The sequence below is a fragment of the Enterobacter sp. RIT637 genome (genome assembly GCF_019718755.1).
GTDB lineage: Bacteria > Pseudomonadota > Gammaproteobacteria > Enterobacterales > Enterobacteriaceae > Enterobacter.
The window spans coordinates 1-57,671 of the sequence record NZ_JAIHAZ010000021.1 but is presented as its reverse complement, the minus strand read 5'-3'; the positions used below and the strand labels follow the sequence as shown (position 1 = coordinate 57,671).

Annotated in this window: 49 protein-coding genes (1 of these 49 running past the window's edge); 22 read left to right on the top strand and 27 right to left on the bottom strand. The window is 55.7% G+C overall.

Annotated features, from left to right (window positions below):
* Together arnB and K5E19_RS21270 are read right to left on the bottom strand one after the other, a co-directional pair.
* On the bottom strand, nt 1-404 hold the beginning of the coding sequence (arnB, locus tag K5E19_RS21275; RefSeq protein WP_221552953.1) for a UDP-4-amino-4-deoxy-L-arabinose aminotransferase. Its footprint begins 736 nt before the window's first position; the window shows 404 of its 1,140 coding nt (coding positions 1-404); its start codon is at nt 402-404; the stop codon falls past the left edge of the window.
* 324 nt (nt 405-728) lie between these two features.
* Complete coding sequence (locus K5E19_RS21270) at nt 729-1,235, bottom strand: phenolic acid decarboxylase (RefSeq protein WP_108417671.1); 507 nt, start codon at nt 1,233-1,235, stop codon at nt 729-731.
* Nucleotides 1,236-1,334: 99 nt separating this feature from the next.
* On the opposite strand from K5E19_RS21270, the gene K5E19_RS21265 reads away from it, so the two are divergent.
* Both K5E19_RS21265 and K5E19_RS21260 read left to right on the top strand, forming a co-directional pair.
* Nucleotides 1,335-2,216: a LysR family transcriptional regulator gene (locus K5E19_RS21265; protein ID WP_221552952.1), complete on the top strand. Its 882-nt coding sequence runs from the start codon at nt 1,335-1,337 to the stop codon at nt 2,214-2,216.
* Nucleotides 2,217-2,248: 32 nt separating this feature from the next.
* Nucleotides 2,249-3,043: an SDR family NAD(P)-dependent oxidoreductase gene (locus tag K5E19_RS21260; protein WP_108417669.1), complete on the top strand. Its 795-nt coding sequence runs from the start codon at nt 2,249-2,251 to the stop codon at nt 3,041-3,043.
* A gap of 4 nt (nt 3,044-3,047) precedes the next feature.
* Here the strand turns inward: K5E19_RS21260 and K5E19_RS21255 are convergent, their stop codons facing one another.
* Nucleotides 3,048-3,575 carry an NlpC/P60 family protein gene (locus K5E19_RS21255; RefSeq protein ID WP_221552951.1) on the bottom strand — a complete coding sequence of 176 codons (528 nt, stop codon included), beginning with the start codon at nt 3,573-3,575 and terminating at the stop codon, nt 3,048-3,050.
* A 237-nt stretch (nt 3,576-3,812) separates the two neighbouring features.
* Here K5E19_RS21255 and K5E19_RS21250 point away from each other — a divergent pair, with 237 nt between their 5' ends.
* Nucleotides 3,813-4,475, top strand: coding sequence for an HAD family hydrolase (locus K5E19_RS21250; protein ID WP_221552950.1), 663 nt, complete (start codon nt 3,813-3,815; stop codon nt 4,473-4,475).
* A gap of 60 nt (nt 4,476-4,535) precedes the next feature.
* On the opposite strand, the gene K5E19_RS21245 is transcribed toward K5E19_RS21250, so the two are convergent.
* A complete protein-coding gene (locus K5E19_RS21245) occupies nt 4,536-5,561 on the bottom strand; it encodes a TerC/Alx family metal homeostasis membrane protein (protein ID WP_221552949.1) in 1,026 nt (341 codons plus the stop codon).
* A 164-nt stretch (nt 5,562-5,725) separates the two neighbouring features.
* Complete coding sequence (locus K5E19_RS21240) at nt 5,726-6,124, bottom strand: potassium channel family protein (RefSeq protein ID WP_221552947.1); 399 nt, start codon at nt 6,122-6,124, stop codon at nt 5,726-5,728.
* Between the two features lie 292 nt (nt 6,125-6,416).
* Between K5E19_RS21240 and K5E19_RS21235 the strand changes: the two genes are divergently transcribed.
* The gene (locus tag K5E19_RS21235) at nt 6,417-7,751 is read left to right on the top strand and encodes an MFS transporter (protein WP_221552946.1); all 1,335 of its coding nucleotides are present in this window, start codon (nt 6,417-6,419) and stop codon (nt 7,749-7,751) included.
* A gap of 35 nt (nt 7,752-7,786) precedes the next feature.
* Here K5E19_RS21235 and K5E19_RS21230 read toward each other — a convergent pair whose 3' ends face one another.
* A complete protein-coding gene (locus tag K5E19_RS21230) occupies nt 7,787-8,524 on the bottom strand; it encodes an IclR family transcriptional regulator (protein ID WP_221552967.1) in 738 nt (245 codons plus the stop codon).
* A gap of 169 nt (nt 8,525-8,693) precedes the next feature.
* Between K5E19_RS21230 and K5E19_RS21225 the strand changes: the two genes are divergently transcribed.
* A complete protein-coding gene (locus K5E19_RS21225) occupies nt 8,694-9,386 on the top strand; it encodes an RraA family protein (RefSeq protein ID WP_221552945.1) in 693 nt (230 codons plus the stop codon).
* Nucleotides 9,386-10,339, top strand: a complete 954-nt coding sequence (locus tag K5E19_RS21220; protein ID WP_221552944.1) for a hydroxyacid dehydrogenase — start codon at nt 9,386-9,388, stop codon at nt 10,337-10,339. The genes K5E19_RS21225 and K5E19_RS21220 overlap by 1 nt, the downstream gene beginning before the upstream one ends.
* A gap of 35 nt (nt 10,340-10,374) precedes the next feature.
* Here K5E19_RS21220 and K5E19_RS21215 read toward each other — a convergent pair whose 3' ends face one another.
* Nucleotides 10,375-11,571, bottom strand: a complete 1,197-nt coding sequence (locus K5E19_RS21215; RefSeq protein ID WP_221552943.1) for an NAD(P)/FAD-dependent oxidoreductase — start codon at nt 11,569-11,571, stop codon at nt 10,375-10,377.
* Nucleotides 11,572-11,799: 228 nt separating this feature from the next.
* On the opposite strand from K5E19_RS21215, the gene pitA reads away from it, so the two are divergent.
* The 3 genes from pitA to K5E19_RS21200 all read left to right on the top strand — a co-directional run bounded on the left by pitA (nt 11,800) and on the right by K5E19_RS21200 (nt 14,248).
* Nucleotides 11,800-13,299 carry an inorganic phosphate transporter PitA gene (gene pitA, locus K5E19_RS21210; RefSeq protein ID WP_010436629.1) on the top strand — a complete coding sequence of 500 codons (1,500 nt, stop codon included), beginning with the start codon at nt 11,800-11,802 and terminating at the stop codon, nt 13,297-13,299.
* Nucleotides 13,300-13,473: 174 nt separating this feature from the next.
* Nucleotides 13,474-13,863, top strand: coding sequence for a polymorphic toxin type 44 domain-containing protein (locus K5E19_RS21205; protein WP_221552942.1), 390 nt, complete (start codon nt 13,474-13,476; stop codon nt 13,861-13,863).
* The gene (locus K5E19_RS21200) at nt 13,841-14,248 is read left to right on the top strand and encodes a hypothetical protein (protein ID WP_221552941.1); all 408 of its coding nucleotides are present in this window, start codon (nt 13,841-13,843) and stop codon (nt 14,246-14,248) included. The genes K5E19_RS21205 and K5E19_RS21200 overlap by 23 nt, the downstream gene beginning before the upstream one ends.
* Before the next feature lie 43 nt (nt 14,249-14,291).
* Here the strand turns inward: K5E19_RS21200 and uspB are convergent, their stop codons facing one another.
* Nucleotides 14,292-14,627: a universal stress protein UspB gene (gene uspB / locus K5E19_RS21195; RefSeq protein ID WP_003861224.1), complete on the bottom strand. Its 336-nt coding sequence runs from the start codon at nt 14,625-14,627 to the stop codon at nt 14,292-14,294.
* 283 nt (nt 14,628-14,910) lie between these two features.
* On the opposite strand from uspB, the gene uspA reads away from it, so the two are divergent.
* Nucleotides 14,911-15,348 (top strand): universal stress protein UspA, encoded by a 438-nt coding sequence (gene uspA, locus K5E19_RS21190; RefSeq protein WP_003861223.1) that lies wholly within the window; start codon nt 14,911-14,913, stop codon nt 15,346-15,348.
* A 133-nt stretch (nt 15,349-15,481) separates the two neighbouring features.
* Here the strand turns inward: uspA and rsmJ are convergent, their stop codons facing one another.
* Nucleotides 15,482-16,234, bottom strand: a complete 753-nt coding sequence (rsmJ, locus tag K5E19_RS21185; RefSeq protein ID WP_221552940.1) for a 16S rRNA (guanine(1516)-N(2))-methyltransferase RsmJ — start codon at nt 16,232-16,234, stop codon at nt 15,482-15,484.
* A gap of 7 nt (nt 16,235-16,241) precedes the next feature.
* The gene (gene prlC / locus K5E19_RS21180; RefSeq protein ID WP_221552939.1) at nt 16,242-18,284 is read right to left on the bottom strand and encodes an oligopeptidase A; all 2,043 of its coding nucleotides are present in this window, start codon (nt 18,282-18,284) and stop codon (nt 16,242-16,244) included.
* 178 nt (nt 18,285-18,462) lie between these two features.
* Between prlC and K5E19_RS21175 the strand changes: the two genes are divergently transcribed.
* The 3 genes from K5E19_RS21175 to K5E19_RS21165 all read left to right on the top strand — a co-directional run bounded on the left by K5E19_RS21175 (nt 18,463) and on the right by K5E19_RS21165 (nt 22,560).
* Nucleotides 18,463-19,305, top strand: coding sequence for a 23S rRNA (adenine(2030)-N(6))-methyltransferase RlmJ (locus tag K5E19_RS21175; RefSeq protein ID WP_214606118.1), 843 nt, complete (start codon nt 18,463-18,465; stop codon nt 19,303-19,305).
* A 71-nt stretch (nt 19,306-19,376) separates the two neighbouring features.
* The gene (gene gorA / locus K5E19_RS21170) at nt 19,377-20,729 is read left to right on the top strand and encodes a glutathione-disulfide reductase (RefSeq protein ID WP_221552937.1); all 1,353 of its coding nucleotides are present in this window, start codon (nt 19,377-19,379) and stop codon (nt 20,727-20,729) included.
* A 181-nt stretch (nt 20,730-20,910) separates the two neighbouring features.
* Nucleotides 20,911-22,560 (top strand): alpha,alpha-trehalase, encoded by a 1,650-nt coding sequence (locus K5E19_RS21165; RefSeq protein ID WP_221552935.1) that lies wholly within the window; start codon nt 20,911-20,913, stop codon nt 22,558-22,560.
* 348 nt (nt 22,561-22,908) lie between these two features.
* Here K5E19_RS21165 and K5E19_RS21160 read toward each other — a convergent pair whose 3' ends face one another.
* Entirely contained in the window at nt 22,909-24,498 is a 1,590-nt protein-coding gene (locus K5E19_RS21160; protein WP_221552933.1) for an STY4199 family HEPN domain-containing protein, read from the bottom strand.
* Nucleotides 24,499-24,646: 148 nt separating this feature from the next.
* Here K5E19_RS21160 and K5E19_RS21155 point away from each other — a divergent pair, with 148 nt between their 5' ends.
* Nucleotides 24,647-25,186 (top strand): GNAT family N-acetyltransferase, encoded by a 540-nt coding sequence (locus K5E19_RS21155; RefSeq protein ID WP_221552932.1) that lies wholly within the window; start codon nt 24,647-24,649, stop codon nt 25,184-25,186.
* Between the two features lie 71 nt (nt 25,187-25,257).
* Nucleotides 25,258-25,596, top strand: coding sequence for a lysozyme (locus K5E19_RS21150; protein ID WP_221552931.1), 339 nt, complete (start codon nt 25,258-25,260; stop codon nt 25,594-25,596).
* Here K5E19_RS21150 and K5E19_RS21145 read toward each other — a convergent pair.
* Both K5E19_RS21145 and K5E19_RS21140 read right to left on the bottom strand, forming a co-directional pair.
* Nucleotides 25,575-26,177, bottom strand: coding sequence for a helix-turn-helix transcriptional regulator (locus tag K5E19_RS21145; RefSeq protein WP_221552930.1), 603 nt, complete (start codon nt 26,175-26,177; stop codon nt 25,575-25,577). The genes K5E19_RS21150 and K5E19_RS21145 overlap by 22 nt on opposite strands.
* Before the next feature lie 173 nt (nt 26,178-26,350).
* The gene (locus K5E19_RS21140; protein WP_221552929.1) at nt 26,351-27,109 is read right to left on the bottom strand and encodes an SDR family NAD(P)-dependent oxidoreductase; all 759 of its coding nucleotides are present in this window, start codon (nt 27,107-27,109) and stop codon (nt 26,351-26,353) included.
* Between the two features lie 119 nt (nt 27,110-27,228).
* On the opposite strand from K5E19_RS21140, the gene K5E19_RS21135 reads away from it, so the two are divergent.
* The 3 genes from K5E19_RS21135 to K5E19_RS21125 all read left to right on the top strand — a co-directional run bounded on the left by K5E19_RS21135 (nt 27,229) and on the right by K5E19_RS21125 (nt 30,790).
* Nucleotides 27,229-28,128, top strand: a complete 900-nt coding sequence (locus tag K5E19_RS21135; RefSeq protein ID WP_221552928.1) for a LysR family transcriptional regulator — start codon at nt 27,229-27,231, stop codon at nt 28,126-28,128.
* 52 nt (nt 28,129-28,180) lie between these two features.
* On the top strand, nt 28,181-29,206 hold the full coding sequence (gene yhjD, locus K5E19_RS21130) for an inner membrane protein YhjD (RefSeq protein WP_221552927.1): 1,026 nt from the start codon (nt 28,181-28,183) through the stop codon (nt 29,204-29,206).
* Between the two features lie 261 nt (nt 29,207-29,467).
* On the top strand, nt 29,468-30,790 hold the full coding sequence (locus K5E19_RS21125) for an MFS transporter (protein WP_221552926.1): 1,323 nt from the start codon (nt 29,468-29,470) through the stop codon (nt 30,788-30,790).
* A gap of 60 nt (nt 30,791-30,850) precedes the next feature.
* Here the strand turns inward: K5E19_RS21125 and K5E19_RS21120 are convergent, their stop codons facing one another.
* Nucleotides 30,851-32,893, bottom strand: a complete 2,043-nt coding sequence (locus tag K5E19_RS21120) for an AsmA family protein (protein WP_221552925.1) — start codon at nt 32,891-32,893, stop codon at nt 30,851-30,853.
* 65 nt (nt 32,894-32,958) lie between these two features.
* Nucleotides 32,959-33,732, bottom strand: coding sequence for a cyclic-guanylate-specific phosphodiesterase (gene pdeH / locus K5E19_RS21115; protein ID WP_221552924.1), 774 nt, complete (start codon nt 33,730-33,732; stop codon nt 32,959-32,961).
* Nucleotides 33,733-33,962: 230 nt separating this feature from the next.
* Here pdeH and K5E19_RS21110 point away from each other — a divergent pair, with 230 nt between their 5' ends.
* A complete protein-coding gene (locus tag K5E19_RS21110) occupies nt 33,963-34,892 on the top strand; it encodes a sugar kinase (protein ID WP_221552923.1) in 930 nt (309 codons plus the stop codon).
* A 68-nt stretch (nt 34,893-34,960) separates the two neighbouring features.
* Here the strand turns inward: K5E19_RS21110 and K5E19_RS21105 are convergent, their stop codons facing one another.
* From K5E19_RS21105 to bcsR, 9 genes are all read right to left on the bottom strand, one after another.
* Complete coding sequence (locus tag K5E19_RS21105) at nt 34,961-36,454, bottom strand: pitrilysin family protein (RefSeq protein ID WP_221552922.1); 1,494 nt, start codon at nt 36,452-36,454, stop codon at nt 34,961-34,963.
* Between the two features lie 224 nt (nt 36,455-36,678).
* Nucleotides 36,679-37,965, bottom strand: coding sequence for a dicarboxylate/amino acid:cation symporter (locus K5E19_RS21100; RefSeq protein WP_221552921.1), 1,287 nt, complete (start codon nt 37,963-37,965; stop codon nt 36,679-36,681).
* Nucleotides 37,966-38,124: 159 nt separating this feature from the next.
* On the bottom strand, nt 38,125-40,131 hold the full coding sequence (gene hmsP, locus K5E19_RS21095) for a biofilm formation regulator HmsP (protein WP_221552920.1): 2,007 nt from the start codon (nt 40,129-40,131) through the stop codon (nt 38,125-38,127).
* Nucleotides 40,132-40,250: 119 nt separating this feature from the next.
* The gene (bcsC, locus tag K5E19_RS21090) at nt 40,251-43,733 is read right to left on the bottom strand and encodes a cellulose synthase complex outer membrane protein BcsC (RefSeq protein ID WP_221552919.1); all 3,483 of its coding nucleotides are present in this window, start codon (nt 43,731-43,733) and stop codon (nt 40,251-40,253) included.
* Complete coding sequence (gene bcsZ, locus K5E19_RS21085; RefSeq protein WP_221552917.1) at nt 43,715-44,821, bottom strand: cellulose synthase complex periplasmic endoglucanase BcsZ; 1,107 nt, start codon at nt 44,819-44,821, stop codon at nt 43,715-43,717. The genes bcsC and bcsZ overlap by 19 nt, the downstream gene beginning before the upstream one ends.
* Nucleotides 44,822-44,827: 6 nt before the next feature.
* Complete coding sequence (bcsB, locus tag K5E19_RS21080) at nt 44,828-47,251, bottom strand: cellulose biosynthesis cyclic di-GMP-binding regulatory protein BcsB (protein ID WP_221552915.1); 2,424 nt, start codon at nt 47,249-47,251, stop codon at nt 44,828-44,830.
* Nucleotides 47,252-47,261: 10 nt separating this feature from the next.
* Nucleotides 47,262-49,877, bottom strand: coding sequence for a UDP-forming cellulose synthase catalytic subunit (bcsA, locus tag K5E19_RS21075; protein WP_010426042.1), 2,616 nt, complete (start codon nt 49,875-49,877; stop codon nt 47,262-47,264).
* The gene (gene bcsQ, locus K5E19_RS21070; protein ID WP_108417650.1) at nt 49,874-50,626 is read right to left on the bottom strand and encodes a cellulose biosynthesis protein BcsQ; all 753 of its coding nucleotides are present in this window, start codon (nt 50,624-50,626) and stop codon (nt 49,874-49,876) included. Before bcsQ ends, bcsA begins: the two co-directional genes overlap by 4 nt.
* An 11-nt stretch (nt 50,627-50,637) precedes the next feature.
* On the bottom strand, nt 50,638-50,826 hold the full coding sequence (gene bcsR / locus K5E19_RS21065; RefSeq protein WP_010426045.1) for a cellulose biosynthesis protein BcsR: 189 nt from the start codon (nt 50,824-50,826) through the stop codon (nt 50,638-50,640).
* Nucleotides 50,827-50,999: 173 nt separating this feature from the next.
* Between bcsR and bcsE the strand changes: the two genes are divergently transcribed.
* The 3 genes from bcsE to bcsG are packed head-to-tail and all read left to right on the top strand — an operon-like array spanning nt 51,000 to nt 54,425.
* Nucleotides 51,000-52,562 carry a cellulose biosynthesis c-di-GMP-binding protein BcsE gene (gene bcsE / locus K5E19_RS21060; protein ID WP_221552913.1) on the top strand — a complete coding sequence of 521 codons (1,563 nt, stop codon included), beginning with the start codon at nt 51,000-51,002 and terminating at the stop codon, nt 52,560-52,562.
* Entirely contained in the window at nt 52,559-52,753 is a 195-nt protein-coding gene (gene bcsF / locus K5E19_RS21055) for a cellulose biosynthesis protein BcsF (RefSeq protein ID WP_100167293.1), read from the top strand. Before bcsE ends, bcsF begins: the two co-directional genes overlap by 4 nt.
* On the top strand, nt 52,746-54,425 hold the full coding sequence (bcsG, locus tag K5E19_RS21050) for a cellulose biosynthesis protein BcsG (RefSeq protein ID WP_221552911.1): 1,680 nt from the start codon (nt 52,746-52,748) through the stop codon (nt 54,423-54,425). The genes bcsF and bcsG overlap by 8 nt, the downstream gene beginning before the upstream one ends.
* A 34-nt stretch (nt 54,426-54,459) precedes the next feature.
* Here bcsG and K5E19_RS21045 read toward each other — a convergent pair whose 3' ends face one another.
* From K5E19_RS21045 to murB, 3 genes are read right to left on the bottom strand one after another with little or no spacing between them, the layout of a single operon-like run.
* Entirely contained in the window at nt 54,460-55,452 is a 993-nt protein-coding gene (locus K5E19_RS21045) for a glycosyl hydrolase family 8 (RefSeq protein ID WP_221552965.1), read from the bottom strand.
* A 16-nt stretch (nt 55,453-55,468) separates the two neighbouring features.
* Entirely contained in the window at nt 55,469-56,431 is a 963-nt protein-coding gene (birA, locus tag K5E19_RS21040; RefSeq protein ID WP_221552910.1) for a bifunctional biotin--[acetyl-CoA-carboxylase] ligase/biotin operon repressor BirA, read from the bottom strand.
* Complete coding sequence (murB, locus tag K5E19_RS21035) at nt 56,428-57,456, bottom strand: UDP-N-acetylmuramate dehydrogenase (RefSeq protein ID WP_221552909.1); 1,029 nt, start codon at nt 57,454-57,456, stop codon at nt 56,428-56,430. Before murB ends, birA begins: the two co-directional genes overlap by 4 nt.
* Between the last annotated feature and the right edge of the window lie 215 nt (nt 57,457-57,671).

Genomic DNA, 57,671 nt, shown 5'->3' with positions numbered 1-57,671 from the left:
CACGGCGCGCCCGCATAATGCACCGGCACAATTGCTTTCGTGCGGGGCGTAATGGCGGCCTCAACCAACTCAGGCGTCACCATCAGCGTCTCGTTGTCGACGTCGATCATCACCGGCGTGGCGCCCAGCAGCACAATCATATTCAGCGTCGACACCCAGGTCAGGGAGGGGGTAATCACCTCATCACCGGGGCCGATATCCATCGCCATCAGGGTGACGTGCATCCCCGCCGTGGCGGAGGAGACGGCAATCGCATGACGGTTTCCCGTAAGCGTACAAAACGCGTCTTCCAGCGCCTGATTTTTCGGCCCGGTGGTGATCCAGCCGGAGGTTAATACCTCCTGTACTGCGGCGATTTCCTCAGCGCCCATTGAAGGACGGGAAAACGGCAAAAAATCACGCATTATTAATTTCCTTGAGATGTATGAGGCAACCTTTTGATATTAACCAAATGCCGACGCGTTTATTTCAACGAACCATAAACTCATCTCAAGGTAACGTTCATTTCTTAGGGAAAAATTAAGACAGTGAAAAATAAGAATTACCAGACAACCAAAAACAATTAATAAACAAGGAGTTATTAAATTATGAATTATTTATTTTGTGATTACGTTCACCGTTAACGCGCTTTTTATCTAAACCAAACATCAACAAACAAAAAAATTCCCAACCATTTCGAATAAATATGAAATGAGCTGGGAACTTTTCTTTTTAGTTAATTGTCGCGCTTATTTTAAATTATCAGGAAAGTTTTTTGGAAGTTCACTGGCAGCGCACGCAATAACGCTTTCATCGTTAGCACCGCAGTCGCGAACAAAAGTAATAGTGGCAAATTCATCAATCACTTCGGTTGGATATGCCGGGCCCGCATCGCGATAGCTATTCATCAGCGGAATGTGATCGTTCTGGAAGCAGACGGTTTTTTCCGGATTGTTCATCACCCAGCGCGGGAAGAAGATGGTGCCGTGGAACAGGCTGTCGCCCAGGTTCACAATCAGGCTCACGTCGGTGCCGGTTGGCTCGGTCCAGGAGATTTTATAGATGCTCTCCCCAACGCGAACGATATACGCCTGCTGATCTTTCACCCAGCGGTTGCCGACCAGGCCGCTGTGAATACGGTAGTCGAGGGTGTTTTCGTTTTTGACGTAAATTTCATAGTTCCAGCCATTATCGTAGGTATAAACCAGATGTTTGCCGACGAAGCCGCTTAAATCATGTTTGTCGAAGGTGTTCATAAGATGTCTCCTTTGCTTTGATGAGACGATCTTATTCCTTCAAAAAACGAATGAATAACGCTATGTTTGAATCAAATCCATCCAAATTTTAGATTAATTATGCACAAGACGACGCTCGAACAATGGGCTTTGCTGGAGAGAGTGGTGGAGGCCGGCAGCTTTGCTAAAGCGGCGGAAGAGACCCACCGCAGCCAGTCTTCGGTCAGCTATAACCTGTCGCTGCTGCAGGAGCGGCTGGGCGTGGCGCTGCTGAAGGCGGAGGGAAGACGGGCCGTGCTTACTCCCGCAGGGGAATTATTACTGAATCAGGTTAAACCGCTGCTGAAGGCGTTCTCTTACGTCGAGACGCGCGCCGCGACGCTGCAAAGCGGCATGCGGACCCGGCTCGACCTGATGGTTGACAGTATTTTCCCGCGTCGCCGCCTGTTCGCCATTTTGCGGCAGTTCCAGCAGCGCTATCCGCAAACGCAGGTGCGGCTGACCGAAGTGCTGGAAAACAGCCGCGACGATGCGCTGAATGATGAAGCCGACGTGATGATCCTCACCCGCCGCCAGGACATCACCGGACTGGGCGAATGGCTGATGAATATCGACTTTGTCGCCGTTGCCCATCGCGAGCACCCTCTGTTTGCACTCGATGCCCCGCTGAACGATGAAATGCTGCGCCCGTGGCCGCTGATCCAAATTGCGGACAGCCAGCCTGCCGCACGCCCCGCTGGCGGATCCTGGACATTTTCCACCATTGATGCCGCCATCGAAGCGGTAATGAACCAGGTTGGCTACGGCTGGCTGCCGGAAGAGCGTATTCAACCGCAGCTGGAACACGGCGTTCTGAAAGTACTGCCCCTCAGCCACGGCGTGCGCCGCGCGACGCCGCTGCACCTCATCGTTAAGCGTACGCTCAGCCCGCTGGATGAACAGGTGGACACCCTGCTGCACCTTTTTAAACAGGAGCCGTCATCCTCACCTGCTACGCTTTAAGGTCTGAACGTTAAAACCACAAGGAGCGGAGCATGAAAATCGATTTTACGGGGAAAGTGGCGCTCGTGACCGCGTCAACCGGCGGGATTGGGTTCGCTATCGCCCGAGGGCTGGCTGAAAGCGGTGCGGAAGTGATTGTGAATGGCCGCAGCACGGACTCGGTGAACAAGGGTATTCAGCAGCTCCAGCAGGTCGTGCCCGGCGTGCAGGTGCGGGCGGCCATTGCCGATCTCAGCACGCCGGAAGGGGTGGACGCGCTGCTGAACGTGGCAACGAACGTCGACATTCTGGTCAACAACGCGGGGATTTACGGCCCGCAGGATTTCTACTCCACCGACGATGACACCTGGGAGCGTTACTGGCAGACCAACGTGATGTCCGGCGTGCGCCTCTCCCGCGCCCTGCTGCCCGGCATGGTGCAGAAAGGCTGGGGACGCGTGGTGTTTATTTCGTCCGAATCGGCCTGCAATATTCCGGCGGATATGATCCACTATGGCGTGACCAAAACGGCGCAGCTCTCGCTGGCGCGCGGGCTGGCAAAATTTGTGGCGGGAAGCGGTGTCACGGTTAACAGCGTTCTGCCAGGACCGACGATGTCCGACGGTTTTGCCGAGATGATGAAAGACGAGATCGAGAAAACCGGGAAATCGCTGGAGCAGCTGGCGAAAGAGTTTGTGATGGCGAATCGCCCCAGCTCGGTGATTCAGCGCGCCGCGACGGTGGAAGAAGTGGCGAATATGGTGGTGTATGTCTGTTCAACGCAGGCCTCCGCCACCTCCGGCGCGGCACTGCGCGTCGATGGTGGCGTGGTGGATGACATCATCTGAGCCGTCAGGCTGCAGCGCCCGCCACCCGGCGGGCGGTGATGAAATGTTCCTGCCAGTAGTTATCCGTCAGGGTTGAAACCGTTACGCCCTCGCTGCTTGAGGCGTGAATAAACAAGCTATCACCAATATAGACACCCACATGCTTACGGTTCGGGCCCGTCTGGAAAAACACCAAATCCCCGGCCTTCAATCGGTATTGATCCACCTGCACACCTCGATGGATCTGCTCGCTCGTGGTGCGCGGCAGCTCCAGGTGGGCGGCATCACTGAAAAGGTGCTGCATCAGCGCAGAGCAATCGACCCCGCGATGCGTGGTTCCTCCCCACTGGTAGTGGGTCCCTTTCCATTTCTGGTATTGATCAAGAATGCGGGAACGCAGCGGACCCGTTTGCTGATGCATCAACCCGGCCTTTGCCGGGGATGCCGACAGCTCGCTGTTCATTGACAACATGGAAGCAGGCAGTTGAAAACTAAATGCTGAAAACGAGGCAAAGCTTAACGCGAGTATTGAAATAAGCGATCTAAGAGTCATATCTAAAAGAAGCAGTGAGTGAATTTTTCCTTACGGGTGGGGCCAATGTTTCCCCAGAAATCGTGCAATGTGGCGATAATATAGACTGTTCGTTTTTCATCCAATTCTTATTGGGTCTGATTTTGGACTCTTCGGCTACATCGCAAGAATGAGAAAAAAACGCGCGTGGTATAAGGACTGTGGAGTTAAAGCAGGTAAACTAATGAGCAGAATGTGTATTTCAGCTAAGACGTATTTATGACCAATATGATTGCCGACGACGCCGTGGCCAAATCCCATGTGCTCTCTGTCTTTGACTTTGATGGAACATTGACGCATCACGACAGCTTTATCCCTTTCCTGCGCTTTGCCTTTGGTAAGCGTTACTTTGCGGGACGGCTGGTGCGTATGGCGTTACCGACGCTCCACTGCGTGCGCCGCAAGCTAACGCGTGATGAGCTGAAAGAGGTGTTGATCAAAACGTTCCTGACAGGTGTGGACGAGCACTGGTTACGTCAGCAGGCGGAGGCCTTTTGTGAAAAATACTGGAACAAGCTGATGCGCCCTGAAGGGGTTTTAGCCGTTGCGGCTGAGGTGAATTCCGGTGCGGAAGTGACTATCTGCTCCGCCTCCCCGGCACTGGTGCTTCAGCCGTGGGCGGATAAGCTCGGCATTAAGCTGATTGGTACGCAGCTGGAAGTGAAAAACGGGAAGCTGACCGGGCGTATCACCGGCAATAACTGCCGCTGTGCGCAGAAAGTGGCGAGGCTGGAAAAGGTCTACGGCGATCTCAACGCCTACCACCTGCGCGCATGGGGTGACACCCGTGGCGACCACGAACTGCTGGCGGCAGCGCAGGATCCACACTGGCGTCACTTCCATCATCCGCGCAAGCGTCGGAATTCACCGATTAAGGGTTAAGTGCGGTCTGGTGCCCTCACCCCAGCCCTCTCCCACAGGGAGAGGGAGACAAACGATATATCAGGCAGTACGTTTCCCTGGGAACATCACGCTCGCAATAATCCCCAGCGCCAGCACGCCCAGTACCACAAACAGACTGGCCGTCGCGCCAATGCTGTAACCGTGATGCCAGAAGTGATCGGTTGCATTCAGACCCAGCTTGAACGCCACAAAGAACAGCAGCAGCACCACGGCTTTCTCGAGGTGCACCAGATACTGCTTCAGCGCTTCCAGAACGAAGTAAAGGGTACGCAGGCCGAGGATGGCAAACATCATGGCGCTGTAGATAATCAGCGGCTCGCGGCTCACCGCGATAATGGCCGGTACGGAGTCAAAGGCGAACATCACGTCAGAGAGTTCCACCACCGCCACGCAGAGCAGCAGCGGCGTCGCGTAGCGTTTCGCTTTCTTCACGCGGCCAACCGTTACGTCCTGGTTTTCTGGCTTCTCCAGCTCAGCATCCACCTCTTTTTGCGTCAGGATAAACGCGTGGCTGCTGATTTTCGGCCAGACCGGATAAAAGCGTTTTACCAGACGATAAGCCAGATGACCTGAGTAATCTTCAACTTCATCGCTCTCTTCATTGCGCTTGAGCATCATCACCGCCGTCCAGCCGACGACCAGTGCAAAAACCACCTCAACATACGGCCCCAGGCTCAGCAGGCTGGTGCCGATCGCCACGAAAATACCGCGGAAGACAATCGCCCCCAGCACGCCCCAGTAGAGCACACGGTGACGGTATTTATCCGGCACGCCGAACCAGGCGAAGATGGCCATCATCACGAACAGGTTATCAATGGAGAGGACTTCCTCCAGCGCGTAGCCGGTCAGGAACAGGCTCGCCATTTCGGCACCGTGGTGGATATACAGGAACCCGGCAAACGCCATCGCCATCGAGAACCAGAAAACGGACCACATGGCCGCGCTTTTCAGCGAGACGGGCTTATCGTGACGGTGCATGAAGAGGTCGATAAACATCGCCCCAACGGCCATTACGACAAAGACAACAACGGTTTCCGTCGGGAAACCGAGATGAGCAGCAGACATACACAACCCTTTTATAGAGGCAAAACACAGCACCATGCAGACTGGCGTAAACCAGCCGAGAAAAAGGGTGGACTGTTTAACAGTTTCTCCACCCCAAAACCGCAGCTCTGTGGCTGCGCAAGGTGTGTACTTTACCTCACTACGCGGGGTGGCGCATCTGCCGTTTAGGCACTCATGCCGCGTAAACGCTGGAGTACCGCCACCAGCACCGCGACAGACCAGCCGACCATCAACGCCCCTACCAGCCCTTCCAGCCCACCGATCAGCCGCCAGTGCTGGGGTAAGGTCACGTCGCCGTATCCCACCGTCGCGTAGCTGACCAGTGAAAAGTAGAAGCTGGTATTCCAGTCCTTAAACGCGTCGATGACAACATAGAACGCCGCAAACAGCCCGGCTTCAAGGAGATGGGCGAAGATCATGGAGATAACAATAACAACATTACGCAAAACGATTCGCACCGCGGAATCGACGTCAAATTTAATGAATTTTAGAACGCCAAACATCCACAGCGAATGGATCACCACGGTAAGGGAAAGCAAAGTAATAATGCTGAGTAGCTGCATGAGGTGTGCTCTGACCAATAGGGAAAATGGCCCCGCTAACGTGACGGGGCATCTGGTCGAAGCTTAGTTGAATGGCGTTAAAAAGTTGGTGCAATAATTGCGCTGCGTGATTATTCCCCTGCCCCCGACACCGCTGCACCTTGAAAGCGCGTTATCTGTGAGTCACCTCTTATTTACATCATTTATACCTTTCATTAACTGGATAAAAAGAACGCGCCGCCGCTATAGTGGTTTTGTTAAATAAAACTGAGTTGTACCTGATAAAACCAAGAACAAACCCTGCGAGGACACAATGACAGAACAAACACGTTATGGCGCAACCGCCACTGAGGAGATAGAAAAAGAGACGATGCGGAAAGTGATCTGGCGTATCCTGCCGTTTCTCATCGTCAGCTATCTGATCTCCATTATCGATCGCGGTAATATCGGCATGGCTTCTCTGCAGATGAATGAGGATCTTGGCCTCAGCAAAGCGGCATTTGGCTTCGCCAGCAGCCTTTACTTTGTGGCCTATTTTTTGTTCGAAGTTCCGAGCAACCTGGCGATGCATAAAGTCGGCGCACGTCTGTGGATCCCGCGCATTATGATTAGCTGGGGCATTGTGTCCATGTGTATGTCGCTGGTGCAGAACACCACGTCGCTCTACATCGTCCGTTTTCTTCTCGGCGCCGCAGAGGCGGGCTTCTTCCCGGGCGTCGTGCTTTATCTGACCTGGTGGATCCCTTCACGCTACCGCGCACGCATTATTGCCTCCTTTATGGTCGCCATCCCTCTCGCCAACTTCATCGGCTCCCCGCTTTCCGGGCTGATACTGTCCATGGACGGCTGGCTGGGTCTGCGTGGCTGGCACCTGCTGTTTATCATTGAAGGTTTGCCCGCCGTACTGCTGGGCATTGCCGCCTGGTTTATTCTCCGCGATCGCCCTCATCAGGCGAACTGGCTCAGCAGTGAACAAAAGCAATGGCTGGAAACCACGCTGGAAAACGAGCGCAATCAGCAAAAGAATATTGGACATCAAACGACGTGGCAGCTGTTGAAACATCGCCAAATCTGGCTGCTGGCGCTGATTTACGCTGGCGCATCGTCTGCCGGCACCACCATCAGCGTCTGGTCTCCTCAACTGCTGAAATCCTTCCATCTCAATAATCTTGAGACTGGCCTGTTCAACGCCATCCCGTACGGTCTGGCATCCGTACTCATGATTGTATGGGGACGAAGTTCTGACCGAACCAACGAACGCCGCTGGCATACCGCGCTGACGCTTTTCATGATTGCCGCAGGTGTATTTGCCGCATTTGTCAGCGCCTCCCTTGCTGCCACCATTGTTATTCTCAGCATCATGCTCATCGGCGCTTATTCAATGAAAGGGCCTTTCTGGGCGCTGGCGTCCGGCTGGATGAGCAGTACCTCGGCGGCTGCGGGACTCGCCGCGATTGGCGCCATCGCTAACCTGATTGGCGGAGCAGTGATGGTCAATGCGTACGGGATTATCAATGAGCGCACGGGCAGCTACACGCTGGCTATGCTTCCGCTGGCCGCGCTGTGCGTGGCGGGGGGGATCGCGGTGCTGATTATGGGCCGACAGGCCCGCAACACTCAGCTACACGAGAAGCAGGTAACAAATTAACGATAGCAAAAGCGGGACGCGTGTCCCGCTTTTCGTTAACGGTTTTCTTCTGCGGTATCGCTCGTTTCACCGTAAAACTGCTGGCAGAAGGGCTTACTCGCCCCCATTTTCTGTGACAGGCGGCTGGCAGCGTCATGCATCAACTGGCTGATACCCTGCTCCCTGCGGTCTTCTGTCAATCGTGATATGGGCCCGGTCAAAGCCAGCACCGCAATCAATTTGTCGTGAACACCGAAGACCGGCATTGCAAACGCAGCAGTATGGGGATCGCGCGCGCCTGCGGTGTAGAGCGGAACGGCAGGCTCACCGCCCGGCAGATGTTCATTGAGCCCCCAATGGCGCAGAACCTGACTGATGGCAGAATCGTCCAGCGGGAACTGTGTGCCGGGAAGATTGCTGTGACGAAGCCCATGTGAGGCTTCGGCACGAAACAGGCACAGACGTTGCCCGCCCTCTAACACATACCAGCTGGCACTCTCCTGAGACGCCTGGGATAAAGCCTGTAGCTCAGGTTGAACTACCCTGGAAAGATGGAAAGACTGTTCATACAGCTTGCCGAGGTAAAGCAGACGAGGGCCAAGCGCATAATTGCCGTCATCATGCCTGACGACATAGTTCATCCGTTCAAGAGAATTCATCAAGCGGTAAACCGTGGTTTTATGATAACCCGACAGCTGCGCCAGCGCGGTCAGCGTCAGGCTTTCATCGCCAGGACGGAAGCAATCCAGTAAAGCCAGCGCTTTTTCAACCGCTACAACGCCTTCATTCCCCATCATTATCTCCTTGTTAGCCCGGCAGTGAGTGTACCTCAAATTTTGTGAGTCACTTCGTGTTTACATCACAAACCCCTTCTCGGGTCTGGCTAAAAGGAAAGCAACACCGCTATAGTTGTTTCGTGATGTACACCTGCATTGTACACAGTAAAACAATATGGAGGCATTCATGTCCGTTTCTGAACAACCAATGATCAATCGCCACTTCGAACGCGTTTCTGCTGAAGAGGTGCGCCAGGCCGCAGAGTATCAGGCAGCTATCCTTGCGGATGTTGCCGGACGCCGCGGCACGCTCCATGGCCGCATCAAGCCGCTGGCACCGCATATGGCCGTTGCGGGTCCGGCCGTCACCGTTGAGGTGCGGCCAGGAGATAATCTGGCCATTCACGCCGCGATGGCGGTTGCCCAACCCGGTGATGTTCTGGTCGTCGATGGAAAAGGCGATTTGAGCTGTGCGCTACTGGGTGAAATCATGGCAACCCAGGCCCAGGCGAGCGGCATTGCTGGGATCATCATCGACGGAGCAGTACGTGACGCTGACACGCTGAGCAAAGGTAACTATCCCGTTTTCTCTGCCGGCCTGAATCCCTGCGGCCCGACAAAGTCTATTCCTGGCCGGGTGAACCATCCAATTTCCGTTGCCGGCGCGACGGTACAGGCCGGAGATTTAGTGGTGGCCGATATCGACGGCGTGGTGGTGATCCCGCACGGTGAGGTTCAGCAGATTATCGCCCTGGCAAAAGGAAAGCTGGAGATGGAGACCAGGCGTCTTGCCGCCATTCGCGAGGGCGATTTACGTCCACACTGGCTTAACGACGCGCTGCGCAAGGCGGGCATGCTGGCGGACGGGGAGACGCTGTAATGGCAAACAAAAAGGTAGTCATCGTTACCGGAAGCGACCTGGCGGAGCAGGCCATGGAAATGTTGCAGGGTTTTGAGGTGGTGTTTGCGGGTCGCCAGCCTACGGAGGAGGGGTTGATTACGCTGTGCGAGCAGTATAACCCGGTGGCAATACTGGTACGTTACGGCAAGATAACCGCGAAAATCATGGATGCTGCGCCTGCCCTGAAGGTTATTTCCAAACACGGAAGCGGGATCGATGTGATAGACCTGGCGGCGGCGGCCGAGCGGAACATTGCCGTCCGATCCGCGCCGGGGGCAAACGCAGCGGCGGTGGCGGAACACACCTGGGCGTTGATTCTCGCCTGCGCCAAATCCGTGGTGTCCCTGGACGCGCGACTGCGCGAAGGTCACTGGGACAAAGCCACGCATAAATCCATCGAACTGGAGGGGCAAACGCTGGGGCTGATCGGGCTGGGGGCGATTGGCTCGCGGGTGGCGAATATTGGTCACGTCTTTGGTATGCGGGTTCTGGCTTACGATCCCTATGCTAAATCAATGCCTTCCGTCTGCGAGCGCACTGATACCCTGACTGACCTTCTTTCCTGCTCCGATGTGATTTCTTTGCATTGTCCGCTCACCGACGAGAATCGGGGCATGATCAATACGGAGACGCTCGCACACGTTAAGCGAAACGCTATCCTGGTGAATACGGCACGCGGCGGCTTGATTGACGATCGGTCATTGCTCGCAGCGTTAAAGGATAGAACACTGCACAGCGCGGGGCTGGACAGCTTTACCAGCGAACCGCTGACCGCGCCGCACATCTGGCAGGGCGTCGATAACATCATTATCTCCCCGCATATTGGCGGCGTCAGCGCAGCGTCATATATAAAAATGGGAACCGTTGCGGCCGGAAATATTGTAGACGTGTTGAGTGCGGCTGATGAAAGAACGCTTACCGTCAGCCGCTAGCCCAGAAGTGGAAGACCCGAGGCGCCTTTCTTCCGTCACGGTTTCTCTGCCAGCGCCTGCGCACACGCCCAGGCGCTGGCCCACGCCCACTGGAAGTTATACCCGCCAAGCCAGCCGGTGACGTCCATCACTTCACCAATAAAATAGAGCCCCGGCACGTTGCGTGCTTCCATGGTGCGTGAAGAAAGCTCGTGCGTATCGACACCACCCAGCGTCACTTCCGCCGTGCGGTATCCCTCGGTGCCGTTTGGCTGAACGCGCCAGTTGGTCAGCGTCTCGACAAGCGCGTCCTGCTCGCGGCTGTTTAGCTGCTTAAGCGACACGTCGGGGATCTGCCCCAGCACCTGCAAACATTCCACCAGACGCTTCGGCAGCTGCATCGCCAGGGTATTTTTCAGGCTTTGATTCGGGTGCGCGGTGCGCTGCTCGTTGAGGAACGCGTCCAGATCGCAGTCCGGTACCAGATTTACCGTGACAAATTCGCCCGGCTGCCAGTAGCTGGAGATTTGCAGCACCGCCGGTCCGGAGAGGCCGCGATGGGTAAAGAGCAGGTTTTCGCGGAATACCGTGCCGTCTTCGGCGGTAATGACGGAGGGAACGGACACGCCGGAAAGCGTCTGAAGCTGTTCAAGAAGCGGTTTATGCAGCGTGAACGGCACCAGACCGGCGCGCGTTGGCAGCACCTTCAGGCCAAACTGTTCGGCAATTTTATAGCCGAACGGGGACGCGCCCAGTCCCGGCATCGACAGGCCGCCGCTGGCGATCACCAGGCTGTCGGCGCTAACGGTTTCACCGTTCAGCTGTAGCGTGTAGCCCTGCTCGTCGCGGGCGACCTCCAGCACTTCGGTGCGCAGGCGCATCGTCACGCCACCCTTCTCGCACTCGGCCACCAGCATATCGACAATCTGCTGCGCGGAGTCGTCGCAGAACAGCTGACCCAGCGTCTTTTCATGCCACGCAATGCCGTGCTTACCCACCAGGTCGATAAAATCCCACTGGGTATAACGCGCCAGCGCAGATTTGCAAAAATGACGGTTTTGGCTCAAATAGGCCGCGGGTTCGACGTAGAGATTGGTAAAGTTGCAGCGCCCGCCGCCGGACATCAGGATCTTGCGGCCTGGCTTTTTACCGTTGTCCAGCAGCAGCACGCGACGACCCGCCTGCCCGGCCATTGCCGCACAAAACATACCCGCCGCACCGGCGCCAATTACCACGGCATCAAACCTTTCCACGTCAAAATCCTCTTCGTTAACTGCCGCGGATTGTAAAGTTTCCTCTGTGGTCACACCAGCGTAAAAAGATATTACAAAGCCATTTCATTGAAATTTAACGATTATCCTTTCAGGCACTTTTCTCAAATCAGGTGGTATGTCAAAAAAAGTCTATATTTCACTTTGCCCGCCGTGCATTTGTCCTGGATAATGCGCCGCGTTCATGTCCTCAAAATGGCGTAACGTCCTATGCTACATTTGTTTGCCGGCCTGGATTTACATACCGGGCTTTTATTATTGCTTGCTCTGGTTTTTGTACTGTTTTACGAAGCGATCAACGGCTTCCACGACACTGCAAACGCAGTAGCAACGGTTATCTACACTCGCGCAATGCGATCGCAGCTTGCGGTTGTTATGGCGGCGGTATTTAACTTTTTTGGTGTCCTCCTGGGCGGACTGAGCGTTGCGTATGCGATCGTGCATATGCTGCCAACGGATCTGCTTCTCAACGTTAGTTCTGGCCATGGCCTTGCTATGGTGTTCTCAATGCTGCTTGCTGCAATTATCTGGAACCTCGGTACCTGGTATTTCGGCCTGCCTGCATCCAGTTCTCACACCCTCATCGGCGCGATTATCGGTATCGGGTTAACCAATGCCCTGATGACCGGGACGTCCGTTGTTGATGCGCTGAACATCCCGAAAGTATTGGGGATTTTCGGCTCTTTGATCATCTCTCCTATCGTGGGTCTGGTGGTTGCGGGTGGATTAATTTTCATTCTGCGTCGCTACTGGAGCAACACGAAAAAACGTGCGCGTATCCACCTGACGCCAGCAGAGCGTGAGAAGAAAGACGGCAAGAAAAAGCCGCCATTCTGGACGCGTATTGCCCTGATCATTTCCGCTATCGGCGTGGCGTTCTCTCACGGCGCGAACGATGGTCAGAAAGGGATTGGTCTGGTGATGCTGGTACTGATTGGCGTCGCACCGGCTGGCTTCGTGGTCAACATGAACGCCTCCGGTTACGAAATCACCCGTACCCGTGATGCGATTAACAACGTCGAAGTGTACTTCCAGCAGCATCCTGCGCTGTTGAAGAAAGCGACCGGCGTTGACCAGTTGATTCCGTCTCCTGAAGCGGGTGCCACCACCGCGCCGGGCGAGTTCCACTGCCATCCGGCAAACGCGATTAACGCGCTGGAACGTGCCAAAGGCATGCTGGGCGACATCGAAAGCTACGACAAACTGGCCGTTGAACAGCGTGGTCAGCTGCGTCGCATCATGCTCTGCATCTCTGACGTGACGGATAAAGTCGCGAAGCTGCCAGACGTGAACGCTGACGACAAACGTCTGCTGAAGAAACTGAAAAGCGATATGCTCAACACCATTGAGTACGCGCCAATCTGGATCATCATGGCCGTCGCGCTGGCGCTGGGTATCGGTACAATGATTGGCTGGCGTCGTGTGGCGACCACCATCGGCGAGAAGATCGGTAAGAAAGGCATGACCTATGCGCAGGGTATGTCCGCGCAGATGACAGCCGCGGTTTCTATCGGTCTGGCGAGCTACACCGGTATGCCAGTATCCACTACCCACGTACTCTCCTCGTCCGTGGCAGGTACCATGATTGTTGACGGTGGCGGTCTGCAGCGCAAAACCGTGACCAACATTCTGATGGCCTGGGTGTTTACACTCCCGGCATCCATCCTGCTGTCTGGCGGTTTGTACTGGATTTCGCTGAAGCTGATTTAATCGGTTGAAGGCGATAAAAAAGCGGGTCAGGAAACTGACCCGCTTTTTTTATGGCTGTTGTTTGTAGTCAGACATTTTATAACGTCAGGATTTTCTGAACATTTTTTGCCCAACCCAATTGCGAAGATAACACTATGATGGCGTTCAGAAGAGTAACCAGACAAAGGAGAATGTATGGCTTCTGTCCCTATTTCAGGACCAGGCTCAATTGTTATAGCGAACAATATGCGTGAAGCACGCCTTCACGGCATGTCGCGTAATATGGCCACTCCCTCAACGTATTACTGGTTCTACCAAAAATTCCGAAATGGTGGTCCCTGGGATTACAAAAAATTCGATCCATACTTTGCCGCATTTGGTAACTTCAATTTCGGAGCCGCCGGAACTGCAGCAGGCATTCCTGCAAACATCCTCCTTTTGGGCGCAGGCTGGGCTCAAGGCCGTGCTGGAACCTCAAAACCTGAATGGGGGAAATGGCATGAAAAACCGCCTTACGGGGACGATCCAACGGACCAACGCAATATCAGAGAAGGAATAGAGTATGCCATTCAAAACGGCTACTAAATGGATTCACTCCCTTGTGACGTTTTCGCTTCTGGTTCTGGTCATTGGATTTGTATGGCTAAACCACCAGCCTAATCAGCGACATAACGATGAACTTCAGCGCGTTTATAAATTATCTGACAGCGTCTGGCTCTATATGACAGTGAACAATGAGGGGGGCGCAACCGTGCCCACAATCTACCGTTACTATCTTTCGGGGGAGATAGCAGGAAAAGATACCGACATTATTCATCAATTGGCCATGAAGCATCCTGTCATTGAAGGTACAGGTACGATCACCGCGGCCAAAATTGATACAAACGGAGAAGTTAAAATCACCTATAGCGGGAAGGTAATTTCGATTGAGAGCGATATCTCCGATCTTCAGTTCTCGGTTAAGCCCTGAGCCAGAGGAAAGAAGGCGGGGCTGACCCCGCCTGCTATGGTGCTCAGTGCCAAATCATCAATGCAATCATACTGACTACGACCAGCCCGCACAGGGCGCTGGTCAAAATGAACTGACGACGCAGACGCTCGCAACGACGGATAAACTCTTCATCGTGATGATCGCGGTAGCGCTGGTAGTAGATGTATCCCACCAGACGCATCTGTTTGCTGGGCTGTCCATGCGAGGTGAAGAACCCTCCACCGTCCACATACTGATAAAGCAACGGATCGCAACCACGAAGTACCACTAACAGCGCACGTAACGATGAGAAGTAGCGCGCCATATTCACTATGCAAACAACGCATAACGCCCAAAACAATGCGACGGTGCTAATCATACATCCTCCCCGGCGTCCGCCCATGAAGCAAGGCTTCTGAGCTACCGCACTCCAATGCCCTGACAGACAGTTCAGTGAAAGAATGACCAAAAGTCGATCCGGTTCGCGTTTTAATATCCGAACGGTTCATTAAATAGTGTAGGAGATCCGTTAATTTTTTTGCCACAAGGTTAATCGTTATCAACACCAAAGCTTGAAAAATATGTTTAACTGGGCCGTAATGAAAGTATCAGACGACGGCTTTCCCCATTAGTCATCGATAACTTAAGGAAGGAGTAACACTATGGCTTACAAACACATTCTCATCGCGGTAGACCTCTCCCCGGAGAGCAAAGTGCTGGTTGATAAAGCGGTATCCATGGCACGTCCCTACAACGCGAAAGTTTCGCTGATTCACGTTGATGTGAACTACTCCGACCTTTATACCGGTCTGATCGACGTCAATCTTGGCGATATGCAAAAACGCATCTCCGAAGAGACTCACCATGCCCTGAGCGAACTCTCCACCAACGCGGGTTATCCGATCACCGAAACCCTGAGCGGCAGCGGCGACCTGGGCCAGGTGCTGGTTGATGCGATCAAGAAATACGATATGGACCTGGTGGTTTGCGGTCACCATCAGGACTTCTGGAGCAAGCTGATGTCTTCAGCGCGCCAGCTGATTAACACCGTTCACGTGGATATGCTGATTGTTCCGCTGCGTGACGAAGAAGACGAGTAAGTGCAAAAAAGCCCGGTGGCGCTAACGCTTACCGGGCCTACAAGGTAAAAGCGAAACGGCAACATGGTTGCCGTTTTTAATGTTTGTTCCCTCTCCCTGTGGGAGAGGGTTAGGGTGAGGGCATCAGCCCGCACTATTCCGGCGTACCCGGATAAATATCAAACCGGTGCCCTTTTGTGGTCACCGCATTGGTCGTCGCAACGTCCGCCAGCGGCGGCGCGTAGTCCGGGCGCTTTACCACCACCCGCTTCGTTGCAAGCTGACGAGCAGGCTCCAGCAGGCCATCTGCATCTAAATCCGGCCCCACCAGCGACTGAAACACTCGCATCTCTTTCTTCACCAGCGCGCTTTTCTGCTTATGCGGGAACATCGGGTCGAGATAGACCACCTGCGGGCGCGGGGTGATATCCGTCAATGCCGTCAGGCTGGAGGCGTGGATCAGCTGCAGTCGTTCCTGCAGCCACGGGCCGATTTCCGGGTCCGCATAGCCCCGCGCCAGCCCATCGTCGAGCAGCGCAGCGACCACCGGATTACGCTCCAGCATCCGCACGTGGCAGCCGACAGACGCCAGCACAAAGGCATCACGCCCTAACCCCGCCGTGGCATCGACCACGTCCGGGAGGTAGCTCCCTTTGATGCCGACCGCTTTAGCCACCGCCTCGCCGCGACCGCCGCCGAACTTGCGCCGGTGCGCCATCGCGCCGCCGACAAAGTCGACAAAAATCCCGCCGAGCTTCGGTTCGTCGCGCTTGCGTAATTCGAGATGTTCCGGCGTCATCACCAGCGCCATCAGATTCTCTTCATCGTGCTCCAACCCCCAGCGGGCCGCCAGAACAGATAAGGCGCCGTCTCCGGCGCCTGTTTCATCCACTAAGCAGATCTTCACGTAACAATCAGCCTTTGATCCCGTAATGCTCAAGCATTGCATCCAGCTGCGGCTCGCGGCCGCGGAAGCGTTTGAACAGCTCCATTGGCTCTTCAGACCCGCCGCGGGTCAGGATGTTGTCGAGGAACGACTGCCCGGTTTCGCGGTTGAAGATCCCCTCCTCTTCGAAGCGAGAGAAGGCATCTGCTGCCAGCACGTCGGCCCACAGGTAGCTGTAGTAACCCGCCGCGTAGCCGCCTGCGAAGATGTGGCTGAACGCATGCGGGAAACGGCCCCAGGTTGGCCCTGGAATAACGGCAACCTGCTTTTTAATCTCGGCCAGGGTTTCAAGGATTTTCGCCCCCTGCTCCGGGCTGAACTCCGCGTGCAGGCGGAAATCGAACAGACCGAACTCCAGCTGACGCAGGATGAACATCGCCGCCTGATAGTTTTTCGCTGCCAGCATTTTATCCAGCAGCGCCTTCGGCAGCGGCTCGCCGGTCTCATAGTGTCCGGAGATAAACGCCAGCGCGTCCGGCTCCCAGCACCAGTTTTCCATAAACTGGCTCGGCAGTTCGACCGCATCCCACGGCACCCCGCTGATACCCGCCACGCCTGCGGTTTCGATGCGGGTCAGCATGTGGTGCAGACCGTGACCGAACTCGTGGAACAGCGTGATCACTTCGTCGTGGGTGAAGAGCGCAGGCTTGCCGCTCACCGGACGGTTGAAGTTACAGGTCAGGTAGGCGACCGGTTTTTGCAGGGAGCCGTCGGCTTTACGCATCTGGCCCACGCAGTCGTCCATCCACGCCCCGCCGCGCTTGTTCTCACGCGCGTACAGGTCAAGGTAGAAGCTGCCGCGCAGTTCGTTTTTCTCGTCGTACAGCTCGAAGAAGCGCACGTCCGGATGCCAGACGTCGATATCGGTACGCTCTTTGGCGGTGATGCCATAGATGCGTTTCACCACTTCGAACAGGCCGTTAACGGCTTTGTTTTCCGGGAAGTACGGGCGCAACTGCTCGTCGCTGATGCTGTAGAGGTGCTGTTTCTGTTTTTCGCTGTAGTAAGCGATATCCCACGGCTGCAGCTCGTCCACGCCGAACTCCGCTTTGGCGAAGGCGCGCAGCTGGGCCAGCTCTTTCTCACCCTGAGGACGGGCGCGTTTCGCCAGGTCGGTCAGGAAGTCGAGGACCTGCTGCGGGTTCTCCGCCATTTTGGTGGCGAGGGATTTATCGGCGTAGTTTTCGAAGCCGAGCAGTTGGGCCAGCTCGTGGCGCAGGGCGAGGATTTCCGCCATCACCGGGCTGTTGTCCCACTTACCGGCATTCGGCCCCTGATCGGAGGCGCGGGTGCTGTACGCGCGGTACATCTCTTCACGCAGGGCCTGGTTGTCGCAGTAGGTCATCACCGGCAGATAGCTCGGGATATCCAGCGTTAACAGGAAGCCTTCCTGCTCTTTCGCCTCGGCCTGGGCTTTTGCCGCCGCCAGCGCGCTTTCCGGCATACCCGCCAACTCCGCTTCGTCGGTAATCAGCTTCGTCCAGCCCATGGTGGCGTCAAGCACGTTGTTGCTGTACTGGTTGCCCAGCTCGGACAGGCGCGCGGCAATTTCACCGTAGCGAACCTGTTTCTCTTTTGGCAGGCCAATCCCGGACAACTCAAAATCACGCAGGGCGTTATCGACCGATTTTTTCTGCGCCGTGTTCAGTTCGGCATAGTGGTCGCCGTCGCGCAGGTCGCGGTAGGCTTTGTACAGCCCTTCGTGCTGGCCAACCCAGGTGCTGTACTCAGAGAGCAGCGGCAGGGTTTGTTCGTAGGCTTCGCGCAGTTCCGGGCTGTTTTTTACCGAGTTCAGGTGGCTCACCGGGGAGAAGATACGCCCCAGCACGTCGTCCACTTCGGCCAGCGGCTGACACAGATTTTCCCAGGTGTACGGCGCGCCCTGCGCTACCACGCTTTCTACCGCCGCGCGGCAGTTGTCCAGCGATTGCGTAACGGCTGGAACCACATGCTCAGGGAGGATTTTAGAAAACGGCGGCAACGAAAAAGGCGTCAGTAATGGATTGGTCATAAACGCTGTCCTGTTGAAATAGGTGAATGAAGCGCGCATCCGGCGCTGTGCATATGGGATCTAGAATGGGGTTAAGTGTAGAGGATTTCAATGGCCGCGCTTACCGTGCCTGCGGGTAATCTGTGCCGTTCTGCTGTAAACTGTGGCAAATCGTCAATTCAGCGGAATATCATTACCCATGCTCAGTTATCGCCACAGCTTCCACGCAGGCAACCACGCCGACGTCCTTAAACACACCGTTCAGAGCCTGATCATCGAAGCGCTCAAAGAGAAAGAGAAGCCGTTTCTCTATCTCGACACCCACGCGGGTGCGGGCCGTTATCAGCTGAGCGGCGAGCATGCCGAGCGTACCGGTGAATATCTGGAAGGGATTGCCCGCATCTGGCAGCAGGACGATCTGCCTGCCGAGCTGGAGCCGTACATCGGCGTGGTGAATCACTTCAACCGCAACGGCCAGCTGCGCTATTACCCTGGTTCCCCGCTGATTGCCCGCCAGCTGTTGCGCGAGCAGGACAGCATTCAGTTAACCGAGCTGCACCCGAGCGACTTCCCGCTGCTGCGTTCTGAATTCCAGAAAGACAGCCGCGCCCGCGTGGAAAAAGCCGACGGCTACCAGCAGCTGAAAGCCAAGCTGCCGCCGGTTTCCCGTCGCGGCCTGGTGCTGATCGACCCGCCGTACGAAATCAAAACCGACTATCAGGCGGTTGTGACCGGCATCCACGAAGGCTACAAACGCTTCGCCACCGGGACATACGCCCTGTGGTACCCGGTGGTGCTGCGCGCGCAAATCAAACGCATGATCAAAGACCTGGAAGCGACCGGCATCCGCAAAATTCTGCAGATCGAGCTGGCGGTACGCCCGGACAGCGATCAGCGCGGCATGACCGCTTCCGGCATGATTGTGATCAACCCGCCGTGGAAGCTTGAAGCGCAGATGAATAACGTGCTGCCGTGGCTGCACAAAACGCTGGTGCCTGCGGGCACGGGCCACGCCACCGTCAGTTGGATCGTGCCGGAGTAATCGCAGCCATCGGTGGAACCTATTGATTTCAGGTATACAATCGCGGCAATTCACGATTAAGGACAAAAGCTATGACTAAGCATTATGACTACATCGCAATCGGCGGCGGCAGCGGCGGCATCGCCTCGATCAACCGTGCGGCCATGTACGGCCAGAAGTGTGCGCTGATTGAAGCCAAAGCGCTGGGCGGCACCTGCGTGAACGTGGGTTGTGTACCGAAGAAAGTGATGTGGCATGCGGCGCAGATCCGTGAAGCGATCCATATGTATGGCCCGGACTACGGCTTTGACACCACTATCAATCACTTCGACTGGGACAAGCTGATCGCCAGCCGTACCGCCTACATCGACCGTATTCACACCTCGTACGACAACGTGCTGGGCAAGAATAACGTCGACGTGATCCACGGCTTCGCCCGCTTTGTTGACGCGAAAACGATCGAAGTGAACGGTGAGACGATCACCGCCGATCACATCCTGATCGCCACCGGCGGCCGTCCGAGCCACCCGAATATTCCAGGTGCAGAATACGGTATCGACTCCGACGGTTTCTTCGAGCTGCCTGCCCTGCCTAAACGCGTCGCCATCGTGGGCGCGGGTTACATTGCCGTGGAACTGGCTGGCGTGATTAACGGGCTGGGCGCTGAGGCGCACCTGTTCGTACGTAAACACGCGCCGCTGCGCAGCTTTGACCCGCTGATTGTCGACACGCTGGTTGAAGTGATGAACACCGAAGGCCCGACCCTGCACACCAACGCCGTACCAAAAGCGGTGGTGAAAAATGCGGACGGCAGCCTGACGCTTGAGCTTGAAGATGGCCGCAGCCAGACCGTCGACTGCCTGATCTGGGCGATCGGCCGTGAACCGGCGAACGATAACTACAACCTGGCTGTAACGGGCGTGAAAACCAACGATAAAGGCTACATCGTCGTTGATAAGTTCCAGAACACCAGCGTGCCGGGAATTTACGCGGTCGGCGATAACACCGGTGCCGTTGAGCTGACCCCGGTCGCTGTTGCGGCGGGTCGTCGTCTCTCCGAGCGCCTGTTTAACAACAAGCCGGACGAGCATCTGGATTACAACCTTATCCCAACCGTGGTCTTCAGCCACCCGCCAATCGGCACCGTCGGTTTAACCGAGCCGCAGGCGCGCGAGCAGTACGGCGACGACCAGGTGAAAGTGTATAAATCGGCGTTTACCGCGATGTACACCGCCGTCACTTCACACCGTCAGCCGTGCCGCATGAAGCTGGTGTGCGTGGGCCCGGAAGAGAAGATTGTCGGTATCCACGGCATCGGCTTCGGCATGGACGAGATCCTGCAGGGCTTTGCGGTGGCGCTGAAGATGGGCGCAACGAAGAAAGATTTCGATAACACCGTGGCGATCCACCCGACGGCGGCGGAAGAGTTTGTGACCATGCGTTAATCCTGATGCCCCTCTCCTGAGGGGCATTTTTTTAACATTCATAAATCGTTGCAAAACGAATGCTCCGAAAAGAGTGATCTACCGCACATTTCCCTCCACATCTACCGAAGCGAATGTCTACGCTTATAAGACGCCCGGAAAAACCTGTCTTTTGAACACACAACCGGAGGTCCTTATCACCATGTTCAACCAGAAACTACAGGCTACCGAGAACATCGAGTTCGAGATTGCAGAAGAGCTGCGCTACGAGACCGATCCCTGCGAGTTGAAACTGGATGAAATGATTGAGGCGGAGCCGGAACCCGAAATGATCGAGGGGCTACCCGCCTCCGACGCCCTGACGCCCGCCGATCGCTATCTTGAACTCTTCGAGCACGTGCAGTCGACGCGGCTGTTTGCGGACAGCAAAACCTTCCCCGACTGCGCCCCGAAGATGGATCCGCTGGATATTCTGATCCGCTATCGCAAGGTGAAACGCCATCGGGATTTCGACCTGCGCCAGTTTGTGGAGAACCACTTCTGGCTGCCGGAGACCTACAGCACGGAATATGTTTCGAATCCCGGCCTGTCGCTTAAAGAGCATATCGACAGCCTGTGGCCCGTGCTGACGCGCGAACCGCAGGATCATATTCCCTGGTCGTCCCTGCTGGCGCTGCCGCAGGCGTATATCGTCCCCGGCGGGCGATTCAGCGAGACGTACTACTGGGATTCGTACTTCTCCATGCTGGGTCTGGCGGAGAGTGGCCGTAACGATCTGCTGAAATGTATGGCGGATAACTTTGCGTGGCTGATTGAACGCTATGGCCATATCCCTAACGGTAACCGTACCTATTATCTCAGCCGCTCCCAGCCACCCGTATTTGCCCTGATGGTGGAGCTGTTTGAGGAGGACGGGGTACGCGGCGCGAAGCGTTACCTTGAACACCTGAAGATGGAGCACGCCTTCTGGATGGACGGGGCCGAGTCGCTGCTGCTTAACCAGGCCTACCGCAGTGCGGTGCGTATGCCGGATGGCTCGCTACTTAACCGTTACTGGGATGACCGCGACACGCCGCGCGACGAGTCGTGGATCGAGGACGTGGAGACGGCGCGCCACTCTGGCCGTCCGCCGAATGAGGTTTACCGCGATTTACGCGCCGGGGCGGCATCTGGCTGGGATTACTCCTCCCGCTGGCTTCGTGAGCCGGGTCGACTTGCCAGCATCCGTACCACGCAGTTTATCCCTATCGATTTGAACGCCTTCCTGTTCAAGCTGGAAAGCGCTATCGCCAATATCTCGGCGTCGAAAGGAGATAAAGAGACAGCCGACCTGTTCCGTCAGAAAGCCAGCGATCGCCGCGCGGCGGTTAACCGCTATCTGTGGGATGACGAGAACGGCTGTTATCGGGATTACGACTGGCGGCGTGAAGATATGGCGCTGTTCTCAGCGGCCAGCATTGTGCCACTGTACGTTGGCATGGCGACGCACGAGCAGGCTGAACGCCTGTCAGATGCGGTCAAAGCGCGGCTGCTGACGCCGGGCGGGATTCTGGCGACCGAGTACGAAACCGGTGAGCAGTGGGATAAACCCAACGGCTGGGCGCCGCTGCAGTGGATGGCGATTCAGGGGTTCAAGCAGTACGGCAACGACTCGCTGGGCGACGAGATCGCCTGGAGCTGGCTGCAAACGGTGAACCATTTTTATCAGACTCACCATAAGCTGATTGAGAAGTACCACATCGCCAGCAGTACGCCGCGCGAAGGGGGCGGTGGTGAGTACCCGCTTCAGGACGGCTTCGGCTGGACGAACGGCGTAGTGCGGCGACTGATTGGGCTGTATGGGGAGCCTTGAGTGGGGGGCGGTCTGTTGCCCTCACCCCGGCCCTCTCCCAAAGGGCTGAGGGTTCCCCACAAAATAATGCCTGCATGGACGACTCCCTCTCCCTTGAGGGAGAGGGCTGGGGTGAGGGGGAACATACAGCTCTGGTGGTCATTCCGTTCACTTTATGTTCCTTGCTATTCTGTAACGACATGACCGGTGAACGTGCCAGGGTGGTGGCTCAGTCGCCACCACCCTGGCAACCCGGGCTCCCGGCGGTAAATCGTCGCTGTAAGTCATTAATTTTGCTGATGCAACATTCATCGCTTCAGGTAAAAAAATTACTGGGGCTCCCTCTCCCACGGGGAGAGGGAGAAGAAATCAGCGAATCACCTCATAAATGGCGGTCTGAATAGACTGCCATTTTTTCGTTTCAGCACCCGGCTGTGCCTGCGCGCGGCGCTTCGCCATATCGGCGTCGTGCTGCTGGCGCTTCACGACAGCGGGTACGGTGCAAAACGCTTTTAAATAGTCTTTACGCGTTGACGTCAGAGACTCACCGTTCGCCATCGCGTGGCTAAGCGTGTTGATGAAACGACGGCACGGCTTCTCTTCCACCATGTTTTTCCGATAGCGCAGCATCAGTTCCAGCACGTCGTCATGGTCTGACGACATCGCCTCTTCCGTCCAGGACAGCTTCCAGTCCATACCACCCTGCAAGAAAAGCAGCGCCACGCGAGTGTCATTGCGGTTGATGGCTGAGCGGAAATTATTCTCGTCCCAGGTGACGCCCATGCGTGTCAGCGTCTCACGCGAGGAAGGCGTTTCACGCATCTCCTGTGCCGGAGGCGTGGCGGCGGCACTCGCCGCGACGTGCTGCGGTTTGCCGCTGGTCACAAGCCAGACTCCCCCGGTAATAATCGCGATGACCATGACGCCAACCGCGCCCCACAGCACGCCGGAAATGAGCTGCTCGCGCTGTTCAGGCGTTCGCGGCGCGCGCTGGGTGGGCTTTTCAATGGTGTCGCGCACCTCGAACAGATCGCCGCCCGTGACCCGGTCCATTTTCTGCGCCTTTTCCCAGAATGCATGCAGTTCGCTGGCATCCACGGCCAGTAGTCCCGCCGGATTGATGCGTGTTCTCCCCTCTTCAAACGCGCGCTGAACGGGTCGGGTGATTTGCGTGTAGTAGCGATCGAGCAGCAGGAGCTGCGCGGAACTTAATGCCCGCTGCACGGTAATGCTGTTGCGGATTTGCCGGATGTCATCAAGGAAGGTTTGCAGGGTGATGCGCGGCTCCACCAGCAGCGTCAGCATGGCGGGATCGCTAAACAATGACGCGTAGTAACGGCTAAACTCTTTTTTATCCACCAGCAGCTGGGCCAGCTCGCTGAACATCATGCCGCTCAACACGTCATTAATGTCGCCCAGTTTCAGCCAGCGACGAACGCGATCGGCATTAAACAGGGTCTTGAGATGATTGTTTAGCCGCACCTGATCGGGCCACGCCTGCTGGATCAGCCCCTTCATCATCAATTCGATAGCACGCACCTGCTTATGCGCCTGCTGCTGTTGGATTTCGCTACCGTGCGCCAGCTCAGTGTTGTAAGTCAGAAGAGGCTGCTGGAGACGAAGATGCTCCAGAGTCGTCACAAACCGCATCGCCGCAATCAGCTGATTTTCAGTGACATCCTGCCCGCTTTCATACTGAGGCACGCGCTGCTGCAACAGGCGCAGCTGTAGGGTGAATGTCGACATTTCAGCATCGTTCAGGTTGAGTTGCTTCGCCACAGCAGCCCATCCCCCCAGACCCAGGCGGGCGCTGTCCAGCTGCTCCAGAAACCAGCGTGGATCTTTTCCTTCAGAAGCATGTACATTCAGCAGGAGCAGTATTTCGACTGACGCCTGACGAATAACCGCAAGACAGTGTTCAAACTGTTCGCGAATGGGGTGTGATGTGCTGAGAGTCATTGTATTCCTTCAGAGACAATGAAAACGCCTGGGACAGGCATGAAACACTCTTTTTTTCTTTTATTTATACGACGTTAAACATACCTGACTTTCTGTTGAAATAAAGTGACAACCTTATAATCATTTAAAATGTTTCAGGAGAATCTGAATGCCCGTATTAACGACCGCGCGTCTCACCTGTTCACCGCTGCACGAGCAGGACTGGCCATTTTTTCTCGCGCTACAGCACGATCCCGACGTGATGCGCTTTGTGGCGGAAAACCGCCCTCTGGCTGAGATCCGCGCCGCGTTCGATTCTCGTCTGGCCCCATGGTCGCCGGGCAGCGCACACTGGCTTTGCCTCACCGTGCGTGATACGGCCTCGCAGGCTCCGCTGGGCGTCACGGGTTACATTCATCGGGAAGAAGATTGTGCCGAAGTCGGATTCCTTTTCGCACCTGCGGCACACGGGAAAGGTTACGGCTTCGAATCGCTGCGGGCGCTTTGCGATTATGCCTTTCTGCAGGGCGGTATTCGTCGACTTACCGCCACCGTCACGGCGGGAAATATCGCGTCAAAGCGTGTACTCGAAAAAACCGGTTTTCAACTGGAAGGCGAACTGCGCGAAAATTATTTCCTTGGCGGCCAGTGGCAAAATGACTGGCTATTTGGCTTATTGAAGCATGAATACCTGAATAATAATCCCTGAGCAATAGCCATTTGGCGGATATATCTCCCGCGTCGTTTCCTCTACAGTGTCGCCATTAAGAGGAAACGAATATGCCAGGTTCTACGCTAAAGATATCGTCTGCTGCGATTGCGTTAATTAAAAAAAATCAGGGGCTTTCCCTGGAGAAATATCGTGACATAAACGGGATAGGGGTTATCGGATATGGTCACGTCATCCACCCGGATGAAAATTTTCGCCGTCTTATCACTCCCACCGAGGCAGAATATTTGCTCCACAGCGATTTGCAATTATGCGAGACGCTGCTGCGGGAAAATGTGACGCTACCCTTAACCCAACAGCAGCATGACGCACTGGTATTGATGATATTCAGCTTTGGTGAAATGCCCACGCTGATAACAGAATGGCTTCAGGCCGTTGAGCGGGTGTAGTACATGGCCGCCTGCGTTCTGTTTTTGACATCCAGTCGACGGAAAAGCGCTTCAAGATGTGCTTTTACCGTTGCCGCGCTGATATTCAGGCTGCGGCTAATTTCCTTATTTGACTCCCCGGCAGCCAGGCGTTTCAACACCTCACGCTGACGCTCGCTTAGCGTTAATAATGCTTCCTGCGAAGCCTGCTGCCTGAGCCACTCACCGGGAAAACAGATCATCCCTCTGGACACGGAATCCAGCACGGCGGCGAATCGCTCGGGGCTCGCGTTGCGGGGAATAATCGCCATCACGTTTCGCTGCTTCACCTGTTCGATCCATCGGCTCTCTTTTTTCGCCAGAACCATTACCACGCGAAGTGCCGGGAAGCGATGTATGATCTCCTCCAGGAAAGCGATGCCCTCATTCTGAATTAAATTTCCGTCAATCATCACGATAGCGGCGGGTGACGCGGACAGCTGCGCCCATAATTCATCTGCCTGAAGGGTTCCCGTCATATCTATTTCCGGAATTAACTTTTGCAGACTGTGTATCGCTCCGTGAATAAATATTGACTGCCTATCAAACATGATTACTCGCATCGTTTCTCTCCCTCTGAGAATAGCGAAGGGGGATTCTACAGAGGCATTATTTGAGAAAAAACTCAATGAATGGAGAGGTTACAAAACCACCCGCTTTCTTTATATCTCCCCGTATCTGGACACATTTGTCTTAAGGATTTCCTTAAGGGGTTCCCTCCCCTTAAGCCAGCGTCTTAGAGGAACATACCGCCCGACACTTCAATACGTTGCGCGTTCATCCAGCCCAGTTTGTCGCTAAGCAGGGCGGCAATGGCATCGCCAATGTCGTCCGGCAGACCCACGCGACCCAGCGCCGTCTGCGACGCCAGCAGGTGATTAAGCTCGGCGTTGTCACGCACGCGTCCGCCGCCAAAGTCGGTTTCAATCGCGCCAGGGGCGATAATGTTGACGGCGATCCCGCGAGCGCCTAGCTCTTTCGCCTGATAGCGGGTCAGCACTTCCATCGCCCCTTTCATTGCCGCATAGGTACCCGAGCCCGGCTGGGTGAAACGGGCCAGCCCGCTGGAGACGTTCAGAATGCGCCCACCATCCTTTATCAGAGGCAGCAGGGTCTGAGTCAGGAAGAACGGTCCTTTAAAATGGATGTTCATTGCGTCATCAAACTGGGCTTCCGTCGTCTCGGTATAGGGTGCATATAAACCCGTGCCCGCATTGTTTAATAAATAATCAAAGGTGTCGCGTTGCCAGACCGTCTTCAGGCTTTCCTGCACTTTTTTAGCAAAGTCACCGAAGGTGGAGATTTCGCCGACGTTAAGCTGTAATGCCACCGCCTTAACCCCTTTTTGCTCAATTTCACGCACGACGTTCTGCGCTTCTTGCTCGCTGCTGTTATAGGTCAGGATGATCCCCGTCCCTTCTGCCGCCAGCTTCAAAACCGCGTTTTTACCCAGGCCACGGCTACCACCAGTCACTAATGCAATACGTTCACTCATGAGAAACCTCGTTTCGGCTGTTATGGAGATTGAGAAAGAGCTTATTAGGTGATAGAAAATCAATAAAGACAGTGGATAACGCTTCACTGTTTCATTATGAACAACAATGAGCGCCGCCTATGGATAAAATTCACGCAATGCAATTGTTCATCCGTGTCGCAGAACTGGAGAGTTTTTCCCGCGCGGCGGAGACGCTGAGCCTGCCAAAAGGCAGCGTTTCGCGGCAAATCCAGGCGCTGGAAAACCAGCTGGGCACCCAGCTATTGCACCGTACCACCCGTCGCGTCAGCCTGACGCAGGATGGAATGGTCTATTACGAACGCACAAAAGATCTGCTGGCAAACCTCGACGAACTGGACAGCATGTTTCTTCATGACCCTTCCAGCATCAGCGGACGGTTACGTGTCGATATGCCCGTTGGCGTTGCACGAAATTTAGTCATCCCCAAACTCCCCGCCTTTCTGCAACAGTATCCCGGCATCGAACTGGAACTCAGCAGCAGCGACCGCCTGGTGGACGTGATTCGCGAGGGGTTTGACTGCGTGGTGCGCGTGGGCACGCTGAAGGATTCGGGACTGATTGCCCGACCGCTGGGCAAACTGTCCGTCATCAACTGCGCCAGCCCGGCGTATCTGACGCGCTTCGGCTATCCCGAGACGCTGGACGATCTGGCTTCGCATGCGGTGATCCACTATGCCGCCACGCTGGGCACGCGCCCGCAGGGCTTTGAGTTTTATAACGGCAGCACGACGCAGTGGGTCAAGACGGGCGGTGTATTAACGGTCAACAGCACGGAGACCTACCAGGCCGCCTGCCTTGCGGGATTAGGCATAATTCAGGTTCCGCGGGTTGGGGTGCGTGATTTACTGCGCGCGAAGAAACTGGTTGAGATCCTCCCGCAGTATCGGGCGGAACCGATGCCCGTATCGCTGATTTATCCTCACCGCCGTAACCTCTCCCGCCGGGTACATCTGTTTATGGAGTGGCTTACTGAACTCACGAAAGCTTACGTGGACTAGTCGCAAGCTATAATTCAAAAACACATCCAGCTCAACGAAAAGGAAAATGCGCGTGACGCCGGAAAACAATCCGCAACGACCGACTCAACATTTAGAGTATGACCCCATCAAAAAGATGGAGACCGAGCCTGAAGCGCCCGCAGCGCCTGGAACCGCCAGCAAAGCGCTGGGAACGGTTACCAGCATGGCAGAAAAAATTCAGCAGCTTCCCATGATTGCGCACCTGATTCGCGCCACGGAACGGTTTAACGACCGCATGGGGAATCAGTTTGGGGCGGCCATTACTTACTTTTCTTTCTTATCGATGATCCCGATCCTGATGGTGTCCTTTGCTGCCGCCGGTTTTGTGCTGGCGTCGCACCCGACGCTGCTGCAGGACATTTTCAATAAGATCCTGATTAACGTCAGCGACCCAACGCTCGCCAGCACGCTGAAAAGCACCATCAACACCGCCGTACAGCAGCGTACTACCGTTGGTATCGTCGGTTTACTGATTGCCCTCTATTCCGGAATTAACTGGATGGGCAACCTGCGTGAGGCCATTCGCGCCCAGTCGCGCGACGTGTGGGAGCGCACGCCGCAGGATCAGGAGAAGATTTGGGTTAAGTATTTTCGTGATTTTGTTTCGCTGATTGGTCTGCTCGTTGCGCTGATCGTGACGCTCTCTATCACCTCCGTAGCGGGCTCGGCGCAGCAAATGATCATCTCCGCGCTCTATCTGGATTACATCGAATGGCTGAAGCCAGCGTGGCGCGGGATTGGTCTGGCCATCTCCATTTTTGCCAACTACCTGCTGTTCTTCTGGATCTTCTGGCGCCTGCCGCGCCATCGTCCGCGCAAGAAAGCGCTCATTCGTGGGACGCTCATTGCGGCGATTGGCTTTGAGGTGATCAAAATCGTGATGACCTACACCCTGCCGTCGCTGGTGAAATCCCCGTCCGGCGCGGCGTTTGGCTCCGTACTGGGGCTGATGGCGTTCTTCTACTTCTTCGCTCGCCTGACGCTGTTCTGCGCGGCGTGGATCGCCACTGCCGAGTACAAAGATGACCCGCGCATGCCGGGAAAAACCCACCGCTAAGCCCCCTGTCGGGCTGATATTTCAGCCCGACCAATCATTTCAGCATATAAATCCAGACCGTAACTTTTATTTAACCAAAAACCAGTTTTAATCACTAATATTTGAAAAGTGTGAAGCATTTCATGGAAGGTATTTCGCTGGTCTGAAAATTATCCGCTTTTTGTTGCTTTTATCACCGCCTCGCGACTTTGTTACAGATTGAAATGTCGCTTTTGCTATGCGTAATATGGCCTTTCGTTCGTCCAAAAATAAGAAAATATTATGCAAGCAACAGCCACAACACTTAACGAAGGGGCGGAAAACGTTCCGGTCAACTCGCGTAACAAAGTTGTCGTCGCATCGCTGATTGGCACCGCCATTGAGTTTTTCGACTTTTATATTTATGCCACCGCAGCGGTTATCGTCTTCCCGCATATTTTCTTCCCGCAGGGCGACCCGACGGCGGCAACGCTACAGTCTCTGGCAACCTTTGCTATCGCCTTCGTGGCACGTCCAATTGGTTCAGCGGTCTTTGGTCACTTTGGCGATCGCGTTGGCCGTAAAGTGACGCTTGTAGCGTCGCTGCTGACCATGGGCATTTCGACCGTGGCGATTGGCCTGCTGCCCACTTACGAAACCATCGGCATTCTGGCACCGGTTCTGCTGGCGCTGGCGCGTTTTGGTCAGGGTCTGGGCCTGGGCGGTGAATGGGGAGGCGCGGCGCTGCTGGCTACCGAGAACGCCCCGGCGCGCAAGCGCGCACTGTACGGCTCATTTCCACAGCTGGGCGCACCGATTGGCTTCTTCTTCGCGAACGGCACCTTCCTGCTGCTCTCCTGGCTGCTGACGGATGAACAGTTCATGAGCTGGGGCTGGCGTATTCCGTTCGTCTTCTCTGCCGTACTGGTGCTGATTGGTCTGTATGTGCGCGTCTCCCTGCACGAAACGCCGGTCTTTGCCAAAGTCGCGGCAGCGAAAAAGCAGGTAAAAGTACCGCTGGGAACGCTGCTGACCAAGCACGTCCGCGTGACCGTGCTGGGCACCTTTATCATGCTGGCGACCTATACGCTGTTCTACATCATGACCGTCTATTCAATGACGTACAGCACCGCCGCCGCGCCGGTGGGGCTGGGTCTGCCGCGTAACGAAGTGCTGTGGATGCTGATGATGGCGGTGATTGGCTTCGGCGTGATGGTACCGATTGCGGGTCTGCTGGCGGATAAGTTTGGTCGCCGCTCAAGCATGATTGTGATCACTACGCTGATTATTGTGTTCGCGCTGTTCGTCTTCCCGCCGCTGCTGGGTTCCGGTAGCCCTGCGCTGGTGATGGCGTATCTGCTGATTGGCCTGAGCCTGATGGGCCTGACCTTCGGCCCGATGGGCGCGCTGCTGCCGGAGCTGTTCCCGACGGAAGTGCGTTATACGGGCGCGTCGTTCTCCTACAACGTTGCCTCTATTCTGGGCGCGTCCGTTGCGCCGTATATCGCCACCTGGCTGCAGGCGAACTATGGCCTGTTCTACGTGGGCGTCTATCTGGCGGCCATGGCAGCGCTGACGCTGATTGCGCTGCTGCTGACGCACGAGACTAAGCATCAGGTTCTGTAATTCACTGCGGTCTGATGCCCTCACCCCGGCCCTCTCCCACAGGGAGAGGGAGAAAGGGAGCTACTTCTTCATCTGCGACAAAATATTCCGGCACTGATTCGCCTCGCCTTCTGACGGCGAAATCAAGGCCAGCAGCGCTGCGGCTGGGGTGACCAGCGTCGCAAGCGCCGCGGCCACTGCGCCACGCGCAATAAGCGGTCCGGGCTTCACGCCAGCCTGCGGGTTTTTGAAGGTGCCGCGCACGTAGAGCGGCGAGCGCAGGGTGATGATACGAATCCCCTTACTTTCCGGGTCGATGGTGAGATCAAGTTGCTCAGAGGCCATACTGGCCGTCCCGGTCACGTTGATCACCGCGTTCTCCGTGTCGAAGGCGAAAATCTGCGGGCGCGCCACGCCGTTGACCAGATCCACGTTTGCCGCCGCGCAGTTCACGCGGACTTCATCGTCGCCGAAAATCTGGCCAATGATAAAGTTACCTACGTTAAGCCCCAGGATTTCCATCAGGTTGCGGCTGATCAGCCCGTCGTTCATCAGCAGCTTCAGGTTACCATTACCGCTGCCCAGCAGCGCCGCCACGGAGTTGCCCACGCCGCGAATGTCGGCATCGCCGTTCATCTCACCGAGGGTTTTCTGCATCAGTTCGACGTCAGGCATCAGCTCTTTTAGCTTAAGCCTGCGCGCCTGAATTTCTGCCCGTCCCTGCATCGGCTTTTTGTCGCCTTCCAGATGAATGTTCGACGAGATCGTCCCGCCCGCCATGCCAAATTTCAGCGGCTGCAGGCGCAGGTCGGCGTTTTTCAGGATGATATGCGTCGAGAGATCGCTCAACGGCAGCGTGCTGCCATGCTCAATTTTGCGCCCTTTGAAGCGGACGTCCGCATCCATCACGTCCCACTTATCGGTCTCAAAGCGATCGTATGGCAGCACTTTTCCCGCAGGCTGGATGTCCTTTTTCACCTCTTTTGATTTGGTGCCTTTGCCGGAATCCACGCCAATCAGCGGGCCGAGATCGGCCAGACGGAGCTGGCGGGACTCGACGTCACCTTCCAGTTTCGGGCGCGGTTTGCCGGTGGTGTAGGTCAGCGAACCGTGAATATCGCTGTCGCCAATACGGCCGTTGAAATCCCTGTAGTTAAAGACCGACGATTTCTCGGTGTCGATTTTAGCCACCAGATGCCCGTCCGTTTCAAACGGTGGGGTATCCGGCAGCAGCACGCCGGTCAGTTCGTACAGCTCACCCAGCGAATCACCGGCAAACTTCAGCTGCAGGTCAACACCGCCCATGTTCATCGGGTCGTTGACCGTCCCCACGAACGCCACGCGCGTGTTCCCGGAACGGAAATCCGCCTGCACCGGGAACGGCGTGCCCTCGCTCCTGAGCGCCAGCATGCCGCCAATTTTCCCTTTCCCGGTCAGCGGCTGGTTGTTGTAGCGCCCTTTTGCCGTCAGGCCGAAAACGTAATCGCCCGCTTTGGCGTTGTCGCCTTTGGCTTTGCTGCCCGTGACTTCGCTAAACGGCAGCGGCTTGCCCAGCGGATCGACCAGGATCTCCACGTCGGCTTTGCTGACCTTGTCGTCAATGGCGATCCGCCCGCGATCGAAGAGAATGTTATCGAGACGGAAAGACCACGAGGAGGGCTGTGCATTGGGATCTTTCTCGCCGTCGCTGGCAAGGTTAAACGTCCAGTTGTTGTTCTTTTCAGAAAGGCGGATCAGGCGTGCGTCGGGCTGCTGGAGTTTGATCCACGGCAGGTAAACCGTTTTGGTCAGCAGCGCGAGTGGTGCCAGCGTGGCTTCAACGCGCGGCAGGTGCACCATCGTGACTTCGGGAATATCCGGCGGGTTGCCAAGAATAACGTCGTCGGCGTGAACGTGCGGCCAGGGTATCCAGCTTCGCCAGCCGGTCTCCTCTTTCTGCCGCTCCCACACCACGCCCAGATCGCCGCGTATGGCAAAGGGTCGGTTCAGCTCGGTTGAGACTTTCTGGTTGATGGTCGGCTTGAGACGGTTCCAGTCGAATGTCGCAATAATGATGATGGCAACCGCGATCAACAACAAGAAAATCCCTGAGATCCAGGCGATAACCCTGGTTGTCTTTGTCATTTTTGTCCCCTTTCCTGATGACCTGTCCTGTAAAACTATAGTCCAGACAAAGGGAAGCGGGCAGTTCAGAGCGTCGTTATCACCGTTTCGAGCGTATCCATCGGCACCGGACGAGAGAGGAAGTAACCCTGCGCGGCGGCGGCCGGCGAGTTTTGTACATCACGCCACTCTTCCAGCGTTTCGACGCCTTCAACAATCACGCCCTGGCAATAGCGATTCATCAGCTGCAGCAGCAGCGTGAACAGGTTTCGACCTTCCTGCGTCTGGCGCAGCATGATAAAGAGGTCGCGGGCCACTTTGATGTAGTCGTAACGAACTTCGCTAAGGGCCGAGAAGTTCGCCATGCCGGTGCCGAAGTCATCCAGCCACAGCGGGCCAAACTCGCACATGGAGGCAAATGAAGAGTCCTGCGGCAGGCGGACATGCTCCACCAGTTCAAAACGCATCCATGGCAGAGAGGCAATCAGCGCCTGCAATTTCTCGTTCTGGCGCAATGCCAGCAGGGTTGGTCCGTCTACATTGACCGACGCAAGGATGTCGTGCCGGGCGAAAAATGCCTGCTTCGTTGCCAGCATACGGAGCTGCTCTTCCAGCACATCCAGACGCTGGCGAACCGCAACCTCCGCAAAATAGCGGTCTGGCGCAATACGCTGTGAAGGATTCGATGGGTGTGTAACGACCGTTAAAATCTCTATTGCCATCAGCCGACCATCGGTGCGATAGATGGGTTGATAGGTATACGCTCGCTCACATTGCAGCCAGTAGCGATGCTCCTGCAAGTTCTCAATACTTGCCTCTGGCGTAGCGTTCAGCCGCTGGATAACCTGCTCTGACTTCATTTCAGATGTCCTGTTTTATGGGATGACCTTTCTGGACTCGTCACTGGGTTATCGGCGCGCTAGTTGAGAACTTTATGTTCAATTAGCCGGGAAAATGAAATTAAGATGACAGAAATTGGCAGGAATACGCGCTGGCTCAAAAAAAATATTGGAACGTCGTTTTAATATGGTTGACCACAAAATTCACTCAACGCACACTACCGTAAATTACTCTGTTCAGGTTCACGACTATGTCCAAAAAAATTGCCGTGATTGGCGAATGCATGATTGAGCTGTCCCAAAAAGGCGAGGAAGTCAGCCGCGGTTTTGGTGGCGATACATTAAACACATCTGTTTATATTGCCCGTCAGGTTGCGCCTGACGCACTGAGCGTGAACTACGTTACTGCGCTTGGGACAGACAGCTTCAGCGAGCAGATGCTGGCGTCCTGGCAGGCCGAGAATGTCCAGACGTCACTCATCCAGCGCATGGAAAACCGCCTGCCGGGTCTGTACTACATCGAAACTGACAGCACCGGTGAGCGCACTTTCTACTACTGGCGTAATGAAGCCGCCGCCAAATTCTGGCTGGAAAGCAACGCCGCCGCCGCCATCTGCGAAGAGCTGGCAACCTTTGACTATCTCTATCTGAGCGGGATTAGCCTGGCGATCCTGAGCCAGGAAAGCCGGGAAAAGCTGCTGTCTCTGCTGCGCGAATGTCGCGCCAACGGCGGCAAGGTGATCTTCGATAATAACTATCGTCCTCGCCTGTGGACCAGCCGCGAAGAGACGCAGCAGGTTTATCAGCAGATGCTGGAATGCACCGATATCGCATTCCTGACCCTGGATGACGAAGACGCTCTGTGGGGTGAGAAGCCCGTGGATGAGGTTATCTCACGCACTCAGGCGGCTGGCGTGAGTGAAGTGGTGATTAAACGCGGTGCGGATTCATGCCTGGTCGCCATCGCGGGCGAAGCGGTGGTTGAGGTGCCTGCGGTGAAACTGGCGAAAGAGAAAGTGATTGATACGACGGCGGCGGGAGATTCTTTCAGCGCGGGGTATCTGGCGGTACGTCTGACGGGTGGGACGCCTGAAGCAGCGGCACAGCGCGGTCACCAGACGGCGAGTACCGTGATTCAGTATCGCGGGGCAATTATTCCACGTGAGGCGATGCCTGTTTAAATAAGGTGCGGGCTGATGCCCTCACCCTAACCCTCTCCCACAGGGAGAGGGAACAAAGAACCAGTGTCTTACTGACCCTGCGGAATATCGCTCGCATCCTGGTGCAAATCATCCGCCGTTGCAGCCTGTGCAGGCTGCGCTTCAGGCGCCATGATCGCATCCCAGGTCGCCTTCAGTTCCTTCATGTTATATTCCGGCTCGCCTTTCGGCTGCAGCAGAATCAACGCCATATCCTGCGATAACTGCTGTCGCAAATCCTGATTTAACATCTCGACGGTCAGACCGCTGAGGAAATCCTGGCGCAGCTTTTGATACTGCTCCGGCGCGATATCGACGACCTGGTTTTGCAGGGAGCGAATACGCTGGCTGATGAGGATATCGGTATCGGCGCGAGCATAGGTGGCAAACAGTTTCTGCAGCTCAAGCGATTTCTGCGCGACCAGCGCGTTGAACTCCTCTTCTGAGAGGCCCTCTTTACGCACTTTTGCCAGCTCTTTTGCCACCACGCCAAGGTTCGTATTCAGCTTATCGCCCGGCGATTCGACGTTAATGGCGCACTGCGCACGCTGGAACAACACGCGGCAGTCAAAGCCCAGACCAATGTTCTTCACGTTGTTTTTACTGAGCGTTTGCTGAACGTGCCAGAACAGCGCTTCACGCGCCAGGTCTGCACGCCAGTAGCGCAGCAGCGCGGCGGACTCGCGAATAGGCTGCCAGGCGGTGTCCCACATCATCGAGAGACGATCCTGACGCACGGTATCGGTCATGATGCTCACAGACTCCGGGCGCAGCGGCGAAAGGGTCGGTACGGGCGCAGGCGTTTCACGCTTGCCTTTAAGCTCGCCAAACGCTTTGTTGATTTGCTCAACGACTGCACGGCTGTCCACATTGCCGACCACGATCAGGGTCATCGCATCCGGGGTGTACCATTTCTGGTAGAACGATTTGACCTGCTCGGCGTCCACAGGCTGCTTCAGCGGCTCTGCCGGGTCGTGGCCGAGCAGCGTTGACCCTTTCAGGCGGTAGCGCCACCAGCCCTCTTTGGTATCGACAGGCCAGGTCGCCACCATGTCACTGTTACTCAGCGCATAGTTGACGGTTTCCGGCGTCACCGACAGGTTACCGGTGGCGTCGGAGAGATAGGTCAGCGCTTCTTTCAGCAGGTCGTTACGGTTATTCGGCAGGCTCAGGTTGAACATAGTGTAGTCGTATGACACAACCGCAGGGGGCAGAGGGCGTTTCGGGTCGATGGCCTGTTGCCAGAGCGAACGCACCTGCACCGCTTGTAAACTGCCGCTCTGGGTGAGCGCCAGTCGAGGAATAAAGTGGCTGAAGCCAGTCTGCTGGGTGCTTTCAGTGAGGGAACCCGTATTCACGGACAAACGAATTTCAATACGATCGCTGGGACGCTGCGGGGTAGCTAACACCTGCCACTGAAAACCATTCGCCAGGGTCCCTTGTTGCCAGGCCGGGTCTGGCTGGAGCGCATCTGCCTGCACATAACTGGCTGCTGCCATCATCAGCAAACCGCCGGTTAAGAGTCGAATTTTTGTGCCCTGCATGTGAACCCCTGATCAACATTCCTGGTTAAAAAGAGTGTCTCGTGACGTGAGCACTCTAAAGATGACGATGAAAACACTCCGATTAGACCGCGTGTGAAGCCAAACGTCACGGAGGGAAGTGAAATATACCCAAAAAAAATCTTGTCGAAGTATGACAGGTATGAAGCATTATTATGCGCAGGAGCCCGCATCCCGACAAGGGAATGCGGGCAATTATGACGTGATTAAGAGGATAAACCTGCTGATTTGCTGTCAGCTGGGCGATTATTTAACGTATCGGTGAGCTTTTTGTGATCCAGCTCTTTCACCCATTTTGCCACCACCACCGTGGCCACACCGTTACCCACCAGGTTGGTTAAGGCGCGCGCTTCAGACATAAAGCGGTCAATACCCAGTATCAGCGCCAGGCCCGCCACCGGCAGGTGTCCCACCGCTGAAATGGTCGCCGCCAGCACGATGAACCCGCTTCCGGTAACACCCGCCGCCCCTTTCGAGGAGAGCAGGAGCACCACCAGCAGGGTGATTTGATGGAAGATATCCATATGGCTGTTGGTCGCCTGAGCGATAAACACCGCGGCCATCGTCAGGTATATCGAGGTGCCGTCCAGGTTAAAGGAGTAGCCCGTCGGGATCACCAGCCCCACCACCGACTTCCGGCAGCCCAGTTTTTCCATCTTATCGAGCATACGCGGCAGCGCCGACTCAGAGGACGAGGTGCCCAGAACAATCAGCAGCTCTTCGCGGATGTAGCGGATGAACTTGAAGATGCTGAACCCCGCCGCGCGGGCGATTGAGCCCAGCACCACCACCACAAACAGAATACAGGTGATGTAGAAGCAGATAATCAGCTGACCCAGCTGCACCAGCGTGCCGACACCGTATTTACCGATGGTAAACGCCATCGCGCCGAAGGCACCGATCGGGGCCAGACGCATGATCATGTTGATGATGCCGAAGATGACCTGCGAGAAGCTTTCAATGACGTTGAAGATGAGCTGGCCTTTGCTGCCCAGACGGTGCAGGGCAAAGCCAAACATCACGGCAAATAGCAGCACCTGCAGAATATTGCCACTGGCGAATGCGCCGATAACGCTGCTCGGAATCACGTCGAGCAGGAAGGCGACAACCCCCTGATCTTTCGCCTGCTCGGCGTAAACGGCGACCGCCTTCGCATCGAGCGTGGCCGGGTCAACGTTCATTCCCGCGCCAGGCTGAACGACGTTAACAATGATCAGGCCGATAATCAGGGCAAGCGTACTGACCACTTCGAAATAGAGAAGCGCCACTGCGCCGGTACGTCCGACCGCCTTCATGCTTTCCATGCCAGCGATACCCGTTACCACCGTACAGAAGATGACCGGGGCAATGACCATTTTGATGAGCTTCACGAACGCGTCGCCAAGCGGCTTCATTTGTGCGCCCAGTTCAGGGTAGTAGTGACCAAGCAGAATACCGACTGCGATGGCTGTCAGGACCTGAAAGTAAAGGCTTTTGAAGATTGAGGTTTTCATAGGGTGTCCTTGGGAAGAAAAACCACAGGCTTTTTAAGGTTATGGTTAACCTGCGGCTCTAAAATAACACCCACATAACAGGACAGAAATAAACCAGGTTCAAATTTGAAACACAAATGTTAAGAACTTTGAACTGGCTCGCACAAGCCAGCAACAAAATTACACTTTTGCGTTATTGCCCACGTCGGCAAGGTAGCTTTTTTCGAAGATGTCCGACGGCACGGCACGGCCAAATAAGAAGCCCTGACCGCCCTCTACACCCGCTTTAGCCAGCCAGTCGCGCTGCTCTTCGTTTTCGATACCTTCGGCAATCACATGCAGGTTGAGGCTGCGCGCCATCTGGATAATGGCCTCGACCATACTGCTGTCTTCCGGCAGTCCATCGACAAAGGTTTTGTCGATTTTCAGCACGTCGACCGGCAGCGTTTTCATATGCTGTAGCTGCCGCAGTCCGGCGTAGCCCATACCGAAATCGTCCAGCGCGATGCGAACACCCGCGTTACGCAGCGGTTTCAGAATCGCCACGGCTTCGTTCGGGTCGTCAATACGACGGCTCTCCGTCACTTCCAGAATCAGCGTGTCCGGCTGGATGCGATAGCGGTGAATCAGCTCCAGCAGCTCCGACACCATGGTCGGGTGCATCAGCTGTAAGGCGGAGAGGTTTACCGACAGCGGCAGGGTGATGCCCCGCTCCTGCCAGGCAGCAAGCTGGCGGCAGGACTCTTCCAGCACCCAGTATCCCACGCTGACCATCAGACCACAGGATTCAATCCGGTCTATCAGCCCCTCAGGCAGCTCCCATGAGCCATCCGGCTGCTGCATGCGCAGCAACGCTTCGGCACTGTTCACTTCACCGGTGAGCAAATTGACCTGCGGCTGCAGCCAGATGGCAAACTGGCGGTTGTCCAGCGCGGTCAGAATGTCGCTCTCTTCGGTCAGACGCTGCTGCGCCTTTTCCATCTGCTCCGGGTCGAAGAACTGGATCTGATTCTTCCCTTTGCGGCGCGCGGTGAAGGCCGCCGAGAATGCGCGACGGTAAAGCTGCTCCGCCGTCAGGTCGCCATAAAACATCGCAATCCCGATGCTGGCGCTCGGACGAAGCTGGATCCCCTGAATCGGTAACCGCTCATTAATGACAGTGAGCACTTGCTGACCTAGCGTAATAGCGTGCCATGGCTCTTTCACGCCATGCGCGATGATCACCAGGTCATAGCCGCTAACCTGAGTCAGCACCATGCGCGGGGCAAGCACCGATTTCACCTTTTCCACCAGCGTCAGGAGCAGCATTTCACGCTGGCTCTCCTTGAGCACACCCGCCGTGTCCTGCAAGGTTTCGCAGGCGACCACCATCAGCGCGGTGGTCTGTTGGCGGGCCACCGTCTGCTCCAGCATTGCCATCAGGAAGGCTTTGTTTGGCAGATCGGACACCGGGAAACGGGTGGCGCTGATATTGAGTTCATCCTGCTGGCGCATAATGCGCTGCTGGTTGATGTTGTAGCTGCGCACCAGCATACCGATTTCATCGTCATGATGCAGGCGCGGCAACGCAATCTGGTGGCCTATCTGCTCCTGCGGCGGCAGGTCGTTCAACTCTCTGGCGATGCGCCGCAACGGATGCACAATCAAACGGTTAATACACCAGGTAAGTGCGACGCTCAAAATAAGCGTTAAAAGTAAGTAAGCAGTCACTAACGTCGCAACCCAGCTCATGACAAACTTATACATGCGATAGGAGTCTGACTGCAGGACAAGGTAGGCTAACGGCTGAGGGTTAGCCGGACGTTCCAGTGAATAGATAGGCAGGGAAATTTGCACCGGTAGCTCAAACATGCGCATGACCATGACCGGGACGGGACGTTCAGGAATGAAGCGCATCCGTAACGCCTGAAACTGATTAGGCAGAACGACATCCGCGCGGCTGACGATACCCGCAGGCTGGATGCGTTTTAAAATGGTTTCCGCGTCGGGAATGTCCCCTTTCAGGATCGCGGCCGACAGCGGCTCACGCACCTCACGGGCAATACTTTCAAGTTGCGAAGCCGTGTTGTAGCGATTCTGCTGTACGGCATGAAACAGCAAAATAACGCTGAAGAGAAAGACAAACAGCATCGTGACGGCTGAAACCATCGCCATCTGTTTGATCGTTAAAGAACGGCTAACACGCAAAATGACTCTCCACAGAACTCGAAGCGCAGGGCGCACCAGGGAGTGAACCTGGTGCGCCTGAGTATACCCGATTGCTGCACTTTTAAGAGAGACTTACAATTGGATTAAGTAAAATCCGATTACCAGTCGGCGTAAGGGACCAGCGGCTCTGGTGGCAGGTCCATATCGCCCTGCCAGCCTGCGGCAGAATAACGCACGTAGAGCAGCGCATGGCTCGGGGTATAGTCTTTTGCTTCCTGAATATCCACGCCCAGACCGACAAACCAGTTAGAGGTCACGCGACGCTCGATAATCGCCCTCGCGGTATAACCTGTACCGGAGGAACTGCTGCCGGTTTCCATTTCGCCTCTGTCGGTATAGCGGCCAGGCTCATCGGTTGGGATCAGACCCTGTTTCGGATAACGCAACTCATCTTTCGTCTTCGAATGCGACCAGGAGACCGAACCGCCCAGCTCCCAGGACCAGTTCTCAGTGCGCTTACGCCAGGTGACCGGCAGCGCAAAGGAGACATACTCCTGCGGGCTGTAGTAGCCCCCCTGTCCCAGCGTGTAGCCACTGAGATCTTTGTCGTAATGCCAAAGCATGTTTGAGACACCGACCGTCAGACGCTCGTTGTTCTCGTTGATCAGCTTGTAGTAATAGCCGGTCATCCAGCGGATGCGCCAGTTGTCTTCCACATTTTTACCGGTCAGGCTGTCCATGTTCAGGCTTGACCAGATACCGTTCGCCTCGCCTTTGTCATAGCTTATGCTCACGCCGCCACCGGTCGAGCGGACGCCGCCCCAGGTGGTGTTGGTATTGGTATCTTTTTGCCCGGCGAACGCCAGCACAGAGCTGGAGATGGGACGACGATGCGCGTTCAGGGTGTAGCCAATCGGCCCCAGGTCACTGCTGTAGCTCACGCCACCGACCACATCTACCACGTCGAAGCCCATTGGCGTCGTACCCAGATCCCACGCCCAGGTTTTATTCTGCCAGCCAACGGCCACGCTTGCGCCGTTCGCCGACTGGTTCGTGTTGCCGCTACACGGCGTTTCGGCGCAGGTACCCCATTTCGGATCGTAGGTGCCGTTACTGGTGGCAAACGAGCCAGCGTCCATATTGACCAGATCGCTTCGGAAGAACATGCGTCCATCCGATAATGGCGCGTCGACCTGCAGCATCGTGGTATGCGCTTTCAGGTCGGAATAGCCGCCGGTGCCGCTGGAGCCCCAGTAGTCGTGCTGTAGCGTGACGTTCACATCCTGCTGGCGGTATAAATCACCGGCATCGCTGCGCACGCCGCGCTTCAGCCAGTCGTCTTTTTCATCGTTGCGCGTCAGGCGGGTAAAGCTGTCATTATCCGCCGGACGGGTTGTCGTGATGCCGGACGACACCATCGCATCTTTATAGGTTTCCAGCGCCTGCTGCGGCTGGCCGTTCTGGGCCTGGAAGCGTGCCGCATCGCGCAGCACCAGCGCATTGTCCATTGAGGCAGGCTGCGATTTTGCCTGAGGGATAATCTTGCTGAAGGTCTGCTCTGCGGCGGCGGAATCGCCCAGGCCAGCCTGCGCCATGGCGATCCGACGTTGCATATTGAGCGACGGCGGTTGACCATTTTGCGCGGCAGGCAGTTTTGCCAGCTCTGCGCGCGCCGCGTCTTTATCACCCTGCGCGATATAAACTTCGGTCAGTCCGAGGAGTGCATCTTCGTTTTGCGGCTCACGCTGGAGCACGGTGCTATAGGCCGTTTTCGCGGCCTCATGATCGCCGCGCTGTTCTGCCCAGTCTGCCAGCGTTAAATCGATGCGCGTGGATGCGGGCTGCTGACGAAGCAGGTCTTCAGCCTCCTGCGCTTTCCCGCTGTCACGCAGGCGGTTAGCGGTTTCCAGTACCTGATTGCTCTGCAGTCGGTCAGCCAGCTCCTGAATATTGCCGTTCCACTTGTCGCGCGGCAGGGTATCCAGATGCGCCAGCGCGGCGCGATCCTGATCGTTACCCGAGAGATACAGCCCGTTGGCGTAGACCTGATCCGGATCGCCCGGCTTCTGGCTTGCCAGCTGGCGCATGAGAGTATCCGCCTGACTGCGCTGGCCCGCGCTGTAGAGATCACGCGACAAACGGTAGGTGATCCACACGTCTCCCGGCGAGAGCGCGAGGCGTTGACGCTGAATTTCTGCGGCCTGGGCGTATTGCCCCTGGTTTTCCAGCTGTTCTGCCTGCGCGGAGAGCTGCTCGTTGGTAAGGCTGCGTTCAATATCATCTATGCTGCGACGCTGGCTGGCCGAGAGGGACTGAATAAACTGCGTCGCCTTCTCCGGCGACTGCGCGCGATACACATTGGCGAGGCCGCGCACCGCGTTGCTGTTGCCGCTGTCCATGCGCAGCGCCTGACGGTAATACCGCTCGGCGGCGTCGTTATCTTTGCGCGCGGCGGCAACATCGCCCAGCCCCAACACCGCATAGCTGTCGGTATTATCGATATTGCGCGCCTGCTGGAAATAGCGCTCCGCCTGGGCAGTATTGTTAGCTTTCAGCGCCGCATCACCCTGCTGGATCAGCAGCCAGTAGCGGTTAACCTTCAGCAGGCTGTCCCATTTGCCCCGATTATCGCTCTGCGGATCGAGAGCAATTGCCTTTTCAAACTGCGCCACCGCGCGAGCGCGGTCACCTTTTTGTGAATAGGCCTGGCCCAGCGCGCCCACGGCTTCGCTGTCGGCATGGTTGGCGCTGACCGCTTTTTGCAGTTCTGCCACCGCTTTACCGCCCTGCCCGGCATCCACTGCGGCTAGCCCTTCGGCTTTCGCGCGGAACGTCGGATCAGCAAGTTGTTTTTGCTGTGCGTCAAGCTGGGCTCGCGCCGCCGTCACGTTGTCGCCATCGCTAAATACCGTGAGGTATTTCTTCAGCGCGCTAACGCTGGCGCTGCTGGCGGGCTGATCTTTAATTTGCTGATACCACATATCAGACGCCTGGCTGCGGCCACTGTTGGATTTCGCCATCGCCTGCAGCACCGCAAAGCCTTCATCGCGGCGTCCGCTCTGGAACAGGAGTTGCGCCAGCGCGGCCTGCTGCTGCGTATTGCCCGGATTACTGGCATTAATCTTCTTCAGCTGATTAATGGCGGCATTCCGTCTGGCGGGCTCTTTGGCTACAAGCGTCCAGTATTCTGCTGCCAAATCGCCGTCCGGCGGATCGCCAGCAAACAGTTTGTCATAGGCGGCAATGGCTTCCTGCGTATGACCCGTCGTCGCCAACAGGCGAGCCTGCTGCAAGGCCTGGCGGCCATCAGGCGTGGAGAGCAGCATTGTATTGCGGGAAGACTTGTATGCGCTGGAGCTCGGCGCCATGCCTTTCAGTCGGTCCAGCTCTTTTTGCGCGCCCGCGTTATCTCCCTGACGCAAGAGATAGCGGAAACGTGCGGCAATCACGTCCGGGTTATTCGGGTCGATCAGCTCCAGGCGGTAAAGCGACTGGCGAACCAAATCCTCACGCTGCGTCGATTCGCCCAGACGAACCTGCTCCAGCAGCTGTTGCTGCTGGGGGGAATTGGCGGCCCCGGCCATTGGCATCAGTGCCAGGCCAAGCGATAAACTGAGTAGATTTATTGTGAACTTGCGCATTCCTGGCCCCAATCCGGTATTAATTCACCCTGTGTGGTGAAGCGAAAACGATGCTGATCCCAACCTTGCCCAAAGAGGGTCAGTACATAGCTGTAATAGGCATTATTATCAGGAAAACGATCGGCGACGCGCTGTCGCTGCACTGCCTGCGCGTCCCGATTCTGTAAAAAAGGTAGCAGAGAGGCAGAAAAACCGACCGGGCCTTTATCCGTCCGTTTTCCGGTTGCCACGTCTACTTTCTCCGGCGGCACGCCCTGCTTTGCCGTCACCGTTGCCATTGGCTTAAAGCGTGTCAGCAGCCGAGCCTTCTGCGGGTCTTTATCATTCATCATGCCCACCCAGAGATAAACGCGGATGGCGTCGTAGCTGCCCACCAGCGATTTATCCTGACCGAGCTGCCAGCCTCTGTTTTTCTGGTACTGCACCCAGTTCGGGGAGAAGCCCTTCGGTGCCGTCTCCAGCAATAAACGTAGATTGGTTTCACGAAGCGTGGCCCACGGCGCACCAAATCGGGTGAAATAGTTCGCTAGCTGTGGCGGGAGGTAGCTGGGGTTAAAGCGCCAGGCGTTCTCTTCGGCAAATCCGGTTTTACCCGGCAGCAGCATGAAACCCAGACCCGGTACTTTCACCACTTCTTCGCTGACGATGCGTTTAAGCAGCCCCTTGCCTGTGCGGGTGTAGTCCTGATTTTTCCACAGCCGCCCCGCTTCCAGCAGCGACCAGGCAATCCAGATATCGGCATCGGACGCGGAGTTAGGGTCGATAACCGCCCAAGTCTCTTTGTCCTTTTGCCCCCACAGCCAGGCGGGCAGGTTGGACGCTAAATCCCCCCCGGCGAGATTATCGCGCGTCCACGCCAGCAGCAGATCGAACGCTTTACGATCGTTTGCAGCCAGGGCAAAGAACAGCGCATAGCTTTGCCCTTCAGAGGTGGTAATTTTTCGCGCGTCACTGGGATCGATAACGCGCCCGCTTTCGCTGATGTAGTCCTGTTTAAACTGTTCCCAGGCAGGCCAGCTACAGGCGGCGCGTAGATTCGTCGCCGCCAGCATCAACACGGCTAATACACACCAGCGAAAGCCTTTCATTACAGCTTACTCATGATCCGGATTCAAACGACGACGGCTGATGATACGCAGCAGACGCCACAGCACCCATGCCAGCAATATCACACTCACTGCAGCCAGAATCGCCAGCAGAACCGGATGGTTGGACAAGGCATACCACAGACGTTCGAACCACGGCAGATGACCGACATAATAGACATCGCCGACGCGCAGGCTGTTGACGCCCGCCTCACGGATAACGGAGACAGAACCAAACATAGCGGCCCGTTTACCGCTGTCGTTCATGGCCGAATTTAACAGTTCATACCCGCGAGGGCTGTCTGCCAGCAGGGCGATCACGCTGCGCTGGTCGTTATACGGTGACTGGAAGCCCACGATTGCCGCCATCGGGCCCGTTGAGCTTACGCTGGTTTTAACGCTGGCCTGGCGGTCACCGCTGTCCGGCATAATGCTTGGGAACTCGGTCTGGCGCAGCGGCGTGTTAACCCACGACTGGGCAGCCTGCACCAGCAGATCGACGCGTTTATCATCCTTCAGCTTGTCCGGAATGGTGCCAATGACCATGATATCGGCATCTTTGTTCTGGATTTGGCTGCCATCGTCGGTGAGCGAGACGTTGATGGCCGGTAAACCGGTTTGCGACCCAACCGTCCCCAGCGTATTCAGCAGCGTCGACACCTGCCCCTCATTTGGCGCTTTCGGCATCACAATAATCGACTCAGACAAGTCGGCCATGCGGCTGAACGGGAAGCTGGCGTTGGCAAACGCACGCAGATCCGGCATCGCGATAAAGTGATAATACTTCGAGAAGTCGATAGTGGACTCATCGCCAATCACGACATGGTTCTGTACCGGCTGGAAGGTGATGCAGTTATCCACCGAGCCGCCAGGCATCGGGTTCATATACTGGAAGTCGAAACGCAGCTGGTTTATCGCGCCAAGCTTCAGCGCCGGGATGGACACATCGGTTTTACCGTCCAGCAGCCCCTGCAGCACAGGCAGACGGAGCATCAGGCGGTTGGTATCCTGGGTGCTCGTCAGACTGAATGATTGCAGGAACTGGTTGTTCAGGCTGATATCCATACGCGAGCTGTCTTTGGTCGACGGCGCGGTGTAACGGTAGTTCAGGTTGATATCAATACCGTTGGTGCGCAGCAGATACAGATCTGGCGGCAGATTCATCGACAAACTGACAGGAGAAGGCTCAAGCCCGGTCGACTGCAGCTGCTCTTCATAGGTTTTCAGCTCGCCGAAGCTAATAGGGCGATCGGTACGCACCCAGTGAGGGGCATCGTAAGGCTTACGCGGCAGCAGCGGTTTCACCTCGTCCACCACAACGCTGTTTCCCCGGAAGAGAACATTCCCCTGCGCAATGCCTTTTGCCGCCTGCACCAGATCTTTCTCATCACGCCCGAAGACGACCAGCAGCTTCACATACGGATTGTCCGGGTGGTTGATCATTTCAATCGTCGGTGCTTTAACGTCCGGGTGTTCGCGCAGGAACGCCGGGCGTTTGGCGTTAGTGGCAAATACAATGGCGTTCTTGTCCGGCATTTTGTCGTACATGACCGGGAAGCTCTGACCGCGCCAGCCGGAACGAGAGCCAAACCAGGAGGCCACGATGGTGGCGGCAAGCTGTTCCGTCACATCAGGCGCACCGGCAAAGACCATCGGCAGGTTTAACGGGCGATTATCACGCGGGTCGAAGAACGGGACCGGGAAAGCTGAGAGATCGTTTTTTAACGCCAGCGGCTGATAGGTCAACTGCAGCGAGGAGTTACGACCAATATCCATCCACAGCGTGTTGCTGGCTGGGTTTTCACACACATCGCGATAGTGACCGACGAACTCCAGACGGACACGGTTAAAGTCGGTGATGAACAGCGGGTTGATCGGCACCTGAGCCAAGGTTTTCTTACCCAGCTGCTCTTTAGTAACCGGCAAAACGTCCATCAGTTCATCGTTCAGATAGACCTTCAGCTGAGACTGAACGGGCAGCAGTGACGGTGATGGCGTGTATTCCAGATTCAACACCGCATTCGATACCACTTCGTCGCTACGCATCCCAAACTCAACGCCGCCATTAGGATTGATGCCACGCAGCACCATGCTGCCCGGCGGTGGTGCAATCTGGGCGAACGACAGCTTCACATCGCGCGACGGTACATTTTCGGCGACGACAGGCGCACTGGCACCGCGTACGCCTGGCATCACCTGCCCAACGACCTGGCTGTCGGCAGGTAAGGTATTCCCCGCCGTCGGCTTATTCGGGACCACGTTTTCCGTTTGCCCCGGTGCTGCCGTGACAACAGGATCGGTCGCTTGCGCGACCACCGGAACCGTAGGGGCAGGCGTGGCCGCTGCGTTATCAGGCGCTGCGTTAGCCATTGTTGTAGGGAGCGCACTCATCCCCATTGCCACTGCACATAACCAGGAAAGTTTTGTTTTCATCGCGTTATCATCATTGTTGAGCCATAACCGGGTCTGCCTGCTTCGCTTCATCTCGCTCAGGTCGACGCGGAATGAACGACACGACCCAGGAAACCAGTGAAGTAAGTGACCGGAAAATTAATTTCACCGACGACGGGGCAAATTCTGCAAGGTGACGATAGCCACGGAACCCCAGCTTCAGAATATCCAGCAGGCTTTCCAGAGGTTTATCTTCCGGGAAGCTGTCCTGCCAGAGAGCCCACGTATCCGCGCGGGCAAACGTACACTGCACAAAATCAATATGTTGCTTTTTGGTCAACGGCATCAGCTTCAGACCCACTTCATCACCCGCCACACGCGCAACCTGCGTAGGGAAGACATACTCCTGCTGACCACGCTTGAGCAGCAGATTGACCTTTTGCCCTTCCAGCACCTTCGCCTGACCGTTGATTTTGATGCCCAAACCACCGTCAGAGAAGTCGTGCACGGTACAGGAGAAGAGGTGACCATCTTCGCGGGCTATTGCTGCCGGCATGCTGATCTCGACGCGGTGCGCACGACGTACCTGTTTGCTCTCGACCGATACGGCTACCGCACCACCGAGGATAATCAGGTTGTAGAACACCCACGCCATACTCACGAATACCGTCAGGACCTCGTTTTCCGGGCCGTAGAAGTAACGCCAGATGCCTACGATGACGCCAACGATGTTAAGCAGGACCAGGAAGATATACGGACGGGAGATCACCCAATCGACATACTCCTCTTCCACCAGCCCACCTTTCGCGGTGACATTAAACTTACCTTTGTGCGGGTTAATCAGCGCCACCATGGTTGGCGGGGCAATGTACCAGGCCAGCACGGTTTCGTAGATTTCACTCCAGAACGAATGGCGATATTTCCCTTGGATCTTCGAGTTCGTCAGGCTCGCGTGGATCATGTGCGGCAGAACAAACAGCGCGATCATCAGCGCCGGGGCGTAAATGATGTAGGCGTGAAGAAGCAGGAACGCCAGCGGCGCGGTGAGGAAGATCAGCCGCGGGATACCGGATAAGAAGTGGAACATGGCGTTGACGTAGCACAGGCGCTGCGCCAGCTTCAGCCCTTTGCCCATCAATGGGTTATCGAGACGGAAAATTTGCACCATGCCACGCGCCCAGCGTATACGCTGGCCGATATGCGCCGACAGCGATTCTGTCGCCAACCCTGCCGCCTGTGGAATGCGCATGTACGCGGAGGTATAGCCAAGGCGGTGTAAACGCAGCGAGGTGTGGGCATCTTCCGTCACCGTCTCAACGGCGATACCGCCAATCTCATCCAGCGGTTTGCGGCGGATAACGGCACAGGAGCCGCAGAAGAAGGTGGCGTCCCACATATCGTTTCCGTCCTGCACCAGGCCATAGAACAGCGTGCCTTCGTTCGGGGTTTTACGGAAACGACCAAGGTTGCGTTCAAACGGATCCGGTGAGAAGAAGTGGTGTGGCGTCTGCATCATCGCCAGCTCTTTCTCTTTCAGGAACCAGCCCATCGTCATCTGCAGGAACGAGCGCGTTGGCACGTGGTCGCAGTCAAAGATGGAGACGAACTCCCCGGTGGCATACTTCAGGGCGTTGTTGATGTTCCCGGCCTTCGCATGTTCATGGGTGGTACGGGCGATGTACTCCACGCCGACCTCCTCCGCAAACTGGCGAAACTCGGCGCGGCCACCGTCATCCAGGATCCAGATTTTGAGCTTATCTTTCGGCCAGTCGATGCCTAATGCGGCATAAATGGTGTTTTTCACCACCGTCAGGTCTTCGTTGTAAGTTGGTACAAAGAGATCGACCGACGGCCACTGGGTGGTGTCTTTTGGTAGCGGAACCGGCTGGCGGTTCAACGGCCAGATAACCTGGAAATAGCCCAGGACCAGCACAATCCACGCGTAAGTTTCGGCAAACAGCAGAACCAGACCGCACACCAGACTGACCGGGTCATCCCAGTTGAGCGTTGATGTATAGCGCCACCAGATATAGCGGCAGGAAACCGTCAGTGACAGCACGATCAGCATCAGGGCGGAGAAGCGTCCCGGAATGCGCCGCACCAGCAGCGCCACGCCCCAGAGCAGGATCAGGAAGGTGAACTGTGCCAACGGGTTGAACGGCTGCGTAATACAGACCAGTGCCAGAATGAGCGAGAACACCACAATGACGCCGAGGATAAAACGCCTGAAGCCCGGGTGCAGGTGCCCGAGCTCTTTATGATTATCCAGATGACTGGTTTTGTCGCCGACGCGGTCGGGAAGCCTGTCCAGCCACTGGTGATAGCGTTCACGTAAGTTCTGCACGCGATCGAAGCTACGCCAGCGCGGCGTGGATTTTTCCACTCTGGCCGACGTCGCTGCCAGCCAGACGGCCTGAATCGCATAGCGTGCGGGATCGAGAGGCCTTGGGCGGTCGGGGTTAATGTGCGGATAGAGTTCACTGTGACGCGCACGAATACCCTGCCAGCGGGGGTGTTCGAGTGGAATAAATATCCAGGCCAGGATTAACCAGAAGCAACCAAGCGTGGCACTCAGCGACGACGCGCCGTGTCGACGGTAGTGCCGGTAGCGCTCGCTTAAACGCGAACTGACCGGCGGGATAAGTAACCCGTTAGACAGGCGACTCATACCGTACTCCCGGCAGATTCCGGTCTTTTCGCGAAGTGAAGCAAGCACCAGTTCGCCAGCGTCAGGATCTCTTCGGCTGCCAGCGAATCTCCCCGATATTCACCGAGCGGTTGCTTAGAGGCGAGACATTCCGCCATTCCCTCATCGCGATGGATAACAATCGGCAGCAGGCGACGCTGGCTTTGCAGCCAAACCTGGTAGAGATCGTCCTGGATCTGGCTGTTGATGCGAAGATCGTTAATCAGAAGATGGGCATTTGTGGGCAACGGCTGTTGGTGCAAGCGGATATGGCAATTCGCATCCACATTCACGATGGAGAGGACATGGTCACACTGTGCGATAAGCTGGCGGGTCAGCGCGGCGGCGCCGTGCGGCAGATCCAGCAATATCCACTGATACTGCCCTTTTTCCTCCAGGCTCTTCAACGCGGTCGTAAATTGCGAAAGCAGACGCTGATACGCGGCTTCATTCTCACGCTCAGCTTCAGTCAATTGACCATAAGGAAGTAAATCAAGCTGGGAGGTGTAGCGCATACCCGCGTCACGCCAGTCTTTATCATCGAGCAGTGCGCGGGCCCAACCCTTTGTATGCGTAAAGTCGACGTTAAATGACATGCGCAGCAAATTATCGGAGCAGGCATCAATAACCAGCACCGATTCGCCTAACAGCTGTAATGACCACGCCAGCGCCGCGGTAATGGATGTTGTACCTACACCACCACGGACGCCCTGTAATCCTAGTATGGCCATCAATGGCTCCCTTATTGTTGTTGGGCAAATTCAGCTAATAACGGCCAGCGTTTAATAGCCGCGGCCAACTGTTCCCGCTGGGAAATATCGGTGTAATCTATTTCGGGCAAAGAGAAAGCCTGCGTCAGCGCCAGAAAATCGTTTTGAAATGTGTAACCCAGGCTTGAGTCTACAGGCGTTCCGGATTCGTTATTATGCATGATTAATTCATCCCTTAGCGTAAAATCACACGATCAGATGTTGTGAGGCATCCTGCCCACGAAATTTCATTTACATGCTAAATCTGATGCTCTTTAATTTCAATGTTAGGTTTATTTCTACGCTTTCGCTAGTAAACTGAGATACAGATAAATTCGACGAAAAGAGGGATACCGTGGACTCCATATTTTCTATTGGCATCCAGTCATTATGGGACGAATTGCGGCACATGCCAGTCGGAGGAGTCTGGTGGATTAATACGGATCGCAACGAAGATGCCATAAGTCTGGTAAACCAGACGATTGCCGCACAGGATAAGGATTCCCGCGTGGCTGTCATTACGATGGGCGAAGAACCTAAAAATATCATCAGGCTCGAAAACGACCGTGGGCCACAGACCGTACGATTATTTTCCATGTCTTCGGAGGCGGATAGTCTATACTTTTTGCCCCGCGATATTCAGTGCTCGATTGATCCGGATCACTATTTCCTGATTCTAAAATGTTCGAATAACGCGCTGCAAAATATCCCCTCAGAAAAACTGCTGCGCTGGTTGAACAGAATCAATAAGTGGGCAAAAAATCAAAACTGCACGCTATTGGTTGTTAACCCCAGTAGTAATAATGACAAGCTTTTTTCACTGTTAATGGGCGAATATCGTTCTCTTTTCGGTCTGGCAAGTATCCATGACCAGACAGATAGCTATCTTTACGATATTGCGTTCTGGTGCAATGAAAAAGGGGTTAGCGCTCGCCAGCAGCTCACCCTTAAACATATCGAGGGGGAGTGGCATCTCGCCCGGCAAGAAGAAACCGTGGTTCAGCCGCGCAGCGATGAAAAACGCATTCTGAGCCATATTGCGGTATTAGAAGGTGCGCCTGCGCTCTCTGAAAATTGGTCACTGTTTGAAACTAACGAAGCGTTATTTAATGAGGCCCGCACGACGCAGGCCGCTACGATTGTTTTTTCTCTCATGCAGAATAACCAAATCGAAACGCTGGCGAGACACATTCACACCTTACGCCGTCAACGCGGCAGTGCGTTAAAAATCGTGGTGCGTGAAAATAATACCAGCCTGCGTGCCACTGACGAACGACTGCTGCTGGGCTGCGGCGCAAATATGGTCATACCATGGAATGCGCCGCTGTCGCGCTGCCTGACGCTTATTGAGAGCATACAGGGGCAGCAGTTTAACCGCCATGTTCCGGAAGATATCGGCACCTTGCTCTCAATGACACAGCCAATGAAACTGCGCGGTTTTCAAAAGTGGGATACCTTCTGTGATGCCGTCGGCAACATGATGAGTAATACGCTGCTGCCAGCGGACGGAAAAGGGGTCATGGTTGCCCTGCGTCCGGTGCCGGGCATTCGTGTTGAGCAGGCGCTCACGCTATGTCGCCCTAACCGCGTCGGAGACATCATGACGATTGGCGATAACCGTCTGGTGCTGTTTTTATCCTTCTGCCGGGTAAACGATCTCGATACCGCGCTCAACCATATCTTCCCTCTGCCGACTGGCGATATTTTCTCTAACCGCATGATTTGGTTTGAAGATAATTTGATTAGTGCTGAACTGATGCAAATGCGCGCCCTGACGCCTGAACAATGGGCGAAGCCATTACCCATGACAAACGATGTCAAACCGATCCTGAATGCGAAGCATGACGGGCATGTCTGGCGCCGGATACCCGAACCACGACGCTTATTACCTGAGGGCGAGGAGAGCGCATCATCATGAATCTCAGCGATATCATTCAACTGGTCGTACTGTGTGCGCTGATTTTTTTCCCGCTGGGCTACTATGCGCGCCATTCCCTGCGTCGTATTCGCGATACGGCCAGATTAATGTTTTTAAAACCCCGCTACATTAAACCAGCCGGAACACTGACACGCGCTCCGAACGTCAAGGCAGACCGAAAACATGACTAATTCTACCTACACCACGTCGGCACCTTCGCCGCTCTGGCAATACTGGCGCGGACTTTCCGGCTGGAATTTCTACTTTCTGGTGAAGTTTGGCCTGCTCTGGGCAGGCTATCTTAATTTCCACCCTCTGCTTAACCTGGTGTTTATGGCGTTCCTGCTGATGCCTATTCCCAATATCAGGCTGCATCGCTTGCGTCACTGGGTCGCTATCCCCATTGGTTTCGCGCTGTTCTGGCATGACACCTGGTTACCGGGTCCGGAAAGCATTATGAGCCAGGGCTCGCAGGTTGCGGGCTTCAGTACCGACTATATGCTTGATCTGGTTGAGCGCTTTATTAACTGGCAGATGATTGGCGCGGTGTTTGTGCTGCTGGTCGCCTGGCTGTTCCTGGCACAGTGGATCCGTGTGACCGTGTTTGTCGTCGCGATTATGGTCTGGTTAAACGTACTGACGCTGGCGGGGCCGAGCTTCTCCCTGTGGCCAGCCGGCCAGCCGACCACAACGGTCACTACTACCGGCGGTACGGCGGCAGCAACCGTCACGACGGCAGGCGATACGCCGGTGGTTGGCGATATTCCGACGCAAACCGCCCCGCCCACGTCCACCAATCTGAACGCGTGGCTCTCTAGTTTCTATACCGCTGAAGATAAACGTCAGACCAAATTCCCGGACGCACTACCTGCCGACGCCCAGCCATTTGAACTGCTGGTGATCAACATCTGTTCTCTCTCCTGGGCGGATGTGGATGCAGCCGGATTAATGTCGCATCCGCTGTGGGCGCATTTCGATATTCAGTTTAAAGACTTCAACTCTGCGACCTCTTACAGCGGCCCGGCAGCGATTCGCCTGTTACGTGCAAGCTGCGGTCAACCTTCGCATAAGAACCTCTACCAGCCAGCCGGTAACCAGTGTTACCTGTTTGATAACCTGTCCAAACTGGGCTTTACGCAGCACCTGATGCTGGGTCATAACGGTCAGTTTGGTAACTTCCTGAAAGAGGTGCGTGAAGAAGGGGGTATGCAGGCACCGCTGATGGACCAAACGGGTCTGCCGGTCACCCTGTTGGGCTTCGATGGTTCTCCGGTTTATGACGATACGGCCGTGCTACAGCGCTGGTTGCAGACCGTCAGCAAGGAAGAGGGTTCGCGTAGTGCAACATTCTTTAATACCCTGCCGCTTCACGATGGTAACCACTTCCCGGGCGTGAGCAAAACGGCAGATTACAAAGTTCGGGCGCAGAAGTTCTTTGATGAACTGGACGCGTTCTTTACCGAGCTGGACAAATCAGGCCGTAAAGTCATGGTTGTTGTGGTACCTGAACACGGCGGCGCGCTGAAAGGCGACAGGATGCAGGTATCCGGCCTGCGTGATATTCCAAGCCCGTCGATTACCAACGTTCCTGCCGGGATTAAATTCTTCGGTATGAAGACACCGCATCAGGGTGCGCCAATCGAAATCACTCAGCCAAGCAGTTATCTGGCGATTTCAGAACTCGTTGCCCGCGCGGTAGACGGTAAGCTGTTTGTTGAAGATAGCGTGAACTGGGATCAGCTCACCAGCGGTCTGCCACAAACGGCAGAGGTATCGGAGAACGCCAATGCGGTGGTGATCCAGTACCAGAACAAACCGTATGTTCGCCTTAACGGCGGCGACTGGGTACCGTATCCGCAGTAAAAGATCTGGCCCTCTCCCCGGCGGGGAGCGGGCCTTATTGTTTTGAGATCCACACCAGCATTTTCAGGCTTGCCGAATAGTAATCATCTTCCGCAGTGATGTCGGGCTCACCGACCGTCTGCCCCATCGTTAAATCACGCACTGCCAGCAGACCGCCTGCCATCATGTAGGGGGCGTATTCATTTGTCGTGACGTTAACCCACGCGGCGGTTTGTTCACGCGGAAACTGACCGAACCAGGCGCGCCAAGGTGTGAGCAAGGGACTTTTCGCGTTGGACCAGCTGATGTACAGCGGAATGCGGATGGCGTCATAGCTCATGCGGGGCGGCCAGGCGTTTGCAGGGACCAGCGTCCCTTTCGTGTCGAGAGAGACCCAGTCGGTTGGCAGGTTGGCTTTGCCCGACCCCATTTTCTTCAGCAGCCGCTCTCCGTCCTGCGCGAGCTGACGCCATATTTGCAAATGGCTGCGGTCAGCAAATGCCTGCCAGGCAGGAAACACGAAGTAGGAAGGATTAAGCACAACGTTATTGTCCAGCTTAAACCCCTGTGAGCCGGGCAACATCACGCGGTAACCCGCATAGCGGATAACGTTATGGGCAAGCAGCGCTTTGGTAATGGCATCCGATGCCGTGCTGTAGCCCTTGTCATGCCAGCGCGCGTTCGCTTTTAACAGAGCCCAGGCAATGAGCACATCGCCATCGGAGGCGTTATTTTTGTCGGCAATCGGGTCCGTTTGAGCGGGGTTATAACGCCAGTAAAAAAGATTGTTCTCTTTATTCTTCAGCGTGCTGTTGGTCCAGTTCCAGAGTTTATCAAAGGTCGCTTTATCATCGTTTGCCACCGCCATCAGCATGGCAAAACCCTGGCCTTCCGTATGGGAAACGTCACCGTTGCCGGTATCGACGATTCGCCCATCCGGCTTAAAGAAGCGCGCTTTGTAACTCTCCCAGGCCTGGCCTGCCTGAGAGAAAGGCGTGAACAGCAAACTCATCATGACAGCCAGCGTGGCGCATGCGGGTTTTCGCATCATTAATCCAATCCGGTTATTCAGCGCTGCGTAAGGAGATTTCCCCGCCCATCCAGGGTTTGATCGCGCCATCCTGTTCCAGGAGCAGCGCCCCCTGCGCATCAATTCCGCGAGAAATGCCGTAGATTTCTTTATCCCCAATCAGCAGTTTCACCGGGCGGTTGATAAAGTTATCCAGCTTTTCCCAGCGAGACAGGAACGGTGCCAGCCCGTCTTGCTCAAAGAGCCTGAGTGAGCTGCGCAGCTCTTTAATCATTCGCGCGGCCAGGACATTGCGGTCGATAGTGATACCCGCTTCCTGCAGGTTGGTCCAGGCCTGGTTCACCACATCGTTCTGCACATTACGCATCACCATGTTTAACCCGGCACCGATGACGATCTGCGCAGCATCGCCGGTCTTTCCCGTTAGCTCGACCAGGATACCCGCCAGTTTTCGATCGTTCAGGTAGAGATCGTTAGGCCATTTTACCCGCACCTTATCCGCGCCCAGATCGTGCAGGACTTCCGCCATCACAATCCCGATGACCAGGCTTAGGCCAATGGCCGCTGCCGGGCCCTGATCGAGTCGCCAGTACATGGACAGATAGAGATTCGCACCAAACGGCGAAAACCACTTACGTCCACGACGGCCGCGACCGGCCTGCTGATATTCAGCCACGCAGGCATCGCCAGATTTCAGCTCAGACAGGCGATCCAGCAGGTACTGGTTCGTCGAGTCAATAACGGGCAGCACCGCAACATTGCCGTGTCCAATCTGGCTGCGGATCGCTTCTTCATTCAGCAGTTGAATAGGCTCCGGCAGGCTGTAGCCTTTTCCTGGGACCGTGAACACATCAACGCCCCAGTCGCGGAGCGTCTGGATATGTTTATTAATGGCGGCACGGCTCATGCCCAGCCGCTCACCCAGCTGCTCGCCAGAATGAAACTCACCGTCCGCAAGGATGCTAATCAGGGTTAAAGGGATCGTGTTGTCCTTCATGCAATAGTCTCCACGGCGTTGACTTCACCCGTACGGCCAATAAAGCGAACTTCAGGCTCCAGCCAGACGTTGAATTTATCACCCACACGCTGACGGACATGGTGCGCAAGCTTCACAACATCGTCGCTGGTCGCATTGTTTTGATTGATCAGCACCAGCGCCTGCTGGCGATGAACGGCAGCACCACCCATCGTTGTTCCTTTTAATTCGCACTGGTCGATAAGCCAACCCGCGGCCAGCTTCACGCTGCCATCCACCTGGGGATAATGCGGAGCCGTTGGCCAGCCGGTGAGGAACGTTTTCGCATTTTCGCTGCTAATGACCGGGTTTTTGAAGAAACTGCCTGCATTTCCATTCACTTTTGGATCCGGGAGTTTGGTCATTCGCATATGGCAAACCGATTCAAAAACGTCGCGCGGGGTGACGGTGGCCGGATCGAGACGGGTGAGATCGCCGTAGGTAAGGACCGGGTTCCACTGCTTCGCCAGACGCAGGCCAACGGCCACAATGACGAAACGATCCTGGTAATCATGTTTGAAGATACTGTCACGATAGCCAAAGCGGCACTGTTCTGCGGTTAAACGTTTCGCATTTCCCGTTGCCAGTTCAATGCAGTCAACATATTCGCAGACGTGTTTCAGTTCGATGCCGTAGGCACCGATATTTTGAATGGGTGACGATCCAGCGCAGCCTGGGATCAATGCAAGATTTTCCAGGCCAGGCATCCCTTTTTCGAGGGTAAATTGCACCAGCTGGTGCCAGTTTTCTCCGGCTCCCACGTGCAGATGCCAGCTATCGGCACGCTCTTCCACATCAATTCCCATGATGCGGTTAACGATCACCGTTCCCGCAAAATCATCGAGAAACAGGACATTACTTCCTTCGCCCAGAATCAGTACGGGTTCGTTATTATCTGTCGCGTTTTGCCATGCATTCAGCAACTGCTGAGCATTCTCGGCACGTACAATTTGATTAGCATTACGTTGAATGCCAAAGGTATTCCAGGGCTTAAGGGAGTGGTTCATAGACGCTATCCTGATGCAAAAACGCGGATAGTTTACCGTATATACGGGGGGATAGGTGATTTGTTTATAGGTACGCGGGATGTCCAGAAACGCAAAAAGGCCATCCTTTCGGATGGCCTCTCTACTTAATTGATGCCTGGCAGTTCCCTACTCTCACATGGGGAGACCCCACACTACCATCGGCGCTACGGCGTTTCACTTCTGAGTTCGGCATG

Coding starts and splice junctions, on each gene's coding strand:
- K5E19_RS21265 (WP_221552952.1), top strand. CDS start 1,335: ATGCACAAGACGACGCTCGAACAATGGGCTTTGCTGGAGAGAGTGGTG.
- pdeH (WP_221552924.1), bottom strand. CDS start 33,732: ATGAAGTCAGAGCAGGTTATCCAGCGGCTGAACGCTACGCCAGAGGCA.
- prlC (WP_221552939.1), bottom strand. CDS start 18,284: ATGACCAATCCATTACTGACGCCTTTTTCGTTGCCGCCGTTTTCTAAA.
- bcsB (WP_221552915.1), bottom strand. CDS start 47,251: ATGAAAACAAAACTTTCCTGGTTATGTGCAGTGGCAATGGGGATGAGT.
- K5E19_RS21105 (WP_221552922.1), bottom strand. CDS start 36,454: ATGCAGGGCACAAAAATTCGACTCTTAACCGGCGGTTTGCTGATGATG.
- bcsQ (WP_108417650.1), bottom strand. CDS start 50,626: ATGGCCATACTAGGATTACAGGGCGTCCGTGGTGGTGTAGGTACAACA.
- bcsG (WP_221552911.1), top strand. CDS start 52,746: ATGACTAATTCTACCTACACCACGTCGGCACCTTCGCCGCTCTGGCAA.
- K5E19_RS21240 (WP_221552947.1), bottom strand. CDS start 6,124: ATGCAGCTACTCAGCATTATTACTTTGCTTTCCCTTACCGTGGTGATC.
- birA (WP_221552910.1), bottom strand. CDS start 56,431: ATGAAGGACAACACGATCCCTTTAACCCTGATTAGCATCCTTGCGGAC.
- K5E19_RS21140 (WP_221552929.1), bottom strand. CDS start 27,109: ATGAGTGAACGTATTGCATTAGTGACTGGTGGTAGCCGTGGCCTGGGT.
- bcsZ (WP_221552917.1), bottom strand. CDS start 44,821: ATGAAAGGCTTTCGCTGGTGTGTATTAGCCGTGTTGATGCTGGCGGCG.
- K5E19_RS21245 (WP_221552949.1), bottom strand. CDS start 5,561: ATGTCTGCTGCTCATCTCGGTTTCCCGACGGAAACCGTTGTTGTCTTT.
- K5E19_RS21225 (WP_221552945.1), top strand. CDS start 8,694: ATGTCCGTTTCTGAACAACCAATGATCAATCGCCACTTCGAACGCGTT.
- K5E19_RS21235 (WP_221552946.1), top strand. CDS start 6,417: ATGACAGAACAAACACGTTATGGCGCAACCGCCACTGAGGAGATAGAA.
- K5E19_RS21160 (WP_221552933.1), bottom strand. CDS start 24,498: ATGACTCTCAGCACATCACACCCCATTCGCGAACAGTTTGAACACTGT.
- murB (WP_221552909.1), bottom strand. CDS start 57,456: ATGAACCACTCCCTTAAGCCCTGGAATACCTTTGGCATTCAACGTAAT.
- uspB (WP_003861224.1), bottom strand. CDS start 14,627: ATGATTAGCACCGTCGCATTGTTTTGGGCGTTATGCGTTGTTTGCATA.
- K5E19_RS21250 (WP_221552950.1), top strand. CDS start 3,813: ATGACCAATATGATTGCCGACGACGCCGTGGCCAAATCCCATGTGCTC.
- K5E19_RS21205 (WP_221552942.1), top strand. CDS start 13,474: ATGGCTTCTGTCCCTATTTCAGGACCAGGCTCAATTGTTATAGCGAAC.
- K5E19_RS21120 (WP_221552925.1), bottom strand. CDS start 32,893: ATGACAAAGACAACCAGGGTTATCGCCTGGATCTCAGGGATTTTCTTG.
- K5E19_RS21255 (WP_221552951.1), bottom strand. CDS start 3,575: ATGACTCTTAGATCGCTTATTTCAATACTCGCGTTAAGCTTTGCCTCG.
- K5E19_RS21110 (WP_221552923.1), top strand. CDS start 33,963: ATGTCCAAAAAAATTGCCGTGATTGGCGAATGCATGATTGAGCTGTCC.
- bcsF (WP_100167293.1), top strand. CDS start 52,559: ATGAATCTCAGCGATATCATTCAACTGGTCGTACTGTGTGCGCTGATT.
- K5E19_RS21270 (WP_108417671.1), bottom strand. CDS start 1,235: ATGAACACCTTCGACAAACATGATTTAAGCGGCTTCGTCGGCAAACAT.
- K5E19_RS21230 (WP_221552967.1), bottom strand. CDS start 8,524: ATGGGGAATGAAGGCGTTGTAGCGGTTGAAAAAGCGCTGGCTTTACTG.
- pitA (WP_010436629.1), top strand. CDS start 11,800: ATGCTACATTTGTTTGCCGGCCTGGATTTACATACCGGGCTTTTATTA.
- K5E19_RS21200 (WP_221552941.1), top strand. CDS start 13,841: ATGCCATTCAAAACGGCTACTAAATGGATTCACTCCCTTGTGACGTTT.
- uspA (WP_003861223.1), top strand. CDS start 14,911: ATGGCTTACAAACACATTCTCATCGCGGTAGACCTCTCCCCGGAGAGC.
- bcsC (WP_221552919.1), bottom strand. CDS start 43,733: ATGCGCAAGTTCACAATAAATCTACTCAGTTTATCGCTTGGCCTGGCA.
- K5E19_RS21045 (WP_221552965.1), bottom strand. CDS start 55,452: ATGCGAAAACCCGCATGCGCCACGCTGGCTGTCATGATGAGTTTGCTG.
- K5E19_RS21145 (WP_221552930.1), bottom strand. CDS start 26,177: ATGCGAGTAATCATGTTTGATAGGCAGTCAATATTTATTCACGGAGCG.
- K5E19_RS21260 (WP_108417669.1), top strand. CDS start 2,249: ATGAAAATCGATTTTACGGGGAAAGTGGCGCTCGTGACCGCGTCAACC.
- K5E19_RS21135 (WP_221552928.1), top strand. CDS start 27,229: ATGGATAAAATTCACGCAATGCAATTGTTCATCCGTGTCGCAGAACTG.
- K5E19_RS21175 (WP_214606118.1), top strand. CDS start 18,463: ATGCTCAGTTATCGCCACAGCTTCCACGCAGGCAACCACGCCGACGTC.
- K5E19_RS21125 (WP_221552926.1), top strand. CDS start 29,468: ATGCAAGCAACAGCCACAACACTTAACGAAGGGGCGGAAAACGTTCCG.
- K5E19_RS21100 (WP_221552921.1), bottom strand. CDS start 37,965: ATGAAAACCTCAATCTTCAAAAGCCTTTACTTTCAGGTCCTGACAGCC.
- K5E19_RS21150 (WP_221552931.1), top strand. CDS start 25,258: ATGCCAGGTTCTACGCTAAAGATATCGTCTGCTGCGATTGCGTTAATT.
- K5E19_RS21220 (WP_221552944.1), top strand. CDS start 9,386: ATGGCAAACAAAAAGGTAGTCATCGTTACCGGAAGCGACCTGGCGGAG.
- gorA (WP_221552937.1), top strand. CDS start 19,377: ATGACTAAGCATTATGACTACATCGCAATCGGCGGCGGCAGCGGCGGC.
- bcsR (WP_010426045.1), bottom strand. CDS start 50,826: ATGCATAATAACGAATCCGGAACGCCTGTAGACTCAAGCCTGGGTTAC.
- K5E19_RS21155 (WP_221552932.1), top strand. CDS start 24,647: ATGCCCGTATTAACGACCGCGCGTCTCACCTGTTCACCGCTGCACGAG.
- K5E19_RS21165 (WP_221552935.1), top strand. CDS start 20,911: ATGTTCAACCAGAAACTACAGGCTACCGAGAACATCGAGTTCGAGATT.
- bcsA (WP_010426042.1), bottom strand. CDS start 49,877: ATGAGTCGCCTGTCTAACGGGTTACTTATCCCGCCGGTCAGTTCGCGT.